The sequence below is a fragment of the Ramlibacter cellulosilyticus genome (assembly GCF_014297465.1).
GTDB classification, from domain to species: Bacteria; Pseudomonadota; Gammaproteobacteria; order Burkholderiales; family Burkholderiaceae_C; genus Ramlibacter; species Ramlibacter cellulosilyticus.
The window spans coordinates 1-53,340 of record NZ_JACORT010000001.1; the positions used below are offsets into that span (position 1 = coordinate 1).

The 53,340-nt window shown below is 70.2% G+C and carries 58 protein-coding genes, 1 tRNA gene, 1 pseudogene and 1 other annotated feature (1 of these 61 only partly in view); of the genes and pseudogenes, 32 read left to right on the plus strand and 28 right to left on the minus strand.

The features are described from left to right. Nucleotides 1-177: 177 nt before the first annotated feature. Nucleotides 178-492, plus strand: coding sequence for a transcriptional regulator (locus tag H8N03_RS00005; protein ID WP_187074071.1), 315 nt, complete (start codon nt 178-180; stop codon nt 490-492). After that, on the plus strand, nt 485-784 hold the full coding sequence (locus H8N03_RS00010; RefSeq protein WP_187074072.1) for a helix-turn-helix domain-containing protein: 300 nt from the start codon (nt 485-487) through the stop codon (nt 782-784). Before H8N03_RS00005 ends, H8N03_RS00010 begins: the two co-directional genes overlap by 8 nt. A 127-nt stretch (nt 785-911) precedes the next feature. On the opposite strand, the gene H8N03_RS00015 is transcribed toward H8N03_RS00010, so the two are convergent. Then, a protein-coding gene (locus tag H8N03_RS00015; protein ID WP_435531642.1) for an IS3 family transposase occupies nt 912-2,137 on the minus strand; the annotation gives its coding sequence in 2 pieces (ribosomal slippage) (nt 912-1,855 and nt 1,855-2,137; 1,227 coding nt in all). Continuing rightward, nucleotides 1,743-1,859: a sequence feature (AL1L pseudoknot), on the minus strand. (Overlaps the previous gene by 117 nt.) A gap of 1,543 nt (nt 2,138-3,680) precedes the next feature. On the opposite strand from H8N03_RS00015, the gene H8N03_RS00020 reads away from it, so the two are divergent. The 5 genes from H8N03_RS00020 (at nt 3,681) to H8N03_RS00040 (ending at nt 5,688) form a co-directional block, all read left to right on the plus strand. Beyond that, entirely contained in the window at nt 3,681-3,956 is a 276-nt protein-coding gene (locus H8N03_RS00020) for a BrnT family toxin (RefSeq protein WP_187074074.1), read from the plus strand. Beyond that, complete coding sequence (locus H8N03_RS00025; RefSeq protein WP_222622778.1) at nt 3,940-4,188, plus strand: BrnA antitoxin family protein; 249 nt, start codon at nt 3,940-3,942, stop codon at nt 4,186-4,188. Before H8N03_RS00020 ends, H8N03_RS00025 begins: the two co-directional genes overlap by 17 nt. 120 nt (nt 4,189-4,308) lie before the next feature. Continuing rightward, nucleotides 4,309-4,695 carry a hypothetical protein gene (locus tag H8N03_RS00030; protein ID WP_222622779.1) on the plus strand — a complete coding sequence of 129 codons (387 nt, stop codon included), beginning with the start codon at nt 4,309-4,311 and terminating at the stop codon, nt 4,693-4,695. Further along, nucleotides 4,679-5,128 carry a DUF1801 domain-containing protein gene (locus tag H8N03_RS00035; protein ID WP_187074077.1) on the plus strand — a complete coding sequence of 150 codons (450 nt, stop codon included), beginning with the start codon at nt 4,679-4,681 and terminating at the stop codon, nt 5,126-5,128. The genes H8N03_RS00030 and H8N03_RS00035 overlap by 17 nt, the downstream gene beginning before the upstream one ends. Nucleotides 5,129-5,130: 2 nt before the next feature. After that, a complete protein-coding gene (locus tag H8N03_RS00040; protein ID WP_187074078.1) occupies nt 5,131-5,688 on the plus strand; it encodes a dihydrofolate reductase family protein in 558 nt (185 codons plus the stop codon). A gap of 55 nt (nt 5,689-5,743) precedes the next feature. Here the strand turns inward: H8N03_RS00040 and H8N03_RS00045 are convergent, their stop codons facing one another. Together H8N03_RS00045 and H8N03_RS00050 are read right to left on the minus strand one after the other, a co-directional pair. After that, nucleotides 5,744-6,787: a VWA domain-containing protein gene (locus H8N03_RS00045; RefSeq protein WP_187074079.1), complete on the minus strand. Its 1,044-nt coding sequence runs from the start codon at nt 6,785-6,787 to the stop codon at nt 5,744-5,746. Between the two features lie 46 nt (nt 6,788-6,833). Further along, complete coding sequence (locus H8N03_RS00050; RefSeq protein WP_354005051.1) at nt 6,834-8,840, minus strand: transcriptional regulator; 2,007 nt, start codon at nt 8,838-8,840, stop codon at nt 6,834-6,836. Between the two features lie 108 nt (nt 8,841-8,948). On the opposite strand from H8N03_RS00050, the gene H8N03_RS00055 reads away from it, so the two are divergent. The 3 genes from H8N03_RS00055 to H8N03_RS00065 all read left to right on the plus strand — a co-directional run bounded on the left by H8N03_RS00055 (nt 8,949) and on the right by H8N03_RS00065 (nt 11,934). Beyond that, on the plus strand, nt 8,949-9,803 hold the full coding sequence (locus H8N03_RS00055) for a class I SAM-dependent methyltransferase (protein ID WP_187074081.1): 855 nt from the start codon (nt 8,949-8,951) through the stop codon (nt 9,801-9,803). Nucleotides 9,804-9,813: 10 nt separating this feature from the next. Beyond that, complete coding sequence (locus H8N03_RS00060; protein ID WP_187074082.1) at nt 9,814-11,058, plus strand: vanadium-dependent haloperoxidase; 1,245 nt, start codon at nt 9,814-9,816, stop codon at nt 11,056-11,058. Nucleotides 11,059-11,154: 96 nt separating this feature from the next. Continuing rightward, complete coding sequence (locus tag H8N03_RS00065) at nt 11,155-11,934, plus strand: transglutaminase family protein (protein ID WP_187074083.1); 780 nt, start codon at nt 11,155-11,157, stop codon at nt 11,932-11,934. 46 nt (nt 11,935-11,980) lie between these two features. Here H8N03_RS00065 and H8N03_RS00070 read toward each other — a convergent pair whose 3' ends face one another. Together H8N03_RS00070 and H8N03_RS00075 are read right to left on the minus strand one after the other, a co-directional pair. Beyond that, nucleotides 11,981-12,568, minus strand: a complete 588-nt coding sequence (locus H8N03_RS00070; RefSeq protein ID WP_255427998.1) for a c-type cytochrome — start codon at nt 12,566-12,568, stop codon at nt 11,981-11,983. Next, a complete protein-coding gene (locus tag H8N03_RS00075) occupies nt 12,558-13,793 on the minus strand; it encodes a PQQ-dependent sugar dehydrogenase (protein WP_255427999.1) in 1,236 nt (411 codons plus the stop codon). Before H8N03_RS00075 ends, H8N03_RS00070 begins: the two co-directional genes overlap by 11 nt. Before the next feature lie 179 nt (nt 13,794-13,972). Between H8N03_RS00075 and H8N03_RS00080 the strand changes: the two genes are divergently transcribed. The 4 genes from H8N03_RS00080 to H8N03_RS00095 all read left to right on the plus strand — a co-directional run bounded on the left by H8N03_RS00080 (nt 13,973) and on the right by H8N03_RS00095 (nt 16,258). Beyond that, a complete protein-coding gene (locus H8N03_RS00080) occupies nt 13,973-14,311 on the plus strand; it encodes a hypothetical protein (RefSeq protein WP_187074085.1) in 339 nt (112 codons plus the stop codon). An 89-nt stretch (nt 14,312-14,400) separates the two neighbouring features. Next, nucleotides 14,401-14,814 carry a hypothetical protein gene (locus H8N03_RS00085; protein ID WP_187074086.1) on the plus strand — a complete coding sequence of 138 codons (414 nt, stop codon included), beginning with the start codon at nt 14,401-14,403 and terminating at the stop codon, nt 14,812-14,814. A 69-nt stretch (nt 14,815-14,883) separates the two neighbouring features. Further along, the gene (locus H8N03_RS00090) at nt 14,884-15,153 is read left to right on the plus strand and encodes a GIY-YIG nuclease family protein (protein WP_187074087.1); all 270 of its coding nucleotides are present in this window, start codon (nt 14,884-14,886) and stop codon (nt 15,151-15,153) included. Nucleotides 15,154-15,157: 4 nt separating this feature from the next. Beyond that, complete coding sequence (locus tag H8N03_RS00095; RefSeq protein WP_187074088.1) at nt 15,158-16,258, plus strand: porin; 1,101 nt, start codon at nt 15,158-15,160, stop codon at nt 16,256-16,258. 12 nt (nt 16,259-16,270) lie between these two features. On the opposite strand, the gene H8N03_RS00100 is transcribed toward H8N03_RS00095, so the two are convergent. From H8N03_RS00100 to H8N03_RS00110, 3 genes are read right to left on the minus strand one after another with little or no spacing between them, the layout of a single operon-like run. Then, nucleotides 16,271-16,498, minus strand: a complete 228-nt coding sequence (locus H8N03_RS00100; protein WP_187074089.1) for a DUF2798 domain-containing protein — start codon at nt 16,496-16,498, stop codon at nt 16,271-16,273. Continuing rightward, complete coding sequence (locus H8N03_RS00105) at nt 16,495-17,091, minus strand: flavodoxin family protein (RefSeq protein WP_187074090.1); 597 nt, start codon at nt 17,089-17,091, stop codon at nt 16,495-16,497. Before H8N03_RS00105 ends, H8N03_RS00100 begins: the two co-directional genes overlap by 4 nt. Nucleotides 17,092-17,125: 34 nt before the next feature. Next, on the minus strand, nt 17,126-17,623 hold the full coding sequence (locus tag H8N03_RS00110; RefSeq protein WP_187074091.1) for a DUF2938 domain-containing protein: 498 nt from the start codon (nt 17,621-17,623) through the stop codon (nt 17,126-17,128). A 77-nt stretch (nt 17,624-17,700) separates the two neighbouring features. On the opposite strand from H8N03_RS00110, the gene H8N03_RS00115 reads away from it, so the two are divergent. Further along, complete coding sequence (locus H8N03_RS00115; RefSeq protein WP_187074092.1) at nt 17,701-18,123, plus strand: helix-turn-helix domain-containing protein; 423 nt, start codon at nt 17,701-17,703, stop codon at nt 18,121-18,123. Here the strand turns inward: H8N03_RS00115 and H8N03_RS26100 are convergent, their stop codons facing one another. The 6 genes from H8N03_RS26100 to H8N03_RS00145 form a co-directional block, all read right to left on the minus strand. Then, nucleotides 18,124-18,570, minus strand: a complete 447-nt coding sequence (locus H8N03_RS26100; protein WP_187074093.1) for a hypothetical protein — start codon at nt 18,568-18,570, stop codon at nt 18,124-18,126. 109 nt (nt 18,571-18,679) lie between these two features. Then, complete coding sequence (locus tag H8N03_RS00125) at nt 18,680-20,311, minus strand: tannase/feruloyl esterase family alpha/beta hydrolase (RefSeq protein WP_187074094.1); 1,632 nt, start codon at nt 20,309-20,311, stop codon at nt 18,680-18,682. Between the two features lie 70 nt (nt 20,312-20,381). Continuing rightward, nucleotides 20,382-22,658: a DUF6351 family protein gene (locus H8N03_RS00130; RefSeq protein ID WP_187074095.1), complete on the minus strand. Its 2,277-nt coding sequence runs from the start codon at nt 22,656-22,658 to the stop codon at nt 20,382-20,384. A 53-nt stretch (nt 22,659-22,711) separates the two neighbouring features. Continuing rightward, the gene (locus H8N03_RS00135) at nt 22,712-23,674 is read right to left on the minus strand and encodes a Bug family tripartite tricarboxylate transporter substrate binding protein (RefSeq protein ID WP_187074096.1); all 963 of its coding nucleotides are present in this window, start codon (nt 23,672-23,674) and stop codon (nt 22,712-22,714) included. Between the two features lie 19 nt (nt 23,675-23,693). Then, nucleotides 23,694-24,011, minus strand: coding sequence for an AtuA-related protein (locus H8N03_RS00140; protein ID WP_187074097.1), 318 nt, complete (start codon nt 24,009-24,011; stop codon nt 23,694-23,696). After that, complete coding sequence (locus H8N03_RS00145; RefSeq protein WP_187074098.1) at nt 24,008-25,384, minus strand: acyclic terpene utilization AtuA family protein; 1,377 nt, start codon at nt 25,382-25,384, stop codon at nt 24,008-24,010. The genes H8N03_RS00140 and H8N03_RS00145 overlap by 4 nt, the downstream gene beginning before the upstream one ends. 88 nt (nt 25,385-25,472) lie before the next feature. Here H8N03_RS00145 and H8N03_RS00150 point away from each other — a divergent pair, with 88 nt between their 5' ends. Then, nucleotides 25,473-26,396, plus strand: a complete 924-nt coding sequence (locus H8N03_RS00150) for a LysR family transcriptional regulator (protein WP_187074099.1) — start codon at nt 25,473-25,475, stop codon at nt 26,394-26,396. A 24-nt stretch (nt 26,397-26,420) separates the two neighbouring features. On the opposite strand, the gene ggt is transcribed toward H8N03_RS00150, so the two are convergent. Next, nucleotides 26,421-28,403, minus strand: coding sequence for a gamma-glutamyltransferase (ggt, locus tag H8N03_RS00155; protein ID WP_187074100.1), 1,983 nt, complete (start codon nt 28,401-28,403; stop codon nt 26,421-26,423). Nucleotides 28,404-28,594: 191 nt separating this feature from the next. Then, nucleotides 28,595-30,604 carry a S9 family peptidase gene (locus H8N03_RS00160; RefSeq protein ID WP_187074101.1) on the minus strand — a complete coding sequence of 670 codons (2,010 nt, stop codon included), beginning with the start codon at nt 30,602-30,604 and terminating at the stop codon, nt 28,595-28,597. A 106-nt stretch (nt 30,605-30,710) separates the two neighbouring features. On the opposite strand from H8N03_RS00160, the gene H8N03_RS00165 reads away from it, so the two are divergent. Beyond that, entirely contained in the window at nt 30,711-31,370 is a 660-nt protein-coding gene (locus H8N03_RS00165) for a response regulator (protein WP_187074102.1), read from the plus strand. Continuing rightward, nucleotides 31,367-32,752 carry a sensor histidine kinase gene (locus H8N03_RS00170; protein WP_187074103.1) on the plus strand — a complete coding sequence of 462 codons (1,386 nt, stop codon included), beginning with the start codon at nt 31,367-31,369 and terminating at the stop codon, nt 32,750-32,752. The genes H8N03_RS00165 and H8N03_RS00170 overlap by 4 nt, the downstream gene beginning before the upstream one ends. Nucleotides 32,753-32,869: 117 nt before the next feature. On the opposite strand, the gene H8N03_RS00175 is transcribed toward H8N03_RS00170, so the two are convergent. Together H8N03_RS00175 and H8N03_RS00180 are read right to left on the minus strand one after the other, a co-directional pair. Next, nucleotides 32,870-34,024 (minus strand): acyltransferase family protein, encoded by a 1,155-nt coding sequence (locus H8N03_RS00175; RefSeq protein WP_187074104.1) that lies wholly within the window; start codon nt 34,022-34,024, stop codon nt 32,870-32,872. Between the two features lie 62 nt (nt 34,025-34,086). After that, entirely contained in the window at nt 34,087-35,040 is a 954-nt protein-coding gene (locus H8N03_RS00180) for a LysR family transcriptional regulator (protein ID WP_187074105.1), read from the minus strand. A 139-nt stretch (nt 35,041-35,179) separates the two neighbouring features. On the opposite strand from H8N03_RS00180, the gene H8N03_RS00185 reads away from it, so the two are divergent. The 6 genes from H8N03_RS00185 (at nt 35,180) to H8N03_RS00210 (ending at nt 40,396) form a co-directional block, all read left to right on the plus strand. After that, nucleotides 35,180-36,745: an acyl-CoA synthetase gene (locus H8N03_RS00185; RefSeq protein ID WP_435531643.1), complete on the plus strand. Its 1,566-nt coding sequence runs from the start codon at nt 35,180-35,182 to the stop codon at nt 36,743-36,745. Between the two features lie 13 nt (nt 36,746-36,758). Then, nucleotides 36,759-37,964: an acyl-CoA dehydrogenase family protein gene (locus tag H8N03_RS00190; RefSeq protein ID WP_187074106.1), complete on the plus strand. Its 1,206-nt coding sequence runs from the start codon at nt 36,759-36,761 to the stop codon at nt 37,962-37,964. Nucleotides 37,965-37,995: 31 nt separating this feature from the next. Further along, on the plus strand, nt 37,996-38,964 hold the full coding sequence (locus H8N03_RS00195; protein WP_187074107.1) for a tripartite tricarboxylate transporter substrate binding protein: 969 nt from the start codon (nt 37,996-37,998) through the stop codon (nt 38,962-38,964). A 1-nt stretch (nt 38,965) separates the two neighbouring features. Continuing rightward, complete coding sequence (locus tag H8N03_RS00200; RefSeq protein ID WP_187074108.1) at nt 38,966-39,673, plus strand: Crp/Fnr family transcriptional regulator; 708 nt, start codon at nt 38,966-38,968, stop codon at nt 39,671-39,673. 105 nt (nt 39,674-39,778) lie between these two features. Then, nucleotides 39,779-40,126, plus strand: a complete 348-nt coding sequence (locus H8N03_RS00205) for a hypothetical protein (RefSeq protein ID WP_187074109.1) — start codon at nt 39,779-39,781, stop codon at nt 40,124-40,126. Between the two features lie 99 nt (nt 40,127-40,225). Then, nucleotides 40,226-40,396, plus strand: coding sequence for a hypothetical protein (locus H8N03_RS00210; protein ID WP_187074110.1), 171 nt, complete (start codon nt 40,226-40,228; stop codon nt 40,394-40,396). 15 nt (nt 40,397-40,411) lie between these two features. Here the strand turns inward: H8N03_RS00210 and H8N03_RS00215 are convergent, their stop codons facing one another. The 8 genes from H8N03_RS00215 to H8N03_RS00250 form a co-directional block, all read right to left on the minus strand. Next, complete coding sequence (locus tag H8N03_RS00215) at nt 40,412-41,377, minus strand: threo-3-hydroxy-L-aspartate ammonia-lyase (protein WP_187074111.1); 966 nt, start codon at nt 41,375-41,377, stop codon at nt 40,412-40,414. 35 nt (nt 41,378-41,412) lie between these two features. After that, a complete protein-coding gene (locus H8N03_RS00220) occupies nt 41,413-42,687 on the minus strand; it encodes an MFS transporter (RefSeq protein WP_187074112.1) in 1,275 nt (424 codons plus the stop codon). A 59-nt stretch (nt 42,688-42,746) separates the two neighbouring features. Then, nucleotides 42,747-43,748 (minus strand): MerR family transcriptional regulator, encoded by a 1,002-nt coding sequence (locus H8N03_RS00225; protein WP_187074113.1) that lies wholly within the window; start codon nt 43,746-43,748, stop codon nt 42,747-42,749. A 13-nt stretch (nt 43,749-43,761) separates the two neighbouring features. Next, nucleotides 43,762-44,691 carry a pseudouridine-5'-phosphate glycosidase gene (locus H8N03_RS00230; RefSeq protein WP_187074114.1) on the minus strand — a complete coding sequence of 310 codons (930 nt, stop codon included), beginning with the start codon at nt 44,689-44,691 and terminating at the stop codon, nt 43,762-43,764. Nucleotides 44,692-44,722: 31 nt separating this feature from the next. Beyond that, a complete protein-coding gene (locus H8N03_RS00235) occupies nt 44,723-44,905 on the minus strand; it encodes a hypothetical protein (protein WP_187074115.1) in 183 nt (60 codons plus the stop codon). Between the two features lie 61 nt (nt 44,906-44,966). After that, nucleotides 44,967-45,314 carry a RidA family protein gene (locus tag H8N03_RS00240; RefSeq protein ID WP_187074116.1) on the minus strand — a complete coding sequence of 116 codons (348 nt, stop codon included), beginning with the start codon at nt 45,312-45,314 and terminating at the stop codon, nt 44,967-44,969. After that, nucleotides 45,311-46,255, minus strand: coding sequence for a bifunctional Delta(1)-pyrroline-2-carboxylate/Delta(1)-piperideine-2-carboxylate reductase (gene lhpI / locus H8N03_RS00245; protein ID WP_187074117.1), 945 nt, complete (start codon nt 46,253-46,255; stop codon nt 45,311-45,313). Before lhpI ends, H8N03_RS00240 begins: the two co-directional genes overlap by 4 nt. Nucleotides 46,256-46,280: 25 nt before the next feature. After that, entirely contained in the window at nt 46,281-46,796 is a 516-nt protein-coding gene (locus H8N03_RS00250; RefSeq protein WP_187074118.1) for a MarR family winged helix-turn-helix transcriptional regulator, read from the minus strand. A gap of 94 nt (nt 46,797-46,890) precedes the next feature. Here H8N03_RS00250 and H8N03_RS00255 point away from each other — a divergent pair, with 94 nt between their 5' ends. The 7 genes from H8N03_RS00255 to H8N03_RS00285 all read left to right on the plus strand — a co-directional run bounded on the left by H8N03_RS00255 (nt 46,891) and on the right by H8N03_RS00285 (nt 52,495). Further along, the gene (locus tag H8N03_RS00255) at nt 46,891-47,253 is read left to right on the plus strand and encodes a protocatechuate 3,4-dioxygenase (protein WP_187074119.1); all 363 of its coding nucleotides are present in this window, start codon (nt 46,891-46,893) and stop codon (nt 47,251-47,253) included. Continuing rightward, nucleotides 47,253-48,101 carry a class III extradiol dioxygenase family protein gene (locus tag H8N03_RS00260; RefSeq protein ID WP_187074120.1) on the plus strand — a complete coding sequence of 283 codons (849 nt, stop codon included), beginning with the start codon at nt 47,253-47,255 and terminating at the stop codon, nt 48,099-48,101. Before H8N03_RS00255 ends, H8N03_RS00260 begins: the two co-directional genes overlap by 1 nt. A gap of 40 nt (nt 48,102-48,141) precedes the next feature. Next, on the plus strand, nt 48,142-49,215 hold the full coding sequence (locus H8N03_RS00265) for an aromatic ring-hydroxylating dioxygenase subunit alpha (protein ID WP_187074121.1): 1,074 nt from the start codon (nt 48,142-48,144) through the stop codon (nt 49,213-49,215). Further along, nucleotides 49,212-50,189 carry a tripartite tricarboxylate transporter substrate binding protein gene (locus H8N03_RS00270; protein WP_187074122.1) on the plus strand — a complete coding sequence of 326 codons (978 nt, stop codon included), beginning with the start codon at nt 49,212-49,214 and terminating at the stop codon, nt 50,187-50,189. Before H8N03_RS00265 ends, H8N03_RS00270 begins: the two co-directional genes overlap by 4 nt. Before the next feature lie 118 nt (nt 50,190-50,307). After that, a complete protein-coding gene (locus H8N03_RS00275) occupies nt 50,308-51,381 on the plus strand; it encodes a porin (RefSeq protein ID WP_187074123.1) in 1,074 nt (357 codons plus the stop codon). An 8-nt stretch (nt 51,382-51,389) separates the two neighbouring features. After that, nucleotides 51,390-52,346: a PDR/VanB family oxidoreductase gene (locus H8N03_RS00280; RefSeq protein ID WP_187074124.1), complete on the plus strand. Its 957-nt coding sequence runs from the start codon at nt 51,390-51,392 to the stop codon at nt 52,344-52,346. 64 nt (nt 52,347-52,410) lie between these two features. After that, nucleotides 52,411-52,495 (plus strand) — tRNA-Leu (locus H8N03_RS00285). Between the two features lie 98 nt (nt 52,496-52,593). Here H8N03_RS00285 and H8N03_RS26565 read toward each other — a convergent pair. After that, nucleotides 52,594-52,902 (minus strand): annotated as a pseudogene (locus tag H8N03_RS26565) (DUF2061 domain-containing protein); the annotation flags it as partial. A 103-nt stretch (nt 52,903-53,005) separates the two neighbouring features. Between H8N03_RS26565 and H8N03_RS00295 the strand changes: the two are divergent. Continuing rightward, nucleotides 53,006-53,284: a KTSC domain-containing protein gene (locus H8N03_RS00295; RefSeq protein WP_187074125.1), complete on the plus strand. Its 279-nt coding sequence runs from the start codon at nt 53,006-53,008 to the stop codon at nt 53,282-53,284. Between the two features lie 2 nt (nt 53,285-53,286). Here the strand turns inward: H8N03_RS00295 and H8N03_RS00300 are convergent, their stop codons facing one another. Continuing rightward, nucleotides 53,287-53,340, minus strand: partial view of a hypothetical protein gene (locus tag H8N03_RS00300; protein WP_187074126.1) — the 3' end only. 279 nt of this gene lie beyond the right edge of the window; only the last 54 of its 333 coding nucleotides appear in the window; its start codon lies off the right edge, out of view; the stop codon is at nt 53,287-53,289.

Sequence of the window (53,340 nt, forward strand, 5' to 3'; positions counted from 1 at the left end):
GGCGCTTGCGGCCTAACTTGGCGGTCGACTCGGACACGTTGCGGCAAGGGGCCGCCCAGTGCCGTTGGAAATCCTGCACCGTGCGGCCCCTTGCCGCAACGTGCCGGTCACCTCTACGTTAGACCGCACGGGGTACCAATCTTGCCAGTCGTCCGTCAGTGACGTACACTGGCGCCAGTGCTTACGCTCATCGAAACCCCAACCTTTGCTGCCGAGGCAGACAAGCTGTGGAGTGAAGAAGAGCGGTTGGAGTTCTTCGAGTGGCTGGCAAGCAATCCGGACGCGGGGGATGTGATTCCTGGTAGCGGAGGGTGTCGCAAGCTGCGATGGTCGCGTGCGGGAACTGGCAAGCGCGGCGGAGTAAGGGTCATCTACTTCACGCGGCTGTCGGCGGGGGAAATCTGGCTGCTGCTGGTGTATGCCAAGGCCGTTCGAGACAACATTCCTAGTCATCTGCTCAAGGCAGTACGTGAGGAGATTGAAAATGGTTAGTCGTACTTCGAAGCCGTCCGCAGGCGAGGACCTGGGCCTCAAGCTGCTGAAGTCCGTGCGTGAGATGAAGGCCGGACAAGCGGCCCGCGTGACGAAGGTGGAACCGAACGAGGTTGCCCAGGCGAGGCAAAAATCGGGGTTGTCGCAGACGCAGTTCGCCGAGGCACTCGGAATCTCAAAGCGCACCCTTCAAGAGTGGGAGCAGGGCCGCCGCTCTCCGTCGGGCGCCGCGCAAACACTCATTCGTATCGCCAAGCGTCATCCTGAAGTGGTGCGAGAGGCGCTCGGTTGAACGTGCGGTCTAACAGAACGGTCGACTCGGACACGTTGCGGCAAGGGGCCGCGAGGCGCCGTTGGATATCCTGCACCTCGTGGCCCCTTGAACCGCCCCGGGAATCTCGGAGACTTCGTGGTGTGAGTCAGACGGGCATGTCCGACTCGGCGAATTGGCGATAGTAGTTGGCCTCGGCTTCGGCCGGCGGGATGTTCCCGATCGGCTCCAGCAGTCGGTGGTGGTTGAACCAGGCGACCCATTCCAGAGTGGCCAATTCGACGCTCTCCTTGGTCCTCCATGGCGCACGCTTGTGGATCACTTCGGCCTTGTAGAGCCCGTTGATCGTTTCCGCGAGCGCGTTGTCGTACGCGTCACCGGCGCTGCCCACCGAGGGCTCGATGCCGGCTTCGGCCAGCCGCTCCGTGTAGCGAATACTGACGTATTGCGAGCCGCGGTCCGAATGGTGAATCAGCCCGCCGTCGTCGCCGGGCTTGCGCTCGTACAGGGCCTGCTCCAGTGCGTCGAGGACGAAGTCGGTACGCATGGTCGACGACACCCGCCAGCCGACGATGCGCCGGGCGAAGACATCGATCACGAAGGCGACGTAGACGAAGCCCTGCCAAGTCGACACGTAAGTGAAGTCGGAGACCCACAGCTGATTCGGTCGCTGGGCGTAGAACACGCGCTGGACCTTGTCGCTTGGACGCGCCGCTGCGACATCAGGCATGGTGGTGCGGACCTTCTTGCCCCGTACGACGCCGCGCAGGCCGCTTCGCCGCATCAGCCGCCCCACGGTGCAACGGGCCACCTCGAAGCCTTCGCGCCGAAGCTGCCGCCAGACCTTGCGCACGCCGTAGACCTGCAGGTTTTCCTGCCAGACGCGTTCAACTTCGCCGACCAGGACGTCGTCTCGCTTGGCACGTTCTGACCGAAGCTCCGGCTGGGCCCTTCGCTGCGCGTGCAGCCAGTACGTCGACGGGGCGATCTGCATGACCCTGCAGATCGGCTCGACCCCGTACGCACCGCGGTGCTCATCGATGAAGGCCTTCACGGCTTGAATCGGCGGTCGAGCTCCGCCTGGGCGAAATATGCGCTGGCCTTGCGCAGAATCTCGTTGGCCTGGCGCAGCTCACGTACCTCGCGCTCCAGATCCTTGATCCGCTGTTGCTCCTGCGTGCTCAGGCCGGGGCGCTGCCCTGTGTTCGTCTCATGCTGACGCACCCAGCGCCGCAGGGCCTCCGCGGTGCAACCGATCTTGGCCGCGATCGAAACGATGGCGGCCCACTGCGACTCGTGCTGCGGCTGGCTCTCTTCGACCATCCGAACGGCCCGCTCGATGACCTCGGGGGAAAATTTCGTTGTCTTTCTCATGGCTTCCTCTTCTCAAGTGTAGAAGCCTCCGAGAAAGCTGGAGCGGTTCAAATGCGGTCTAACAGGTCGGTCGACTCGGACACGTTGCGGCAGGCGCCGGTCACCTTCACGTTCGACGTCACAACCCTCTGGCGGGCCTCCGTGTGGGTACGTTTCTGTTCTTGCAATTCGCTGGGGCTTGCCCGGTGACCTTCCTGCGCCAAGCCGGTGCGGGTCGGTTTATAAACGAGAGAAGGAGCTGAGATGGTGATTCGAGCGATCCTTTTCGCGATGCTTGCTTCTATTGGAACCAGTCCGTCTGTTGCGCAAGTTGCGTGGTTATCTGCCGAATATGTGTGTGCCCGATCGTCGAGATCCTTCTCCGGAGAGAAGCCCGGTAGTGGCGCAGGAGGACTCACAGACACCGCTGCGGCGGTTTCCGAAGATACCGCTCTGCGACTTCTTGTGGAAAGACGAGTTGCCTTCTTCGAGCAGTCACTCGTCGGCTCTGTGACGCCGCTTGGCATTTATGCAGGGCAATCGGCGAGAGAAGGATTTGTGCGGCTTGCAGTTGTCCCGAGCAACCCGGCCGCATGCCTCGCGAGCTTGCCTAGATTGCGGTTTGGAACCCTGTACCGCTTATACACATCGGGAATGCGCCCGGACGAGTGCTTGAAGGTGGACCTCGTGCAGGCACCCTCCGGGAGACACCTCCTGCGAACGACGAACTCCCGACAAGGCGGCGCATACGTGACGCGACACGAACTGGTCGATATGGATACAGATCAGACGCGAGGAGAAATCGTCAGTGCGACTTCAGATCGGGGGCCAAGTTCACTTGGAGGCGCAATCATAGGTTCAATCCTGCCCGCTCCCGGCAAGAGTTGCCGAGCCGACCTACAGAGTTTGACCAACGAGTTCGTCTCTGCAGCGAGCAGTGCATCACCTTCCCTTGTGCCTTCGGCAACTTCGGTGGAGAAGCCAGTACCTAGCTCTGAACTGCTTTTCTCTCGAAGCGACGTGACGTCCCGTGTGCTGCGGGAAATGGGCAACGACCCGCCAGAAGGTGACGTAGTAGTCGCGAGTGACGGCTATAGGGCATTGGTGGCCCACCAAGCCTCGCTTGTTGCGCACCTCGACCTTGATAGATGGCAGGGATGCCGTCCCACAGTACTGCCATTGAAGACGGGCGTGCTTGTGATCGGCTATACGAGCCACGGGCTGACACTAACACCTGTGGGCCTGGATGGCCGGAGCAGCCCAAGCTACCTAGCAGTGTTTGACGAGACTCGAACCGCGTTGACTGGTGAAGGATGTGGCACATCGCTGGCAGCCGTCCGGGGCAGTCGATTGCTTTTGCACTCAAATCTGCCCGGAGCCCGCCCTGCTGTGCTCGAAGCCGATCTGAAAAGGGTGGGGTTGGAGTAAGGGGAAGACCGTGACGTCGAACTGGTCGGTCGACTCGGACACGTTGCGGCCCCTTGCCGCAACGTGCCGGTCACCTTCACGTTAGACCGCCGAGTCACCGGTTTGACGTACATACGCCGTGTATATACACTAGCGCATGGAGTTCACATGGTCCGAAGCGAAACGGACTTCCAACCTCAAGAAGCATGGGCTGGATTTCGTCGATGCTCCTTCTGTGTTTGAAGGCGTGACGTTTACGTTCGAAGACGATCGGTTCTCCTACGACGAGCAGCGCTATGTCACCCTTGGATTGCTCGCCGGCATTCCCGTCTCGGTAGTTCACACGGAGAGTGACCATGAAATCCGCATCATCTCGTTCCGCAAAGCCACAAGCCGCGAAGCGCAAATCTACTTCGATGAAATCAAGGACTGATTGGGCTCGCCTGAAGTCAGGCGTAGCCGTGGCTTCGGACGACCATCCCGAGGCAGACGTCAAACACATCGTCCGCGGAGTTGTCCGCCGCGGCTTGCAGCCAGTTCCGCCGAAGGCTTCAATTTCGTTGCGCGTCGATCAAGACGTTTTGGACTGGTTCAAGGCACAAGGCCCCGGCTACCAGACCCGCATCAATACCGTCTTGCGGGCGTTTCGGGATGCATCGGTATAACAGGTCGGTCGCTCGCGTTGCAGCAAGGCGCCGGTCACCTTCCCGTCAGTCCCCCACCGCGCTATGGACCCCCTCAGCCTTGACCAGTTTCCTCAGCCGGAGCACAACGACCCGGGCAGCGTGACCGCCGCACTGGAGGCGCTTCGAGGTGCTCGGGATGAAGAGTCTGCTGCGGAGGCTTACGACGCCTTTCTATGGTCCGTGGGCGATAACCACGCGGGGACGTTCTACCCGGTCGTGCTGGCCGTCCTGCCGGAGATCGAGAAGCTCCTGGTGGATGGCGAGTACTGGGCACAGCGCGCCACGATCGAAGCGCTCATCGATCTTGGCGGATCGTTCGCTCCGGAGGAAGGGTACGAGACGTACCTCGGAGGATCGGTCCAGCATACGCTGAGGAGCTTCATCCACTCGCTGCGGCGGCAACTTGCTCCTCTTGCGATCGGTGACGATCCGAGGGCGAAGAGTGCGGCCGATCTTCTGGAGCTGATCGATGACCAAGCGGGCTGACGGGCCGGTCGGCCCGGACACGTTGCGGCAAGGGGCCGTGCGGCTTCTCGCAGGGGGAAATCCCCAGATCGCGAAGGCCGATGGAGATGCTCCCGTGCAGGCGTACATCGCAGCAATGCCTGGATGGAAACGCGACGTGGGCCAGCGGCTGGACGAACTCATCTCCCAGGCCGTCCCTGGTGTTCACAAGGCCGTGCGCTGGAACTCGCCCATGTATGGCATCAAGGGGCAGGGCTGGTTCGCCAGTTTCCATGTCTTCACCAGCTATGTGAAGGTCACCTTCTTCAAGGGGACCTCGCTGCGCCCGGTCCCGCCCGGTGGTACGGCAAAGGAAGCCCGGTGGATCGATGTCCCGGAAGGCGCGTTCGACGAAGCGCAGTTGGTCGACTGGATCGAACAAGCCGCAGCCATTCCGGGCTGGGGAAATTCCTGACCATGGGACTCCTGACCTTCTCCATCAACCTCACCCTGGACGGCTGCGTCGACCACCAGGAAGGCGTCGCCGACGAGGAGACGCACGCCTTCTTCACGCGCCTCCTGGAGGAGAGCGGCGCGATGCTGTGGGGCCGTATCACCTACGAGATGATGGAGAGCTACTGGCCCGCGGTCGCCCGCGGCGACGTGGAGGCGCCGCCGGCGGTCCGCGAATGGGCCGTCAAGCTGGAGGCCAAGCCGAAGCACGTGGTGTCCTCCACGCGAAAGGACTTCCCCTGGACCAACAGCCACCATATCGCCGGAGATTTGCGCACGGGGGTGCAGAAGCTGAAGGACGCGACACCGGCCGGCGTGCTCCTCGCCAGCGGCAAGCTCGCGACCGAGCTGGACCGCCTGGACCTGATCGACGAATACAAGTTTCTCGTGCACCCCAGAATCGCAGGCCACGGCCCCACCTTGTACCACGGCGGGCTGCCTGGCACGCGGCGGCTCGAGCTGCTCTCGGCGAAGCCGCTGCGTTGCGGGGCAGTCGCCATGCACTACCGGCGGGCGCGCTGACTCGTGCCACGACCGAACCAGGCGTCGTGGCAGCGCCACCGGGGGGCTGTGACGCTCACGTGAGCCGCCGGAACCACACCACCGACAGCGTCCCCGCCACCACCATCAGCACCGCCGACACGAGCGCGGCCAGTGCCGTCAGCTCCGTCTCGCGCTTCACCACCTGCAGCTGCGAGCCCAGGTTCGCGTAGACGCTGCGCAGCGTTTCCGCCGTCGCGGCGTGGTGGTATTCGCCGCCGGTCATGCGGGCCACTTCGCGCAACGTGGGCTCGTCCAGCTGCATGTAGATCGGGATGCCTTCGGGCGTGGCGGTGTCGCCCATCACGGTGCCGAGCCCGATCACGTACACGCGCACGCCGCGGTCGGCCGCCATCTTCGCGGCTTCGAGGGTGTCGATGCCGGTGGTCCGCCGGCCGTCGCTCAGGAGGATGATGGCCGCGGGCGCATAGGAGCCCGGGGCGACCGGTTCCACCTGCTTCGGCCCGGGCTTGCCCTTCTCGTCCAGGCTGCGGCCGCGCGGTTTGCCGTTGCCGCCGAAGGTCATCTCGCCCACGTCGATGCCGTGGTCCGGGAACAGTTCCGCGAGGCACAGCACGATCGCATTGCCCACCGCGGTGCCCATCTGCATCTGGAAGCCGTCGATCGCGGCGACCAGCGCTTCGCGATCGAGCGTCGCGCGCTGCGCCACCTGGCTGCTGCCCGCGAACGTCACCAGCCCCACTTCCACGTCCTTGGGCAACTCGCGCAGGAACAGCTTGGCGCCTTCCTGCGCGGCAACGAGGCGCGTGGGCTTCACGTCCGTGACGCGCATGCTCAGCGAGATGTCGATGGCCAGCATCACCGACGAGCGCGCCCACGGCAGCGGGACGCGCGCCACCGGGCGTGCCACTCCGAAGAGCAGCGCGCAGAGCGCCAGGAAGAACAGCGCGGGCGGCACGTGCCGCCGCCACGCGCGCCCCTGCGCCGCCTCGCGCGGCACCGCCACGCTGCTGTAGCGCAACGCGGCCTTGCGCCGCCGCCGCAACAGCCACACGTAGACCGTGGGCAGCAGCGGCAGCGCCAGCATCAGCCAGAGGGTCTGGGGCCAGAGGAAGAACATGGGTGGTGCGGCGAAATCGTGCCTGCGAAGCGGCGGCCGCGCAAGCTCAGTCCTGCAGCCTCCGCGTCGCCTGGCGCACCAGCGTGTCCAGGTCCGGGCCGAGCTTGAACGCCTGCGCGAAACTGGCGAGGCCGTAGCCCGGGTCTGCCTGCCGCACGGCGGCCATCAGCTCCTTCGCTTCCCTGGTGCGACCCGCCGATGCGAGGCAGAGCATCGCGATCGCGCGGATGTGCACGTGCGCGTTGGGCCGCGCGGCGGAGCGCACCGCCCAGTCCGCCGCTTCCTCGTGGCGGCCCAGGCGCAGCAGCGCCAGTGCGCGCGACGCGAGCATGCCGAACAGCAGCGGATCCATGGGGCTGAGCGCCCGGGCGTGATCCGCCTCCTCGATCGCGGTCTGCGCATCGCCGGACTGCGCGTGCACGAAGCCCAGCGTGTAGTGCCCCAGCGCGAAGTTCGGGCTCAATTCGATGGCGGCATGCAGTTCGCGCAGCGCGTCGTCCTGGCTGTCCTTCAGCCACATCGCGCGCCCCAGCGCCCAGTGCGCCGCGGGGTCATGTTCGTCGGCCATCACGCCGTCGGCCGCCGCGGCGTAAGCGTGTTCGATCGCGTCGCGGCGCTCGCGCCAGCCGAGGAAGGCATCCTGGAAGTGCGTGAACGACAGGCCGGCACGCGGCCGCGCGAAGGTGGGATCGAGGCGCACGGCCGTCTGGAAGAACTGCCGCGCCTGTTCGTTGTCCTCGCGGTTGAAGCGCATCATGTGCCACAGCCCGCGGTGGTGCGCCTCCCAGGCGTTCAGCGAGTGCGGGTTCTTCAGGATCGCGCGGTTGCGCTCAGCCGCTTCCACCTGGTTGGCGATGCCGGTGACGATGCGGTTGCCGATCTCGTCGAGCACCGCGAAGGTGTCGGCCAGCGCGCCGCTGAATTCCTCCGCCCACACCACCTGTCCGCTGCGTGTTTCGGCCAGCTGCACGGCGACGGTGAGACGCGTGCCGGGCCCGCGGCGAAGCGACCCGCTGGCGACGTAGTCCACGTCGAGCCGGCGGCCGGCGTCTTCGGAGCCCACTTGACGCTCGGCCAGGGCGAGCATGGTCCCTTCCGCGATGACGAACATGCTGCGCAGCTTGGCCAGGCGCGTGATGACGTCGTTGGCCATGCCGTCGCCGAGGCCGCCGCGCAAGGTGCCGCCCGGCGTGCGGTCCACGAAAGGCAGGATGGCGAGCGATGCGCGCCGCGTGACGGCCTGCGACGGCTGCACGTCGGGTGCCACGGCGATGATGGAAGAAGCGATCGCCACGCCGCCGGTGCGCCGCTCCTTCGCGGCGCGCCAGACGTGCGAGATCGGTCCCCAGTCCTGGCCTTCGGCTTCGTAGCGCCGCGCCGTGGCCGCAAGATGTTCTTCGCCTTCGCGCAGGCGGCCGAGCGCCGCGAGGGTGTCCAGCAGCCGCTCGTGCGCCTGCCGGTCGAAGGGCGCGAGGGCGAGCCAGCGCTCCAGCGCCGGCAGCGCGTTCTCGCTCGCCAACGGCAGTGCGCGCACCCAGTGCTCCAGCACCGTCGCATGGCGTGCGCGCAGGCGCCGGCGCTCCGCCGTCAACCAGCCGGTGAACGCAGGGCTGCCCGGCACGTCCAGGCCTTCCAGGAATTCGCCGTCGCCGAACGCGGCCGAGAGCATCTCCAGTTGCGATGGCGGCAAGCCCGCCACGCCGTCCTGCAGCAGGCGCGCGACCTCGTGCACGTCGACGCTGCAATCCGAGAGGTCCAGGGCGACGTTGTCGCCTTCCGCCAGCACGCGCGCGCGGCCGGGGGTGTCCAGCACCGAGCGCAGCTTGCTCAGGCACCAGCGCAGTTCCCCGCGCGGGTCGGAAGGCACGTCCCACAGCAGTTCGGTGAGGTGGCTGCGCGAGATCGGCCGCCCCGCCAGCGCCAGGTAGGCGAGCAGGGCGCGCGCCTTGCGCGAACGGGGCAGGGTGACGGGCGCGCCGTCGCGGCCCAGGCGCAGCGGGCCGAGCAGCCGCAGCGTGAGCGCCGCCGCCTGCCCGTGTGCATCCGTTTCCACGCCAATTTCCACGCCGGTCCCCACGCTGGCTACCACGTGCCCGCGGGACAGTGCTTCGTCGGCGGGGAGACCCGCCGCGCACCCGTCCCATCACCCCTGGAGCCACCCATGACCGCATCGATCGCCAACGCCGTCGCCGGCCCGCAAGCCGCCGCGACGCCCGACTTCGCCGCCATCAAGACCCGCCAGAAGGCCGCCTGGGCTTCCGGCGACTATGCCGTGGTCGGTACCACCTTGCAAATCGTCGGGGAGACGCTGTGCGAGGCCGCCGACCTGCGCGCCGGCGAGCGCGTGCTGGACGTCGCCGCGGGCAACGGCAACGCCACGCTGGCGGCCGCCCGCCGCTGGTGCGAAGTGACGTCCACCGACTACGTGCCGGCCCTGCTGGAGCGCGCCCGCGAGCGCGCCGCCGCCGAGCGCCTGCACGCCGTCGACTTCCAGGAAGCGGACGCCGAGGCGCTGCCCTTCGACGACGGCAGCTTCGACGTGGTGCTCTCCACGTTCGGTTGCATGTTCGCGCCCAACCCGCCGCGCGTGGCGTCCGAGCTGCTGCGCGTGTGCCGCTCCGGCGGCCGCATCGCCATGGCGAACTGGACGCCCGAGGGCTTCATCGGCCAGCTGTTCAAGACCGTGGGCCGGTACGTGCCGCCGCCGGCGGGCGTGGCGTCGCCCGCGCAGTGGGGCAGCCGCGACCGCATCAACGAGCTGTTCGAGGCCTCGGCCCGCTCCGTCGCCACGGAGAAGCGGCACTTCGCCTTCCGCTACCGCTCGCCCGACCACATGCTGGAGGTCTTCCGCGGCTACTACGGGCCGGTGCTCAAGGCCTTCGGCGCGCTGGATGCGGACGGGCAGCAGGCGCTGGCCGCGGACCTGACCGGCCTGATGAAGCAGTTCGACGCGGGGCAGGGCGGCGGGCTCGTGATCCCGAGCGCGTATCTCGAGATCGTCATCACCCGCCGCTGAGGAGCACGCGATGAAGAAGACACCTTTCCTCCTTGCGGCCGCCGCCATCCTCCATGCCGCGCCGGCTGCGCGTGCCGACGCCGTCACCGACTGGAACACCATCGCGGGCGACCTCGTGGTGCAGTCGAAGATGGGCACGCCGCCCGCCGTGCGCGTGATGGCGATCGTGCAGACCGCGGTGCACGAGGCGGTCGCGGCCGCGCAGCTCGCGCAGCCGGATGCGCCCGTCGCCGCCGACGCCGCGGTCGCCGCGGCGAATCGCACCACGCTCGTGAAGCTGCTGCCCCAGCAGGAAGCGGCGATCACCACGGCATACCGCGCCGCGCTGGACAAGCTGGCCGACGGCCCGTCCAGGTCCGCCGGCATCGCCGCCGGCGAGCAGGCGGCCTCGCGCGTGCTGGCCTGGCGTGCGGACGACGGCGCGGGCGCTCCCGAGCGCTACCGGCCGCAAGCCACGCCCGGGACCTACGTGCCCACCGCCGCGGTGGCGACGCCGCAATGGCCGCAGCGCAAGCCCTGGCTGCTGCAGGACGCCGCGCAGTTCCGTCCCGCGCCGCCTCCCGCGCTGGGCAGCGCGCAGTGGGCGCGCGACTACAACGAGGTGAAGGCGCTCGGCGCGAAGGCCAGCACGCAGCGCACGCCGGAGCAGACCGAGGTGGCACGCTTCTGGGAATACTCGCTGCCGCCCATCTACTACGGGGTCGCGCGCTCGGTGGCGCTCGCGCCCGGCCGCACGGTGGCGCAGAACGCGCGCCTCTTCGCCGCCACCAGCCAGGCGATGGACGATGCGCTGATCGCGGTGATGGACGCCAAGTACCACTACGGCTTCTGGCGGCCCGTCACCGCCATCCGCAACGGCGACCGCGACGGCAACCCCGCCACCGACGTCGAGCACGGCTGGGCGCCCTTCATCGACAACCCCGGCCACCCGGAATACCCCAGCGCGCACAGCATCCTCGCCGGCGCCGTCGGCGAACTGGTGAAGGCGGAAGTGGGCGACGGCGAGATGCCGGAGCTCTCCAGCAGCAGCCCTTCCGCGAACGGGGGCACGCGCCGCTGGAAGTCGCCCGATGCCTTCGTGCAGGAGGTGGCGGATGCGCGCGTGTGGGAAGGCATCCACTTCCGCACGTCCACGGAGGTCGGCGCCGGGATGGGCCGCAGGATAGGCGCGCTGGCCGCGACACGCGTGGCGCAGGCGCCGGCGACCGCGGCGGTGCCGCAGGCGCCGGCCCCGCGGATGCACGACGGGCGGTGAGCGCTGTCCGGCGCACTGTCCGGAAGCGCGTACGGCCCGCAGTCGTCCGCCTCCTACGGCCGAGCCTGGGGCGCATCGTGGAGACTTTCGCCTGTCATGCGCCTGAGAACACGCAACCGCATCGAGATCCAGTGCGAGGGAGCCTGCCCCCTCGTCGCCCTGCTGCGTCCGCGCAGCGGCGCGCAGCAGTGGGTGGTGGCGGAACGCTACGGCATCGAGCCCTGGGTACCGGCGACGGAGTACGTGGACGCCTTCGGCAACCTCTGCCAGCGCTTCACGCTGCCGGCCGGCGAAAGCGTGCTGGACGTGCAGCACGAGGTGGAGGTCGCCTCGCAGATCGAGGTGGACCGCCGCGCGCTGCAGGTCCCGCCCGCGCAACTGCCGGACGAGACGCTGCAGTACATGCTGCAGAGCCGCTACTGCCCGAGCGACAAGATGTGCGAGCGCGCGGAGGAGATCGTCCAGGGCTGCACGCCCGGCTACCCGCAGGCCGAGCGCATCGCGGAATGGGTCCGCGAGAACATCGAGTACTCCTATGGGGTCAGCGAGGCCAGCACCTGCGCGCTGGACACGCTGGACCAGGGCGCCGGCGTCTGCCGCGACTTCGCGCACGTGGGCATCGCGCTGTCGCGCAGCCTGATGATGCCGGCGCGCATCGTCGTGGGCTACTTGCACGAGCTGGACCCGATGGACATGCACGCCTGGTACGAGGTGTACCTGGGCGGCCGCTGGTACGCCTTCGACGCCACCCAGCCCGAGCCGCGCGGCGGCCGCGTCGTCGTCGCCTACGGGCGCGACGCGGCGGACGTGGCCTTCCTCTCGAACTACGGGCCCCTGGAGATCACGGACATGGAGGTGTCCGTGACGGAGGTTTGAGCGTGCCCTCACCCCAACCCTCTCCCAGAGGGAGAGGGAGGAAAACCTAACGGAGTTGCGCCAGGTAATGCGCCAGGTCCGCCAGGTCCTGGTCCTTCAGCCCGTACAGGGACGCCGCCATGATGGTGTCCCGCCCCGGCCCCGGCTTGTCGCGGAACTGCTTCATCGCCGTGAGCAGGAAGCTCTCGTGCTGGCCGGCCAGGCGCGGGATCTGCTGGCGGCCGGTGAAGTCCGGCAGGTGGCAGCTGCCGCACAGCGCCTTGCCGGCGAGCGCCTGCCCCCGCTGGAACATCGCTTCGTCCCGCTTCGCCGCCACCGCCACCGGCTTCTGCGCGGCGAAGTACGCCGCGAGCGCGACGATCTCCGGGTCCTTCATCCCGTCCAGCAGCCCCTTCATCTGCGGCACCTCCCGCATGCCTTCGCGGATCAGCACCAGCTGGTTCTCGATGAACAGCTGCGGCTGCGCCGCGAGCGAGGGGATCTCCGGGTTCTGCGAATTGCCCTGCGGCCCGTGGCAGGCCATGCACAGCTGCAGCTGCTGCGCCGGAGGCGCCGCGGGCTGCGACTGCGCGAGGGAGGCCGCCACGAGCAGCGCCGCGCCCAACGCGCGGCGCACGACTGCGTCAACGGGCATACGAGATGCGGTAGATCGCGCCCATCTGCTCGTCCGACAGCAGCAGCGAGCCGTCGGGCATCTGCAGGAAGTACACCGGGCGGCCCCAGAACGCGTCCTTCTGCGTGTCGAGGAAGCCGGTGACGAAGGGCGTGATCGTGGCATTGGAGCCGTCCGCGTTGGCGCGGACCGTCACCACGTCGTAGCCGAACTTCTTGGTGCGGTTCCACGAGCCCTTGCGCGCCACGAAGGCGACGTTGCGGTACTCCGGCGGGAACATGCTGCCCGTGTAGAAGTGGATGCCCATCGTCGCGGCGTGCGGGCCGGTGGTCGTGACCGGCAGCGTCACGCCGTCGCAGGCGCGGTCGCGCTTCACGTCGCGGTCGGGGATGCCGTTCGCATGGCAGTAGGGGAAGCCGAAGAACTGCCCCGGCCGGCCCAGGCGGTTCAGTTCGTCTTCCGGCGCGTCGTCGCCCATCCAGTCGCGGCCATGGTCGGTGAACCACATTTCGCGGGTCACGGGATGCCAGGCGAAGCCCTGCGTGTTGCGCACGCCGGTCGCCACCACTTCCATGTTGTTGCCGTCGGCGTCGTAGCGGCGGATCTGGGCATACCCGGGCTGCACCATGCAGATGTTGCAGGGCGCGCCGAAGGGGACGTACAGCTTGCCGTCGGGGCCGAAGGCGATGTACTTCCAGTTGTGGTGCTGCTCCACGGGCAGCTGGAAGCGCGCGGTGAGGTCCACCGGCTGCACGTTCGGGTTGCGGTCGATGCCGTCGTAGCGCAGCACCTTGTCGATCGCCGCGACGTACAGGTTGCCGTTGTGGTACGTGACCGCGGGCTGGTTCAGCTTGTCGACCAGCACGCGGCTGGTGCGCGCACCGCCGTTGTCGGTGATCTCGTAGACGCGGCCGATGCCGCGCGTGCCGGCATACACCTTGCCGCTCTCGGTGCGGGACATGGCCCGCACGCCCGGCATGCCGGAGGCCCAGAGCTCGATGCGGAAGCCGGGCGGCAGCTTCAGGGTATTCAGCGGAATGTCAGCCGCGGGGACGGCCGTCAGGCGGCCGGCGTGCGGCGCCAGGGTGGACGCCGCCTGGTCCGCCGTGCGCCCCTGCTGCCAGGCGGGCGCGCTGGACGGCAGCGGCTGCGCGGCCTGCGAGACGGAAACGTTCTGCGACGGCGGATTCTGGGCGCAGCCGGCGAGGACGGCGGCGAGGACGACACTGGCGAGGCGTAGCTTCATCATCTTCTCCTTGTGTTGTGACAGGGCCGGCGGATGCTACGGGCAGCCGCCCGCGCGGGCGGCGAGGGCTTTCACTAGCTGTGACGTCCGGATACCACGGGCGCCGCCGCCGCCAAGCCTGTTCAGCTTCGATTCATCTCGGCCCGCGCACCATGCAGGCATCCCAACCAGGAGCCACCATGAACCGCTTCTCCACCGCCAAGACCCTCGCCGCCGCCGCCGTCGCGTTCGGCGCCCTGGCCGCCACCTCCGCGGCCCATGCCCGCTCCGACGTGCACTTCTCCATCGGGCTGTCGGCGCCCATCGGCTACGCAGCGCCCGTCTACGTGCAGCCGCAGCCGGTGTACGTGCAGCCGCAACCCGTGTACGTGCAGCCCGCGCCGGTGTACCTGCAGCCGCGCGCCGTCTACTACGAAGGCCACCGCCACGGCCACCGCCGCGGCCCCTGGGGCGACGCGGACCGCGACGGCGTGCCGAACCGCTACGACCACGCCCCGCACAACCCGTACCGCCGCTGACCGGGGCTCGCGCGGCCGGCCTGCTCGGCCGCGCCGCCTCCCCCTATCGGCGTGTTGCGGCGCCACGGGGCATCTCCTATGCTGTCCCGATGCGCCTTCCCCGATTCCTCCGTCGGGCCGGCCCCGCGGAAGAAGATTCCGGGGGCACCGGCTTCGACCCCACGACCACCACGCACTTCCAGGCGAAGATGAAGCGTGCGCCGGTGTGGTTCTGCTCCTTCCTCGCAGGCAACAACCGCGAGCGCGTCCGCTTCCGGGACGAGCTGGTGAACATGAAGGGCGCCTGGCCCCTGCTGATGAAACAGCGCCGCGGCGGCACCTGGACGCCGGAGGACAAGCAGCAGCTCAAGACGATGGTGCGCTCCGCCTCCTCCGTCAGTCCCTACCTGTTCATCTGGGCGCTGCCCGGCTCGGTGCTGCTGCTGCCCTTCCTGGCCTGGTACCTGGACACGCGCCGCAAGCAGCGCACTGCCGGCGCGGCCGGCTCCCCCGGCAGCCGGTGAAGCGGGCGGATCGCCCCTCTCCCGGATAGCCGTCGCGGCGCGCTCGGCTAAGCTCGGCACCGCTGCGCGATGACCGAGAACGACCCCCCACCTTACTGGCTGTACCTGCTCGAATGCGAGGGCGGCGTCTTCTACGCCGGCATCGCGCTGGACGTGGAGCGCCGCTTCTACCAGCACCTGTTCGGCACCGGCGCGAAGTTCACCCGCGCCCGCCCGCCGCTGCGCGTGCTGGCCGCGCGCGAGTACCCGAGCAAGTCGCACGCCTTGCGGGCCGAGCTGGCGCTGAAGGCGCTGGCGCGCGCCGACAAGGTCGGCTTCTTCGCGCAGGCGGAGGCCTGAAGCGATGCACGCGCGCATCGCGGCTGCTGCCTGCACGGCGTTCCTGGCCGCGGGCGCGAGCGCCCAGTCCTCCGTCACCGTCTTCGGCGCGATCGACCTGGCCATCGCGCACTACAAGGGCGAAGGCACCGGTTCGAAGACGCACCTCGTTCCCGGCGGCAACCAGAACAACCGCATCGGCGTGCGCGGCCGCGAAGACCTGGGCGGCGGCCTGTACGCGTGGTTCGAGCTGGAGGCGGGGTATTCGCCGGACACGGGCACGGGCCTGAACTCGAACAACAACAACCAGGAAACGGGGCTCGTGAACACCGGCGGCGCGCTGACCTTCAACCGCCGCTCCCTGGTGGCGATCGGCGGCGGATGGGGCGAGCTGCGCTTCGGCCGCGACTACGTGCCCTCGTTCTGGCCGCTCTACATCTACGACCCGTTCCGCACGGGCGTGGGCTTCGGCGGCGTCACCATCCTGGGCTCCACGGTCACCAACCTGCGCGCGTCCAACAGCATCGGCTACTTCACGCCCGGTTGCGACCCTTACCTGTGCCGTGGCCTGTTCGCGCAGGTGATGATCGCCTTCGGCGAGAACCCGAGCGGCACGCCGCAGGAGGACAACGGCAAGGTGGCGGGGCTGCGGGTGGGCTATGCCACGCCCACCTGGGAAGCGTCCATCGCGCAGAGCCGCACCAGGAACGACACGGTCCGGGAGTTCACGCAGACCTCCGGCGGCGGCGCCGTCGAGGCCGGCTTCGCCCGCCTGATGGTGCTGGCGGGCGAGAACCGCACCGGCCGCCCCGTCGCCGCGCTGAACAACGGCACGCGCGCGCCCTTCTGGCAGCTCGGCGCGCTGGTGTATGCGGGGGCGGGCTACGTGCCGATCGCGTACACGCGCGTCAGCCGCAACGACCCGCAGGACAGCCATGCGACCAAGCTCGCGTTCGGCTACGTGTACAACCTGTCCAAGCGCACGGCCTTGTACACGACCTACGCGCACATCGAGAACCGCAACGCGCTGGCGCTGCCGGTGAACGTCGGCGCCGACGCGGGCCCGGCGCCCTTGCCGGGGCGCAGCGCCTCCGGCTGGGACGTCGGGGTGCGCCACACGTTCTGAGCGCGGCGCGGCTCACGCGCGCGCCAGCATCCGCTGCACCATCCGCCGCGCGAGCGGCGCGACCACCATGACCGCGGGGAAGGCGAACAGCCACGCGGTGAGCCAGGCCGCGATCCACGTCCCGACGAAGCCGGGCGCGGGGCCCAGCGTCCGCAGCGTGGAGATGCCGGAGACCAGCAGCGACATCAGGCCCGAGAGGACCAGGGCGAAGAGCAGGGGCTCGAGGCGGTGGGTCCTCATGCGGCCTCCGCGGCTGCGATCGCGCGCGCCGGCTGCGCCAGCCGATGCAGCGCCCGTGCGAAGTTCTCGCCGAACATGCGCGCGCCCTTGAGGTCGCCGGGCGCGAACGCGTCGGCCGCAGCCGCGTGGCCGGCCTGCGCCATCAGCCCCGACCAGGAGCCGAGGCGGTTGGCGGCTTCCTCGTACGGCACGCCGCCATGCTGCTCCGGCAGCACCGGGTTGCCCATCCACAGCATGCCGTGCTGCATGGCGAAGACGAACATCGCCATCAGCGTGGACTGCTTGTCGCCCGCGGGCAGCGACGAGACGGTGAAGCCGGCGGCGAGCTTGCCCCGCAGTTGCTGCTCGCGCCACATGCGGCCGGTCGCGTCCATGAAGGACTTGAAGGTGCCGGACACGCCGCCGAGGTAGGTGGGGGATCCGAACAGCAGCCCGTCGAAGGCGCGCAGCTGCGCGGGATCGCGCGCCACGTCGGCGGCTTGCAGCAGGTGGACTTCCGTGCCGGGAACGGCGCGCGCCCCTTCGGCGACGCGTTCGGCGATGTGGCCGGTGTGCCCGTGGGCACTGTGGAAGAGGACGGCGAGTTGCTTCATGGCATTCCTTCGTGGGGTGGGGATCTCCAGGGAGTCATCGCGAGATCCATGCGATGCCGGCGGCGGCCAGGTAGAGGCCCCCGCCGAAGACGGTGTGGTTGGCGAGGCTGCGCAGGCGGTTCTTCCACGGCGTGGGCGTGCGCGACGCGGCGATGCCCGCGCCCATGGCGGGCTGCATGACGAACCACGGGGCCGCGACCGTGGCGATGCCGACGGCCAGCGCGGGCAGCAGCGACGGGTCGCGCGTGAAGCCGGTCCCTTGCACGGCGACCAGCACCGCGGCGAACGCGACGCCGGTGAGGTAATGGGTGATCCAGCCGAGCGCGCGTTCTCCCGCGACGGGCTCGGCCCGCGCGATGGATGCATGCGCGATGCGCCCGCGCGCCAGGTGCCCGACCCAGCGGCCGATGAGCGCGAAATCGAGCGTCGGGATGCCCAGGCGCTCGAGGAGCAGCAGCCAGAGGTCCATGACAGCCGTGGCCATGAGGCCGAGGAGGACGGTGCGGGTGAGGTCTTCTGCAATGGGATTCATGGGGCCTGCCGGTTGACGCTCGATCAGCGTGACGGCAGGATAGAAATTCAAGTCGACTTGAAGTCAAGGGGTGCGCGATGGACATCGCCGAAGTGGCCCGGCGCGCGGGCGTGCCGGCCTCGACGCTGCGCTACTACGAGGAGAAGGGGCTGATCGCCTCGGTGGGGCGGCAGGGCCTGCGCCGCACCTTCGCGCCGGGCGTGCTGGACCAATTGGCCCTGGTCGCGCTCGGCCAGGCGGCGGGTTTCTCGCTGGCCGAGATCAAGGGGATGTTCTCGCCGGAAGGGCGGCCCAGCATCGACCGGGCCCAGCTCTCGGCGAAGGCGGACGAGATCGACGCCACGGTGCGGCGCCTGAAGGCGATGAGCGATGGGTTGCGGCATGCCGCCGTGTGCCCGGCGCCCAGCCATGCGGAGTGCCCGACCTTCCAGCGGCTGCTGCGTGCGGCTTCGGCCGGCAACCTGCAGCCGCGGCAGAAGCGCGCCGTGCGCGCGCGCTGATCAGCGGCGCCCGCCGCCTCCGCGGCCGCCACCCCCGCCACCGCCACCGCCACCGCCACCGCCGCCACGTCCCGGGCCCGCGCCGGTCCCGCGCGTGTGCGACCAGTTGCCGCCGTGCGAGTGCCTGTGCCCGTGGTGGTGTCCGCCGCCCCAGAACGTGCCGGAGAACCACAGGCCGCCGCCCCAGTACGGGTAGTAGGGGTACGGGTACGCGTAGCCGTAGGAGTAAGGATAGGGATAGGGATAAGGGTATGCGTACGGATATGTGTAGCCGTACGGGTACGGGTACGCCGGGTACTGCGCCGCGGCGGCGGGGTAGTACTGGATCTCCGCACTCGCGTCGCTGTTGGGCGTGACGACGGTGTACGGCGCCGCGACCGTGGGGTAGTAGGTCGTGCAGCCGGTCAAGGTGGGGACGAGGGCCAGCGGGAGGAGAAGGGATTTCATGCATCTCTCCGGGCGGCGAACGACGGCCGCTGCCCCTTCATACTCCGCCGGACGCCGGGCCGCCATCGGGACTTGGTCCCGATGGCGGCCGACTTTACATTCGCGCGGGCTACTGGCAGCTGAAGTTCGCGGCGGCGTTCACGTCGCCCGAACCCTTGTACACCGCCTTCTTCGGATACGGGCACAGCGGACGGCTCGCCGTCACGGCGCCGCTCTGCACGCGCGAGGCAACGATCGCTTCGGGTGCCGCCCCCTGCTCCACCCAGCGGTCCAGGGCCATCAGCAGGTCGTTGTCCGCCGTGGGATTCGGCGCCTGCGCGGCGCTGTTGCCGAACACCGTCGGGCCGGTGCCGCCGCTGCAGTGCCCCATGCCGGGCGCGAGGAAGAGGCGGAAGAAGCTGTCCGTGGCCTGCTGCGAACCCTGCGCCGTGCGCACCTTCTCGTAGTACGCGATCGTGTCCATCGCGTTCACCACGGGATCGGACCAGCCCTGGTACGTGATCAGCTTGCCGCCCCGCGCCTTGAACGCGGAGATGTCGGCGTTGTTCTGGTCCACCAGCGGGCCCACCTTCGAGAGCGAGAACGTGAGGTCGCGGTCGTAGTCGAAGGTCCACCAGTTCCACTGCGGGTTGTCGAACACCCACAGCGCCCAGAAGTCGGAGCGCACGGGGGCCGCGCCGCCCCAGTAGCCAGGCCAGCCGGATTCGGTCCCCACCGCGAGCCCCGGGTAGATCTGGGCGCCGGTCCGCGGGTTCTTCGGCCCGGCGTAGATCTTCTTCGCCGCCGTGACCTGGTCTGCCGTCAGGCAGTCGGGCGCATCTGCACCGGTGCACTGCAGCGACTCCACGTTGAAGACGCTGGTGGTGCAGGCACGCGGGTCCGCGATGACGCCGTCCGTGACGCCGTCCAGCCCGTCGCACGCCGCCACGGCTTTCTGCGTGATCAGGGCCGCCTTCGCGTTGGTGAGGAGCGTCGTGTTCGTGTTGGGAACGCGGTTGGACTGGTAGCGCCAGAGGAATTCCACGTTGAGGGCGACGCGGTTGTTGCCGGGCGCGCCGGCAATCACGCCGTCGAAGTCCTGCGGGTACTGCTGCACCTCGGCATAGCCCTGGTGGCCGCCCGTGGAGCAGCCGTAGTAGTAGGCGCGCTTGGCCGACTGCCCCTGCAGGTGCGCCAGGATGCCCTTGCCGGGCACGGTGATCGCGTTGATCGAACGCGTGCCCCAGTCCTTGATCTTCTCCGGGTGGCCCACGCCCCAGAACATCTCGTTCGGGTCGGTGGACTGGTGCCCGGTGTCGCCGCCCATCACGGCGTAGCCCTGGCGCATCGCGTAGGCCATGTCGTTGTAGCTCAGGGCGGGGCTGTAGCCTCCGTTGCCCGTGGTGACCATCTTGCCGTTCCAACCGTCCTGCGGGACCCACAGCTCGAAGTTCACGAGCGAGTCCGCGCTCGGGCGCGACTGCCCCTTCACGAGGCAGAACGCGGACAGGTTCGCGATGGGGTTACGGGCGCCGGCCGGCTGGTAGCTGTTGGCGGCCACCGGTTCGGCCGACAGCACCGTCGCGTTCTCCAGCTTCAGGTCCGCGAAGCTGTTGATGGCGCAGGCCTTGGCGACCGGGGCGGCGGGGGCGGGCGCCGGCGCCTCGGTGATGCCACCGCCGCCGCCGCCGCCGCACGCGCTCAGGGCGGCGGCGGCGAACAAGGCGGCGAGGCGCTTGGGTGGGTGGAAGGGGGATGTCATGCGTGTCTCCTGGTCTTGTTGGTCGAAAGGAAAAAACCCGTCCGGCTGCGAGTGCCGGACGGGCGATGCTTCAGATGCCCTTGCCGTCGCCGGGCTGCGAGGCCGGTGCCGCACCGAGCGGCTGCCCCCCGGGTCCGGCCATGAAGGTCTGCCACGGTGCGGGTTCGACCTGGCCCACGCCGGGCTTGCCGTAGTCGCACACGCCGTAGGGGAAGGCCGCTTGCAGGCGCGCCCACTGCTCGGGGGTGAAGCTCGCCTGGTAGTCGCCCGCCGCGAGCGGCTTGAGCTGGCACTTCATGATGTCGCTCTTGAGCGGCTCGCCCGAGGAAACGCGCGTGTCGCGATACACGGGCCACTCGCTGTCGGTCGGCGCGGGCACGCCGTCGGCGCCGATGGTGGAATCCATGCCCGGCGTCGCGCCGGTGTTGCACACGGCGGGATCGGTCACCCAGCCGGTGGCGGAACGCCAGCACTGGTCGACCGCTCCGGAGGGCTTGTTCGCGAGCACCTTCTCGCGCTGCGTGCGGCCGGACGTGTCGGCCTCGATCGCTGCGAGCCACTGGTTCATCAGGTCGAAGCGCATCTGCGCGTAGTTGGGCGGGGTGCCCTTGTGGCGCAGGATCACGTGGTTGCCGTAGTCGCCCCACTCCGCGAGGATGCGGTTGCGGATCACGTACTGGCGGAAGTCGTAGTGCTCCTCGATGATGTTGAAGCTGACGTCCGCGATGATCGGCACCTCGCCCAGCCGCCGCCCGTGCGGGACGCGGCCGGACGCATGCGTGATCTCCACCGCGCCGGGGTCGGCCACCATGCGGCCCGCCTGCCACTGGCCGTTGATGTCGTAGCCGCCGACGAGCTCGTTCAGCCGCAGGAACTGTTCGACGGTGATCCGGCCCGCGTTGAGCGCCGCGAGGCCGTACTGGATGCCGAGGTTGTCGTGCGGCGTCTTCGCGTAGCCGCTGGCATCGCGCGGGCCGAACACGGCGATGTTGAAGTCCTGCAGCGTGCAGCGGATTCCGGAGAGGTTGGCCAGGGACCATCGGTTCGGGTCCGTGCCGCAGCCGCCGCCGCCCACCGTCGGGTCCATGTAGAAGGGCGTGCGGCTGGCCATGTTGGTGTTGGCGGGGCCTTCGCACACCTGGTTCCAGCGGTGGCCGGCGATCTGGGCGCGCTCCACGAGCGAATAGGAGAGGCCGGAGGAGTCGCTGTCGTAGAAGCGCTTCAGCAGGCCGCAGTCCGCGAACTCGCGCCCGGTGGTCCAGGTGTCCTGCCAGCCGTCGGCCGGCAGGATGCCCTGCAGCAGGCCGGGATAGTTGGTGACGTGCAGGTGCTGCTGGTGCGCGCCGCCGGAGCTGCCGTCGGACATCGTGTAGCGGATCTCGCCGTAGTTCTCGGTGATGTGCTCCTTGACCATCATCACGGTCTCGGCGGACGTCACGTCGTTGCAGTGGCTGCCGTAGTTGGTCATCTCCGAGGAGGCGACCATGAAGCCGCGGCGCAGCGCGACGTCGTCCAGCACGTTGCCCGGGTTCACCTGCGTGCGGCCGAACTCGCAGCCGGAGCCGAATTTCCAGAACAGCTTGCCGTTCCACGAGGGCGAGCGGTTCCAGGGCGCCCAGCCTTGCGTGGGGTTCGCCGGATTCGCGAGGTACGCGACGTCGTACTTGCCGCGGTTGATCACGCCGCGCTCGATCCGCACGATGTAAGGGACCGTCCTGCCTTCGTCGGTGGTGACCGATGCGATGTTCGCGGCGGCCGGCGGGTTGGCCGGGTCGTAGTTCGCGAAGCTGCCCGCCAGCGTGCGGTACTGGTAGCGGTACACCGGCGCCGCGATGTTGCACTTCCCGTCCAGCGGGTTGCCGAGGTCGGGATTGCTGGCGGTGGGGTTGGCCACCTTCGTCGTGCAGGTCCACGGCTGCACCTGCGGGCCGGAGATGACGGGGCCGCCGAGGTCGTGGTTGGTTACCGTCAGGCGCGCGCCCGGGCCGTTGGGCACGCGCGCCACGATGGTGTTGTCGCCTTCCACCAGGCCACCCACCACGCCGTAGTAGCGGCCGTCGGGGCGCACCGCGAACGACGCGGTCACGTCCTCGCCGTTGCGCGTGATGCGCACGTCGCCGTAGCCGGCCTTCGCCTTGTCCGGCAACACCAGTTCCACGAGCGCCTGGCCGCCGGACACGAGGTCGGCGCGGTTGCCCAGCACCTTCAGCGTGGAGAGGTTGCCGTTGCCGGTGGCCCTGGAAAGGATGTCGCCGGCGGGCGCGGAACCGGTTCCGCTGCCACCGCCGCAGGCGACGACCAGCAGCGCAGCCGCCGTCGTCGCCAGGAGGGGAATCGCTTGTCTCATCGGGGTTTGCTCCTTGGGGGAAGGGGGACGGTGCGGGTCTGCGCCCGCTCTTCTCACTCCTTGGCGATGCCGGCCGACTCGATGATCTTTCGCCGCTTGGTCGACTCGGCCAGCTGGAACCTGTGCAGGTCTTCGGGGCTGCCGGTGATGGCCTCGAAGCCGTTCTGCGCATAGAAGTTCGAGACGGTCTGGCTCTTGTTCGCCTTGACCAGGATGTCGTTGAGGCGCGCGACGACGGGGGCGGGCGTGCCTTCCGGCACGTAGGCCGCGAACCAGAAGCTCATCTCGTAGTTCTTGACGCCGGCTTCGCTGATCGTGGGCAGCTCCGGCGCGAGCTCGGTTCGCTTCGCGGTGGAAACGCCGAGGGGCCGGACCTTGCCTGCCTTGGCCTGGGGCAGGCCGGTGGCCATGTCGGTGATCATGAACTGGATCTGGCCGCCGATCAGGTCCGTCACCGCGGGCGGATTGCTGCGATAGGGGATGCCGACGATGTAGGTGCCGGTCATCTGCTTGAACAGCTCGCCCGCGATGCGGCTCGAGGAACTGCCGTAGCCGAACGACAGCTTGCCGGGCTGCTCCTTGGCGAGCTTGACCAGTTCCTGCACGTTCCGGACCGGCAGGTCGTTGTTGACCACGAGGATCTGGCCCCCCTTGGACAGCAGCGTCACGGGCGCGAAGTCCTTGACCGGGTCGTACGGCAGCTTCTTGAACAGGTGCTCGTTCGCCGCGTGGGTGGTGTTGGTCGTGATCAGGACGGTGTAGCCGTCCTTGGGCGCCTTCGCGGCGGCCTGGGCGCCGATGAAGGCGTTCGCGCCGGGCTTGTTGTCGATGACGACCGACTGCTTCGTCTGCTCCGTGACCGCCTGGCCCAGGGCGCGCGCGAGCTGGTCGGTCGCGCTGCCGGCGGCGAAGGGCACGATGAAGGTGATCGGCTTGTCGGGCCAGGACTGCGCTTGCGCGCCGAGCGCGAAGGCGAGCGAGGCGGCGAGCAGGGCGAGGCGGCGGGTGGGTTGCATCTTGTCTTGTCTCCTGGGGTCAATCGATCTGGATGGGAAGCGTGAGCAGCAGGCCCGAGAGGCACTTGCCGTGCGTGTCGAGGTTGAGCGAGTCGTTGACGCCGCCGTCGAGGACGTCGTCCAGCACGAGGTTCATCGCGTGCAGCTTCGGCAGCAGGTAGCGCTGCACGCCGGCCGGGCGGCGCGCGGCGAACAGGCTCGCAACGCGTTCGGGCGTGACCTGCGCGACCAGCAGGTCCCAGTGCGCGGCGTCGTAGGCGACCAGGCTGATGGAGGACCGGTTGCCCTTGTCGCCGGTCCGCGCGTGGGCAAGGGTGTGCAGCAGGACGGTCTTCATGCGGCGAAGCTCCAGCGGGGCGCGAGCCACTCGCGCGGCACGAAGCAGGAGTCGCTGCCGAGCCGCGGCGTGATGCACGTGCGCACGCCGCCGCCGCCGGCCGGGCCGCAGGTGTAGAGCGCGAGCACTTCGCGCGTGAGGTGCTCCGCGTCGCAGCGCTCGGGCGATGCGCCGGCGACGCGCAGGCGCACGTCGTCGGAGGCGTGCGCGGGATGCGCGTCCCACCAGCGGCCGTCGTCGTCGGCGAACACGCTGGCGACGCCGATCAGGTCGGCCCGCAGCCGCAGGCCGTCGCGCCCGAGCTGCTGCATGCGGGACCGCACGATGTCGGCCGCCAGCCGTGCGCGCGCGGTGGCGTTGGGGCCGGCATAGGAGATCTCGCCTTCGCCGAGCCAGCCGCCTTCGTAGCAGAGCGTGGCCTTCAGCGTGGGCGGGCGCGGATGGCCGAGGATGCCGCGCACCTCGACGCGGTCGGGGCCGAGGTCGCGCAGTTCGGCCTGCGTGATGTCGGCCACGACGTCGGGCGTGAGGTAGGCAGCGGGATCGTGGATCTCGTACAGCAGCTGCTCGGTGACCGTGCGGCGGTCCACGCGGCCGCCCGTGCCCGCGGCCTTGGTGACCACGATGCGGCCGTCCGCGTGCATCTCCACGATGGGGAAGCCGACACGCGCGAGGTCGGGGACGTCCTTGGTGCCGGGGTCGGCGAAGTAGCCGCCGCACACCTGGGCGCCGCATTCGAGCAGGTGGCCGGCCATGGTGCCCGCAGCCAGCCTGTCCCAGTCGTCGTCGGCCCAGCCGAAGTGCGCGAGGATGGGGCCGAGGGCGAGCGAAGGATCGGCGACGCGGCCGGTGACCACCACCTGCGCGCCCTCGCGCAAGGCGCCGGCGATCTCGCGCGCGCCGAGATAGGCGTTGGCGCTCACGAGCTGCTTGCCGCGCAGCGAGGCCGGCAGCAGCTCCCGCAGGCGCGGTGCCGGCAGGCCGGCGAGCAGGTCGTCGCCCTCGACGACGGCAACGCGCAGGCGCGGCAGGCCGAGCGAAGCCGCGAGTTCCTGGATGCAGGCGGCGGCGCCTTGCGGGTTCGCGGCGCCGAAATTGCCCACGATGGGAATGCCGGCGGCGACGCAGTCGGCGAGCACGGGGCGCAGGAAGCGTTCGAGGCTGGGCTCCCAGCCGGAGCGCGCGTCCTCGCGGCGGCGCAGCTGCGCCAGGGCCAGCGTGCGCTCGGCGAGCGTTTCGAACATCAGAACGGCGGGGCCGCCGAGCTGCACGAGCGTGCGCACCACGGGCACGGCGGCGTCCCAGCGGTCGCCGCTGAAGCCGGCGCCGCAACCGATGCGCAGCACGCCGTTGGAGGAAGGGGAAGGAAGCATGCGGGTCCGGGGAGGGCGAGCGCGAAGGGTAAGGAGCGCAGGTGCATCCGTAAAATGGAAAGTTCCGTTCAAGTGATCGGGATTGCCGATGAATCTCTCCTCCCGCGACCTGCGTGCCGTGATCGCGCTCATCGACGAGCGCAACTTCACGCGGGCGGCCGAACGCATGCACCTGTCGCAGTCGTCGTTCAGTGCCTTGATCCAGGGCGTGGAGGAAAGCCTCGGGGCGAAGCTGTTCGAGCGCAGCACGCGCTCGGTCGTGCTCACGCCCGAGGGGCGGCTGTTCGAGGAGTCCGCGCGGCGGGTGCTCGCGGATTTCGACGGGATGGTGGAGAACTTCCGCGACCATGCGCAACGGCGCCGCGGCCGGGTGGCGATGGCGGCCCTGCCCTCGCTGGCGGCGGGCTGGCTGCCCGGCGTGCTGGCGGAGTACCGCACGCGCTACCCGGGCATCGAGCTCGCGCTGATGGACAGCCTCTCGGAGCAGTGCCTGGCCATGCTGCGCGCCGGGCAGGTGGACCTGGCGCTGGCGACTGCGGGTGACAAGGACGCGGACCTGGCGACCGAGGAACTGTGCTCCGACGAGTTCCACCTGATCTGCCGCAAGGACCATCCGCTCGCGCGCCAGAAGGAGATCCGCCTGCGCGACCTCGCGGCGCATCCCTTCGTGCACCTCTCGCGCAACAGCAGCGTGCGCCAGTATCTGGAGGCAGCCTTCCACCCCGTGACGATGCAGACCGTGCTGGAGGTGGAGCACCTCGCGACCGTCACCGGCATGGTGCAGGCCGGCATCGGCATCACGGTCGTGCCGGCGCTCACGCTGTTCCACTTCGACCACCCGGACCTCGCGGTGCGGCCGGTGGAGATCAAGGGCCTGCGGCGGCGCATCCTGCTCGTGCGCCGCAAGACGGATCCGCTGTCGTCGGCGGCGCAGGCGCTCTACGACCTGATGATCGAGCAGAAGCCGCTGGTCCGCGTGCCGCGGAGCCAGCGGGGCAGGCGGCGCGGTTGACGCCACCCGCTCCCGCGCAGGCGCTCAGGGCGTGAACGTGTCGCCCAGCACCAGCCCTTCGCGCCGCGGGTCCACGCCGCCTTCGAGCGCGTTGAAGCCGCGCATCGGCGTGCGCCGCACGGTGCCGAGGCCGCTGGACTGCGCGCTCACCGACACGGTGTGACCCAGCGACCGCAGGCCGGTCACGAGCGGGTCGCTCGCGCCGCTGGCGGTCGCGTTCACGTTCGGGTGCTCGCCGCCGACGTTGGTGGTGGGCGAGTTGGCCGCGCCGAAGTCCACCATGCTCGTGGCCTGCTGCGCGGTCATGCCCCAGTCCAGCACGCCGACCAGCGTCTTCACCACGTACTGGATGATCGTGGAGCCGCCGGGCGAGCCCGTCGCCATCGCGAAGTCGCCCATGCCGCCGTCTTCGGCCTTGCGGAACACGATGGTCGGCGCCATCGAGCTGCGCGGGCGCTTGCCGGCCTGCACGCGGTTGGCGACCGGCGTGCCGCTGCCATCCGTGGGCGTCGCGGCGAAGTCGGTGAGCTGGTTGTTCAGGATGAAGCCGTTGGTCATGTGGAAGGAGCCGAAGCTCGATTCCACCGTGGTCGTCATGGACACCACGTTGCCGTCGCGGTCGACGATGGTCACGTGCGTCGTGCCGTTCTCCGGCGAAGGCACCACGCCCAGCGGCACCGGGCCGAGGTCGCCCGGCTGCGCCGTGCCCATGCTGCGCGTCATGCTGATGAGGCTGGCGCGCTGCGCGAGGTAGGGCTTGTTCAGCATCGTGTTCCAGGTGCCGCCCGGCAGCGAAACGAAGTCGGTGTCGGCCACGTACTTGTCGCGGTCCGCGTAGGCCAGGCGCTCGGCCTCGCTCACGAGGTGCACGCCCGTCACCGTGGGCTTGCCGCCTTCGCCGTCCATGGCGGTGGGGGCGTATTGCGAGAGATTGAAGTTCTCCAGGATGCCCAGCGATTGCGCGACCGCGATGCCGCCGGACGACGGCGGGCCCATGCCGCACACCCAGTAGGCGCGGTAGGTGGTGCACACGGCCTTGCGCTTCTTCGCCTGGTAGTTGGCCAGGTCCGCGAGCGTCGTCTTGCCGGGCGTGATGGCGGTGGCGCCATCGGCGCTGGCTGTGACGCCCACCTTTGCCACGATGGCCTGCGCGATGGCGCCCGTGTAGAACGCGCCGGCGCCGTTGTTGGCGATGGTGGTCAGCGTGTTCGCGTACGCGGGAATCGTCAGCACGCTGCCGAGCGCCCTGGGCGTGCCGTCCGGGTTGTAGTAGGTGGCCGCCGCCTCCGCGTCGCGCTGCAGGTTGGCGCGGTTGCTCGCGATCGCGTCGGCCATGCGCCCGGGGATGCGGAAGCCGCCGCTCGCGAGCTGGATGCCGGGCTGGAACAGGTCCTTCCACGGCAGCTTGCCGTGCTCGTTGTGCGCGAGTTCCAGCATGCGCAGCACGCCCGGCGTGCCGATCGAGCGGCCGCTGGCGCGCGCGCTGGGCCGCGGCGTGGTCTGGTTGCTCGCGTCGTCGATCCAGCGCAGGTAGTTCTCGGTCGCGGCGGCGGGCGCGGTCTCGCGGCCGTCGTAGGAGACCACGGTGCGCGCCTTCGCGTCGTAATAGAGCATGAAGGCGCCGCCGCCCAGGCCGCTGGACTGCGGCTCGACCAGGCCCAGCACCGCCTGCACGGCCACGGCGGCGTCGGCGGCGGAGCCGCCGGCCTTCAACACGTCGCAGCCCGCCTTGCTGGCGAGCGGCGTGTTGGTGACGACCATGAAGCTGCGCGCGTAGACCGGCTGCATGCCCGTGCGGTACCCGGACGCGGCTTCCGGCGCGGCGGGATCGCCGGGCAGCCCCGACCCGACGACGACCGAGCCGTCGGTGGTCGCGACCGTGCACGTCGTGTCCGCCAGCAGGTCCGGGATCTTGATCAGGCCATCGTTGCCGCCGCCACCGCAGCCGGCGAGCGAGAGCAGCAGCAGCCAAGCCGGCGCCGGCCGCATCCAGTCCATCCTTCGCATGTCGCGCACTCCTGGAGGGGAAAACCCATTATTCGGGCCGCGCGCGAAACGCGTAAAGGCGAGCGGCGCGCGGCGCCGGTGCTCATCGGGCCGCGAGCCGCGCGCGCCCGCGACGGGGTGCGGCGCGCGCGGCGGGCAATCAGGGATAGTCCGGGGAGCCGCGCTCCAGGAACTGGAACTTTCCGCTCAGTTCATTGCGAGGGCGGCATGATCTCGTAGAAGTCCCAGCCGGCGCTGCGCCCGCCCAGGCAGGCGGCCAGCGTGTCCTCCACGCGGCGCCACATCTCCATGCGGTTGCGCCAGCGGCGCACCGCGTGGCCCTCGTCGGGGAAGGACAGGTACTCCACGGGGCGGCCGAGCGCGCGCAGGCCGGCGACGACGTCGTCCGAGTCCTGGCGCAGCACGCGGATGTCGTTCGCGCCGTGGATCACGAGCAGGGGCGCGGTGATCCTGTCCAGGTGCGAGACGGGCGAGTTGGCCAGCATCTCCGCGCGCTCCGCGGGCACGGCCGGGTCGCCGTAGAAGGCATGGAACATGTGGCGGTTGCGCCAGAAGGGCGGCCAGTTCTCGATCACGCGCGCCCAGTTCGCGACGCCGACGATGTCGACGCCGCAGCGCCAGTCGTGGTCCTTGCGCGCCAGCTGCATGAGGGTGGAGTAGCCGCCGAAGCTCGCGCCGAGGACGGCCATGCGCGTGGGGTCGGCATAGCCGCGGTCGACGGCCCATTGCGCGGCTTCCGCGATGTCCTGCTGCAGGCGCGTGGCGTACGCCCGCTTCGCCGCCATCATGAAGTCGCGGCCGTAGCCCCACGACCCGCGGTAGTTCACGTTCAGCACCGCATAGCCGCGGTTCGCGAGCATCTGCGTGCTGGTGAACCACGCGCTTTGCCAGGAGTCGCGCACCCAGGGGCCGCCGTGGATCACGACCACCATCGGCGCAGGCTTGTCGACGCCGCGCGGCCGCACGAGGTAGCCGTGCACCTTGCGGCCGTCGGAAGTGGTGAAGGCGTAAGGCTCTTCGCGCGAGAGCAGCTCGCGCTTCTCCGGCTCGGGCCGGTCGAGGCGCGCGACCTCGCCCGTGGCGCGATCGAGCAGCAGTTCCGCGTCGTCGAAGTCGCCGATGGCGCGCATCACCCAGCGCTGCCCGTCGTCGGATGCGCTCTGCGGCCGGACGAAGCGCGGGCGCTCGGGGATCCAGCCGCGCTCCATCGCGCGCTGCACGGCGCGTTCCGTCTCGGCGCCGAGGGCGGTGTCCAGCCAGTTCGCCGTGGGGTAGCCGGCATCGGCGAAGTAGCCCACCGGGGCGCCGCGGGTGCGCGGGTAGTAGGCGAACTGCAGGTCCACCTCGCCATGCGCCGCGAGCACCTTCTCCGCGCCGGTGGCGAGGTCGATCTCCACGAGTGCATTCCGTTCGCGGCCCAGGTTCGACATGGCCCAGGCCTTGCCCGCCTGCCGGTCCACGCGGTGGATCCAGAGCGAGTCCCAGCCGCCCGCGAGCTTCACCGTGCGCCAGCGGCCGTCGGCCTCGAGCACCTCGAAGGCGCCATCCGACCCGTCCTGCGGCTGCAATTGCCGGAACCGCGCGGCCAACTGGTTGTCCGTGCCGACGAACCAGTTCAGCACCTTGCCGTCGCTGCGCGCCACCTCGCGGATGCTGCGCGCCTCCGCATCCGCCTCGTACAGGTCCAGGGTGCTGCGGTCGCGCCGGTTGCTGGCGAAGAAGAACTTCGCGCTGCCCGGCGCGCCGTGCGCCACGAAGTGCGAGCGCACGCCGGGCCAGGGCGTCACGGCCCAGGGCGCGAAGTCCCGGCTGCTGTCGAAGACGTGCAGGTGGGTGTTCTCGTCGCCGCGCAGGTCCTTCAGGTACACGATGTGGCGGCTGTCCGGCAGCCAGGTGTAGATCGGGCCCACGGGCCGCGCCAGGAAGCCGGTCGCGAAGGTGCGCACCGTGCCGCCGTGCACCGCACGCACCGCGAGTCCGCTGTCGGTGCCCACCGCCTGGGACCACACCAGCTGCGCGCCGTCCGGCGACAGGCTGTAGCCGCCCGCGTAGTCGATGTTCGCGACGAAGCGGCGCATCGGCACGAGCGGCGGCAGCGTGCCGGCGGCTTCGGCGCCGGCGAGCGCAGGGTGGCGCGGCGGCGTGGCGCAGCCGGCCAGCAGGGTGAGGGTGGCGAGCCACAGGAAGGCGGTACGGCGCATGGATCCTCCGCAAGGATGGGACGCCGCCGATTCTTCCTCGCTATGCTTAAGCGCAGCCAAAGACGCCTTTGGCCTCGCTTAAGGAAGGCGCCGGGAGAATCGGACCATGCACATCCTGCTGATCGAGGACGACCTGGACCTGGGCCGCGCCTTGCAGGCGGCGCTCAAGGTCGAAGGCCTGAGCAGCGAATGGCTGCGGCGCGCCGCGGATGCGCCCGCGGCGGTGGACCCCGCCGTCGTGGACTGCGTGCTGCTGGACCTCACGCTTCCCGACGGGAGCGGCTTCGACCTGCTGGCGCGCTGGCGTGCCTCCAACAACCCGGTGCCCATCATCGTCATCACCGCGCGCGGCGCGGTGGAGGACCGCCTGCGCGGCCTCGACGGCGGCGCCGACGACTTCGTCATCAAGCCCTTCGCGACCGCCGAACTCGTGTCGCGCATCCGGGCGGTGCTGCGCCGATCCGCGCGCCAGACCAGCGAGCGCTGGACGCTGGGCAACCTCACGATCGAGCCGCGCAGCCACCGCGCCGCCCGCGCCGGCGAGCCGCTGGACCTGTCGCCGCGCGAGTTCCAGCTGCTGCTGGCGCTCGCGCGCGATGCCGGCACGGTGGTGCCCAAGGGCGTGATCGCGCAGCGCCTCGAGCCGCTCGGCGACCCGGTCGACTTCGCCTCCATCGAGGTGCACGTGTCCAACCTGCGCCGCAAGATCGGCGCGCAGGCGATCCTCACCGTGCGCGGGGTGGGGTACATGCTGGCGAGCGCATGAACACGGCCGTCCACGCGTGGTGGGGCCGCATGGCGCAGCCGACGCTGCAGCGGCGCAGCGTGGCGTACGTGCTGTTCGCCTTCGGGGTGATCTGGGCCGTGCTGCTCGCGTACGCGTACTGGCAGAACGAACGCATCCTCGCCACCGAGCAACCCTTGCGCAAGTTCAGCGAGGCGCTGCACGGCGCGCTGGAGGAAACGCCCGATCCCGAGCAGGCCAGGGTGGTCGTGCGCGCGACGCTGCGCTGGATCAACGAACGCCGCGCGCAAGGCAAGCGCTTCCCTCCCGGCATGGACGCGCAGCTGCTGGATGCGCAGGGGCGCCACGTCTACGGGTCCGTGCAGCTCGCGCGGGTGCCCGCTTCGGCCTGGGAGAAGGGCGAGGTCGTGCGCCTGGGCGGGACGGCCTACCACCTGCACGAGACCCGCGGCACGCGCTGGACGCTGCGCATGGCGGAGCCGGTGCGCACCACGGGCCGCTTCCTCTCGTACAACGCCTCCAACCTGCTCGAATACCTGCTGCTGGCGCTGCCCTTCGTGGTGCTGCCGGTGTGGTGGTCGGTGCGCACGGGGCTGCGCCCGCTGGAGCAGTTCGCGTCGGCGCTCAAGGGCCGGCGCCAGGGCGACCTCGCGCCGGTGGACCATCCGGTGCGCCACCGCGAACTGCAGCCCTTGTCCGAGGCGCTGGAAGGCCTGCTCGCGCAATTGCGGCAGAAGCTGGACCGCGAACGCCTCTTCGTGCAGGACGCCGCGCACGAGATCCGCACGCCGCTCGCCGTGGTCGGCACGCAGGCGCACGTGCTGGCGCATGCGCCGGGCGCCGAGGAGCGCGAGCGCGCGCTGGCCCTCCTGAACCAGGCGATCGCCCGGGCGTCGCACCTCGCGCAGCAGCTGCTGGTGCTCGCCACGCTGGACGGCGATGCGCGCGCGACCCCGCGCCGCGTCGATGCCGCGCAGTGCGTGCGGGAACTCCTCGCGCAGCTCGCGCCGCTGGCGATGGAGCGCGGCATCGAGCTGTCGCTGGATGCGCCGGAGCAGCTCTGGGCGGAGCTCGACGAAGCGGCGTTCGTCTCCATCGTCGGCAACCTCGTGGACAACGCGATCCGCTACGGGCGCGACGGCGGGAGCCTCGTCGTGTCGCTGCGCGGTGGGGACGCGGGCCTGGAACTGCTGGTGCGCGACGACGGGCCCGGCATTCCGCCGGCGGAGCGTGCGCGGGTGTTCGAGCGGTTCTACCGGGTGCCGGGCAACGAGCGCACCGGCTCGGGGCTGGGGCTCGCGATCGTGCAGCAGGCGGCGGCGCGGATGAGGGGACGGGTGGAGATCTCCGAGGGGTTGGCGGGAAGGGGCGTCGGATTCCGCGTGGGGGTGCCAACGATGTAGGGTGGCCGGCGGCACGCCGGGCAGGTGAGCGAAGCGAACCCCACCGAAGGGCGCCCGATCGCGAGCCGCTCGGTGGGGTTCGCTTCGCTCACCTGCGGCGGCGTTCGCCGCCCCACCCTACAGGGCGCCGTCCGGCGCAGCTCGCACGCGTTCCGCCGTGGGACTTGCAGGCGACTTCCGCCCCGCCCACCGCCGAAGCAGCGGCTCTTCAACGCAGTGCCAGGTCACCACCGCCAGCCCCGTCGTGATCCCGATCGCGATCGGCAGCGCCCGCAATGGCTCCATCTCCGTGTGCCGCCCCAGCAGGAACAGCACCGGGATGTGCCACAGGTAGAGGCCATACGAAATCTTGCCCAGGTACAGCGACGCCTGCGCGGTCACGCTCTCCCGCGAGACCCGCACCGCGCAAAGCAGCAGCACCGTCAGCGCCGCGCAGCCCGCGACCCCCGTGCGGAAGAACACCGCCATCGCGGGCTCTTCCCAGTAGTCGAACTGCTGGTGCAGGGCGACCACGCCCCACCAGCCCAACGCAGCGACGAGCACGAGCCCGTGGCGCAACCAGGATTCCGTGCCAACCCGGCGCAGCAACGCCTGCCCGCTCGCCGACCGCACGAGCCGCGCCAGCAGCAGGCCCAGCGCGAATTCGTCCAGCATCCCGGGCAGCTGCGTCTGCGCCATGTAGGCCACGTCCACCGGCCCGGGCTGGTACACGAGGTGCGCGCCCCAGCGCCACGCCCAGGCGGTGAGCACGAACAGCAAGGCGAGGGGCAGCGGCCGCACCTTGCGCAGCCACGGCGCGGCCAGCACCACCAGCAGGTAGAACTGCATCTCCACGCCCAGCGACCAGTTCGGGCCGTTGATGGCGCCGTACCAGTCGAAGAAGAGGTTGTGCACGAACGCGAGGTGGGCGACGACGTTCGGCCAGATGTCGTCGCGCGACCAGAGCGCGGGCTCCACGAACGCGAGGTACGCGGCGAGCGTGAGGAAATGCAGCGGCACGATGCGCGCGAGGCGGGCGCGCAGGAAGCCCTTGCGGAAGCCCTCGCCCTGCGCGTCCAGCCGGCCGAAGGCCGACAGCCCGATCACGAAGCCGGAGATCACGAAGAACACGTCCACCGCCATCCAGCCGCCGCGGAACCAGGCGAGCGGCCCCGTGGCGGGGAAGTCCGTCCAGTCCCAGTGGGCGATGAAGTGGTAGACGAGCACCGTCAGGGCCGCGAAGGCCCGCAAGGCGTCGACGAGGGGGAAGAAGGGGCGCGCTGCTTTTTCCAAGCGCGAAATTGGACCACAGGGGAAATGCCCTCCCGCCCCGCGGGAAGCAACAGAGTGTGCCCTCAGGAATCTGGCACGCCGGCGGCCGCGCGCCGGCGCGGTGCGGCGGCCGCCTTGCCCGTCGCGGACGCCTCCTGCAGCAGTTCCAGGAAGCGCTGCGCCAGGGGCGGCAGCGCGGCGCCCTTGCGCGTGAGCACTCCGATCGTGCGCACGAAGCGCGCCTCCACGAAGGGCAGCGGCACCAGCCCCTCGCCGCTCGGGCCCTGCAGCTGCGATTCGCTCAGGATGCTCACGAGGTCGCTCTGCGAGAGCAGGCGCCCGAGCTGCGTGGCGGTGTTGCTCACTTCCACGGCCACGCGGGGCGGCGGCAGCCCGGCTTCCGCCAGGCGCCCTTCCACGTTGCGCCGCGCCGCGACCTCCGGGCCGGGCAGCATCCACTGCGCGTCGACGAGGTCCGCGATGCGCAGCCGGCGCCGCGCGAGCAGCGGGTGGCCGTTGCGCACCACCATGCACAGCGCGTCCTCGATCAGCGGCACGCCCTGCAGGTCCTCCGGCATCACGCCCGGGAGCGCGTTGATGGTGAGGTCCAGGTCGCCGAGGCGCAGCGCCGCGACGAGGGCGTCGTTCAGGTGGATCATGACGCGGATGCGCGCGGCGGGCCGCTGCCTGTGCAGCTGCAGGCAGGCCGGCACGAACAGGCGCTGCGCGTAGAGCGGCGACACGCCCACCCGCAGCACCCCCATCGCGCCGAGGTGCAGGTCGGCCGCTTCCTTGATCGCTTCGCCGAGGCTGGCGCGCAGCGCCTGGGTGCGCTGGCGGAACTGTTCGGCCACCGGCGTGAGCTGCATGCCACGCTTGCTGCGCTCGAAGAGCGGGAAGCCGAGCTCCTTCTCCAGCCGCTGCAGGCCCTTGGTGATCGCGGGCTGCGAAACGCCCAGGGCAGCCGCGGCGCGACGGGCTTGCCCGTGGCTGGCCACCGCCAGGAAGTAGTCGATGTCGTCCAGCCGCACGGCCATGGGCGTCCTCCGTCTTTCGCTTGCCAACGGCAGAGCTTCATTCCCGCATCGATAACCGTCCGTTATCAACCGGGGCGGCCGGATTATCAGCGTTCCGGGCTTCGCTTCCTAGACTGGGCGCACCTTCTGGAGACAAGCCGTGAACCTGGGCATGTACGTCGCGCGCAGTGCGCGCCATTGGGCCGACAAGCCCGCCATCCTCTTCCGCGACCGCGCGGTCACCTACGGCGAGCTCGAGCGCCGGTCGAACCAGCTCGCGCATGCCTTGCGGGCCCTCGGCCTGCAGCGCGGCGACCGCGTCGCGGTGGTGTCGCCCAACCGGCCGGAGATCGTCGAACTCGAATGCGCCCTGTACAAGCTGGGCCTGGTGAAGGTGGCGCTGAACTCGCGCCTCGCGCCCGGCGAGCTGGTGGACGCGCTGGACAACGCGGAGCCCGTCGCCTGCCTGGCCGGCCCCGAGCACCGCGCGATGGTGGAACAGGCGACAGAGCGCGTGAAGTCGCTGCGCCACCTCATTGCTTTCGCTCCCGCGCCGGGTGCGGCACCCTGGGCGGACTACGAAGCCCTGCTCGCCGCCCAGCCCGACACGCACTTCCACGTCGACATGCGGCCGGAGGAGCTGGCCGTGCTGCACTACACCTCCGGCTCCACCGGCAAGCTGAAGGCGGCGATGCAGACCGTGGGCAACCGCATGGCGTCGCTGCGCAAGGTGATCATGGGCCGCATGCAGGCGCAGCCCGGCGACGTGCTGATGCTGTGCGGCCCCATCACGCACGCGAGCGGCATGTTCATCCAGCCGATGCTGTACCAGGGCGCCACCCTGCTGCTGATGGAGCGCTTCCAGCCCGCCGAGATCCTGGAGGCGATCGAGAAGCACCGCGTCACGATGTGCTTCTTCGTGCCGGCGATGATCTACGCGCTGCTGGCCGAGCCTTCGATCAAGACCCGCGACCTCTCCAGCCTGCGCCTCGTGAGCTACGGCGCGGCGCCCATGTCGCCGGCGCGCATCCGCGAAGCCTGGGCGGCGTTCGGCCCGGTGCTGTCGCAAGGCTACGGCGCGGGCGAGACCACGGGCGGCGTCGTCGCGCTGGGGATCAACGACCACCGCCGCGCCATCGAGGGCGAGCGCCCGGAACTGCTTTCCGCCTGCGGCCGGCCCATCTGCGAATCGGACGTGCAGGTGCTCGACGAGCAGGGCCAGCCCGTGAGCGGCGACGCGATCGGCGAGATCTGCGTGCGCGGCCCCGACGTGTTCGCCGGCTACTGGCGCGCGCCCGAGCAGACGAGCGATGCGCTCGCCGCCGACGGCTGGCTGCGCACCGGGGACCTCGCCCGCGTGGACCGCGAAGGCTACATCTTCATCGTCGACCGCAAGAAGGAGATGCTGGTCTCCGGCGGCTTCAACGTGTACCCGAGCGAGGTCGAATCCGTGCTGGCCCAGCACCCCGCCGTGTACGAGGTCTGCGTGGTGGGCGTGCCCGACGACCACTGGGGCGAAACGGTGAAGGCGGTCGTGGTGCTGCGCGAAGGCGCGCAGGCCGACGGCGGCGAGATCATGGACTTCTGCCGCGGGCGGCTCGCCGACTTCAAGCGTCCGCGCTCCGTCGACTTCGTGCCGCAGCTGCCGAAGAACGGCAACGGGAAGCTCTCGCGCAAGGACGTGCGCGAACACTACTGGCGCGGCCGCGAGCGGCGCGTGAACTGAAGGAGCCGACGTGATGGACGCATCGACCACCCCCCAACGCGCGGCCGCTCCCTTCGAGGGCTCGGACGCCGCCCGCGACTTCATCGCACGGCTCGACACCTTCTTCCGCGAGGAACTGCACCCGCTCGCCGCCGAACACGGCATCACCTCCGAGAAGGGCGCCGAGCGTCCGCTGCTCGATCGCGTGTGGCAGCGCTCCCGCGAGCTGGGCTTCTACGGCATGACCTTGCCCAGGGCGCTGGGCGGCGCCGGCTTCAGCCTGGTGGACCACGTGCTGATCAAGGAAGCGATCTACGCGAGCGGCTCGCCGTTCGCGCCCCACGTGCTGGGCGAACTCACCGGCCCGCCGCGCGTGGGCGCGCTGGCCAAGGTGGTGACGCCCGACCAGATGGAGCGCTTCATCCTGCCCGTGGCGCGGGCGGAGAAGGCGATCTGCTTCGCGATCACGGAACCGGAAGCCGGGTCCGACGCCGGCGCGCTGCAGACCCGCGCCGTGCGGGACGGCGACGAGTTCGTGTTGAACGGCACCAAGCGCTTCATCTCCGGCGCGCCCTTCTGCGATTTCGCGGTGATCATCTGCTCGACGAGCAGCGATCCGGCGGTGCGCGAGACGACGGCGTTCTTCGTCGAGCGCGATCGCCCGGGCTTCCGCATCGAGGGCGGCTACAGGACGATGGCGGGCCAGTCGCACACCGGGAACATCGTGCTCACCAACTGCCGCATCCCCGCCGCCAACCAGATCGGCGAACAGGGCCGCGGCCTCGCGCTCGCGCTGGGCCGCATCACCGTCAACCGCCTGCTGCACTGCCCGGCGATGCTGGGCCTCGCCAGGCTGGCCCTGCAGGACACGATCGCGCACGCGTCGCGCCGCCGCCAGTTCGGGCAGCCGATCGGCGCCTTCCAGGCCGTGCAGCACCACATCGCCGACATGGCCACGGAACTCGCGGCGGCGCGCGCGCTCATGCTGAGCGTGGCCCGCACGCTGGACGCCGGCGGCGAGGCGCGCGCGGAAGCGTCCATGGCCAAGCTGTTCTGCTCCGAGACCGCCTTCCGCATCGCCGACCGCGCCGTGCAGGTGCACGGCGGCGAGGGCATCGTGCAGGGCAGCCGGGTGGAGTTCCTCTTCCGCCTGCTGCGCATGTACCGCGTGCTCACGGGCACCAGCGAGATCCAGCGCAACACCATCGCCCGCGAACTGCTGGGCAACGCGGTGCGCTGAACGTCCTATAACAGACTCCAGGAGACAAGTGATGATGAAGACTTCGTGGATCGCCGGCCTCGCTGCCGCCGCCTTCGCCATCGCGCCCGCGCAGGCGCAGCAGGACTATCCCCACCGCGCGATCAAGTGGATCGTGCCCTACCTGCCGGGCACCGGCCCGGACATCACGGTGCGCATCGCCGCCGAGGCGCTGACCGAGATCCTGAAGCAGCCGGTGGTGGTGGAGAACAAGGCCGGCGCCGCCGGCAACCTGGGCGCGCAGATCGCGGCCAAGGCGCCTGCCGACGGCTACACCTGGGTGTATTCCGCGACCACCATGTCCGCCAGCATGCGCATGTACCGCAAGCCGGGCTTCGACGTGATGAAGGACTTCACGCACATCGGCCGCATCACGCAGTCGGACGTCGTGCTGGTGGTCGCCGCGGATTCGGGCATCGCGACCGCGAAGGAGCTGGTGGAGCGCGCACGCAAGGCGCCGGGCAAGCTCTCGTATGCGTCCGGCGGCGTCGGCACGCCGGCGCACATGGGCGCGGAGCTGGTGCTCAACGCCACCGGCGCGAAGGCGCTGCACGTGCCGTACAAGGGCGCGTCGGAATCGGCGAACGCGGTGGTCGGCAAGCAGGTGGACTTCGCGCTGACGCTGACCTCGGTGTCGCTGCCCTTCATCCAGGGCGGCAAGATGACGCCGCTGGCGGTGAGCGGGCCCAAGCGCAATCCGAAGCTGCCCAACGTGCCGACCTTCGCGGAAGCCGGCATCCCCGGCGTGCAGCTGGTGTCCTTCGGCGGCCTGTCGGTTCCCACCGGCACGCCGGCACCCGTGGTGAAGAAGATCAGCGATGCGCTCGCCAAGGCGCTGGCACAGCCCGAGACGCGGGCGAAGCTGGAAGCGAACGGCGCGCTGGTGCTGCCCGCAGGTGCCGAGGAGTACGCCGAGAACCTGAAGGCCGAGATCGCGCTCACCGAGAAGATGATGCGCGTCGCCAACATCGAGGCGCAGTGAGATGGAGGCGGTGGCCGTGGCCGCGCAGCACCGCGAGGCAATCGGCCGCTCGCGCTGGTTCGCGGCGCTGCCGGCCGTGCTGCGCCACGACCTGCTGCGGTCCATGGTGGCGCGCCGCTACCGCCCGGGCGAGGCCATCTTCGCGCAGGGCGACGCGGTGGAAGACTGGCTCGCGTGCGCCACCGGCTGCGTGCGGCTCGCGCAGGAAGGAGCCGGCCGGCCGCTGACGCTCGCCTTCGTCGGCGCGGGCCGGTGGTTCGGCGACGCGCCGCTCGCGCACGCTCCCGCACGCAGCCACGACGCCTGGGCGCACGAGGAGACGGTGGTGCTTGCGGTGTCGCGCGAGAAGCTGCGCACCATCCTTTGCGCGCATCCAACGCTGTACGAAGCGCTCGCGGCGTTGCAGGCGCTGCGCCTGCGCCAGGTGTTCTCGCTGGTGGGCGACCTGAACCGGCTCACGCTGCGCGCGCGTCTCGCGAAGCACCTCGCGCATCTCATGCGCCACCACGGCACGGCGTGCGGCGGCGGGCGCGAGGTGCGGCTCGCGATCCGCCTGCGGCAGGACCAGCTCGCCGAGCTCCTGGGTTGCTCGCGCCAGCGCGTGAACGAGCAGCTCGCGCACATCACGCGCGAGCAGGTGATCCGGCGCGAGGCCGGGTGCCTGGTGATCCGCGATCCGCAGCGGCTGCAGCAGCTCGCGCTCGCCTAGGCGATCGCCGTAGGCAATTACATCTCGCGCCGTAACAGTCCGTGCCCGTCACGGAATCGCCATCCTCCTGGCCTAGAGTGCGGGCCACAACGAAAAGGGGGACCGATGCGAACGAAGGAACTCTCCGCACCGGTGGCCATGTTCAAGCTGGCCGCTGCACTGGAACGCTATGACATGCGCGTGCGCGCGCTCGCGGGCAGGTCGCTCGACCTGGAGATCGTGCGGCGCGTGCAGCACGATTTCGGCGAGCTGCGCCTGCTGTGCGCTTCGCTGCCCAAGCTGTCCGTCTCGTGGACGGCGGTGCTGCTGTCGCGCGCGAAGCTGCTGCAGGCCTTGTGCCAGCGTGCGGGGCCCGCGGCTGCCGCCCTGCTGCACGAGCATCTCGCCGAAGTCGAAGGCCTGCGGCGGCGCTGCCTGCGCGCGATCGGCGCGCAAGGGCTGGCGCTCACCTGAGGGCGCGGCGTAGTCCTGCGCCTACGCCGCGCAGCGTGGAGGTCCCACCCGCAGGCCGCGGCCAGGACCAACAATGGCTGGCCTATCCCAGGAGAGCCCATGCCTACCGAACCGAACAGCAACCCCAATCCCACCGGCACGGAGCACGAGGACGAGGCGATCCCTTCCGCGTCCGACGATCGCGTGATCGAGGAGACGGCGCGCATGGCGCGCGAGGGACGGAAGGAACGCGACGCCGACCCGAACGAGCCGAAGCCGCAGCGCGAGTGACGCGCGCCGGCGCGCTCAGCCGGCCAGCAGGCCGCAGAAGCGCGCCAGGTCCACGTTGCCGCCGCTGATCACCACGCCCACGCGCTGCCCGCGCAGGTCGGATGCCATCCGGCGCGCGGCGGCGAAACCGAGGCAGCCCGTGGGCTCCACCACCATCTTCATGCGCGTCGCCAGGAAGCGCATGCACTCCACCAGCTCCGCATCGCTCGCGGTGAGGATGTCCGTCACGTCGCGCCGGATGATCGCGAAGGTGAATTCGCCGACGTGCTGGGTCTGCGCGCCGTCGGCGATGGTCTGCGGCGTGGCGATGTGCACGATCTCGCCCTTGCGGAAGGACTGCTGCGCGTCGTTGCCGGCCTCCGGTTCGACGCCGTAGGTCCGGCATCCGGGCGCGAGCGCCTTCGCCGCCAGCGCGCAGCCGGAGAGCAGGCCGCCGCCGCCCAGCGGCACGAACAAGGCATCCAGCGGGCCGACCTCCTCGAACAGTTCCTTCGCGGCGGTGCCTTGCCCCGCCAGCACGTGCGGGTGGTCGAAGGGCGGGATCAGCGTCAGGCCCTCCTTCTGCGCGAGCTCGCGGCAGATCTGCTCGCGGTCTTCCTTGTAGCGGTCGAACAGCAGCACGCGGCCGCCGTAGCCGCGCGTGGCCTCGATCTTGGCGGCGGGCGCGTCGTTCGGCATCAGGATGGTCGCGGGCATGCCGAGGATGCGGGCCGACAGGGCGATCGCCTGCGCATGGTTGCCCGAGGAGAAGGCCACGACGCCTGCGCGGCGTTGCTCAGGCGTGAACTGCGACAGCGCGTTGTACGCGCCGCGGAACTTGAAGGCGCCCATGCGCTGCAGGTTCTCGCACTTGAAGAAGACCTGGGCGCCGAACGCCTCGTCGACGGTGCGCGACGTGAGCACCGGCGTGCGGTGCGCCTGCCCTTGCAGGCGCGCGGCCGCGGCGGCGACGTCGTCGTAGGTGGGGAGCGTGGGAGCCATGCCTTTCCTCCTGTGCAGGCCTCCACGATAGCCGATCACGCCGGTGCGTCGCTCACCCGCCGGATCGGCGTCAGCACCCAGGCGAGCGCGGCGGCCAGGACCAGCAGCGCGCCCGCGGCGGCGAAGAGCTGCGGCAAGGTCACGAATTTCATGACCACGCCGGTGAGCGCGGACGACAGCGGCACCAGGCCCATGAAGATGAACATGAACAGGCTGGTGGTGCGTCCCACCATGGCCGCGGGCACGCGCTTCTGCATCCAGGTGAACACGGCGACCTGCAGGAAGCCGCCGAGGACACCGATGGACAGCATCAGCAACGCGCCCTGCCAGGCCGCGCCGACGGCGCCGAGCGCCATGCACAGGAGGCCGATCACGGCGTCGGCCAGCAGCAGGCTGGTGCCCAGCGTGCCGATGCGCAGGTCCGGCCGCAGGCCGCCGGCGACCATGCCCGCGAGCGTGCCCGCGCCGTGCGCGCCGAGCATCAGGCCCAGCGCTGACGCTCCGAGCTGCGGCTGGCTGTTCGCGAGCACGGGCAGCGCGATGTGCAGCGGACCGAGCACGAGCAGCGCCACGGCGCCCCAGTAGGCGAAGCAGGTGCGCAGCTGCGCGTCCCGGGCAACGTGGCGCAGGCCGTCCAGGACCGAGCGCCAGAGGCCGCCGGGGGCCGCAGCGCGCGACGCGGGTTCCTGCGTTCGCACCTTCGACAGCGTCCATGCGGACAGCGCGAAGCTCGCCGCGTCGAACGCGAAGGCCAGCGCCATGCCCGTCGCATCGCGCACCTGCCCGGCGCCGTCGCCGAACACCGCGATCAGCACGCCTGCTGCGAGCGGCCCCACGAACATGCTCAGTTGCCGCAGCCCCATCATCATCCCGTTGGCGGGACCGAGCTGCGCCGGCGGCAGCGCGTGCGGCAGCATCGAAGTGCCCGACGGGATGCTGAACGCGCTGCTGATGCCCAGCGCCAGCGACAGTGCGTAGATCGCGGGCAGCGACAACGCGTCGCGCCACACGCCCAGCGCCAGCACCGCGAGCAGCACCGTGTTCACGTGCTTGGTGAGCATCAGCACGCGGCGCGGCGAGAGCCGGTCCACCAGGGCGCCACCCACCAGGATCAGCAGCGCGCGCGGAATGCCGACCAGCGCCAGCACCGTGCCGAGCGCCACGGTGTCGCCGGTCATGCGCAGCACGAGCCAGGGCAGGGCGACCAGCGTGAACTGGTCGCCGAGCAGGGAGATGGCGCTGCCCGCCATCAGCCAGCGGAAGTTGGGTGCGCGCAGGAGGGCGGCGCGCGCGCCGGGATCGGGTTGCATCAGGAGTCCTCGTTTTCCTCGAAACGGGACGCACTGTGCGGCCTCACGTTACGTGAGGGTCAAGGGGGCGGCGGCACCTGCAGCAGGAAATCGCGCACTTCCCGGCCGAGCGGCGCGCCGGCCAGCAGGAGAGGGTCGGCCTGGTGCAGGGTGAGCAGCTTGCCGACCTTGCGTGCATCGCCGCCGGCCATGCGCTCCAGCAGTTCCACCCAGCGCTCGCGCAAGGCGCGCGCCGGCTGGCTCGTGGGCCGCGTGCGCTGCGCCAGCAGCTTGCGGCCGGCCTTCTCGATGGCAGCGAACTCCTCGTCGGGGACCATCCGCGCGGGCTTGAAGTCCACCTCGCCGAAGTGGGCCTGCAGCAGGCCGACGCGGAAGGCGATCGCCTGCTCCATGTACGCGATCATCCCGCTGGGCGGCGCGCCGCGGATGCCATGCGCCGAAGGTTCGGCGCGGTACATGGCGCCCCAGCGGTCCATGCGCTCGAAATCGCCGTCCATCCAGCGCACCATCAAGGCCGTCCAGCGGCGCGTGAGCGCCTGCGCACGTTCGCTGTCGTGGGCGGCGCCTGCGTCCATGCAGTCCTGCACCTCGGCCTGCAGCGCGAGCCACTCCTCCTGGATGGTGGCGTAGGACTGCAGGATGTCGCGGATCTCGCGCGCATCGAAGTAGCGGCCATAGGTGGTCATCAGCGACAGGCTGCGCACCCAGTCCTCCATCGCCGGCGCCATGCCCTTGGCCAGGTGGTCGCGCAGCAGCGCGAGGCGCTCCTTCAGCTCGCTCGCCTGGCGGATCTGCGCATCGAGCTGGAGCATCTGCTGTTCGAGGATGCGTTCCGGGCTGCCGCCGCGGCCATCGAGCAGCGGGCCGATCTCGGCCAGTGGCAGGCCGAGGTGGCGCAGCGCCTGGATGGCGTGCAGGCGCGCGACGTCCGCTTCGTCGTACATGCGGTAGCCGGACTCGCTGCGCGCCGAGGGCTTCAGCAGCCCGATCTCGTCGTAGTGGTGGAGCGTGCGCACCGTGAGGCCCGTGGACCGGGCCAGGGCACCAACCTGGAGGAGCATGGCGCGATTGTGCCTAGCGCGGCTGTGCGAGCGCCACGGCCAGCTTCGCGCCGGCCGCGGCGTTGTTCTTCACCAGGGCGATGTTGGTCGCGAGGCTGCGTCCCTCCGTGAGCGCCTGGATGCGGGCGAGCAGGAAAGGCGTGACCGCCTTGCCGGTGATGCCTTGCGCGCGCGCTTCGGCGAGCGCCTGCTCCGTGATGCGGTCGATGTCCTCGCGTGGCATCGCGGCCGCCTCCGGCACCGGCACGCTCAGCACGACGCCGCCTGCGAGGCCGAGATCCCACTTCGTGCGCAGGAAGCGCGCCTGCTCCTGCGGCGTGTCGAGGCGGTAGTCGGCGCGGAAGCCGCTGTCGCGCGTGTAGAACGCGGCGAAGTTCTCCTGCCCGGCGCTGAGCACCGGCACGCCGTGCGTCTCCAGGTATTCCAGCGTGAGGCCGATGTCGAGAACGGACTTCGCGCCGGCGCACACCACCGCGACGGAGGTGCGCGCCAGCTCCTGCAGGTCGGCCGAGATGTCGAAGGTTTCGGAAGCGCCGCGGTGCACGCCGCCGATGCCGCCGGTGACGAAGACCTCGATCCCCGCCAGCGCCGCGCAGATCATCGTGCCCGCGACGGTGGTGGCGCCGAGTGCGCCGCTTGCCAGCACCGCGGGCAGGTCGCGCCGGCTCACCTTGGCCGCCTGGCCGGAACGCCCGAGCAACTCCAGCTCCGCGTCCGACAGGCCGATGCGGATGCGGCCGGCCATCACCGCGATCGTCGCGGGCTCGGCGCCGTGCGCGCGGATCACGTCCTCCACTTCGCGTGCCGTGCGCACGTTCTGCGGGTACGGCATGCCGTGGGCGATGATCGTGGATTCCAGCGCGACCACGGGGCGGCCGGCCGCTTGCGCCGCGGCCACGGGAGCGCTGCGCTCCAGGAAGGAGCGGGCGAGATCGGCTTGCATGCCGCGAGTGTGCCCCAGGGCCGCGCGCCGCTCAGTAATTCCCGGTCGGGTAGGGGCCGCGTTCCTTGCCGTCGGGGCGCACGCGGTGCTTGTCGGCTTCGGGGTCCGGGTGGTGGATGGTCGCGTTGCTGCCTTCGGGGACCGGGTCGTCCTCGGGCTTGGGCAGCTCGTGCGGCGGCATCACGTCGGGCGCGGAGGCGGGCTTGTCGTTCATGGCATGGCCATGTTGCGCGGCCGTGCGCGGGGGCCGTGTCAGGGAGCCGCCCTCGTCGCTGTCAGGCGATGGCCGCCGTGACGACCACTTCGACTTTCCACTCCTTCTTCGCGAGCGCTGCCTGGACGGTGGCGCGCGGCGGCGCGTGGCCGGCGGGCACCCAGGCGTCCCACGCCTCGTTCATGCCGTCGAAGTCGGCCAGGTCGGCCAGGAAGACCTGCGCCATCAGGATCTTCGTCTTGTCGGTGCCCGCGCGCGCGAGCAGCGCGTCGATGGCGGCGAGCACCTGGCGCATCTGGCCGCGGATGTCCTGCGTGGCATCGTCGGGCACCTGGCCCGCGAGGTACGCGGTGTTGCCGTGCACGGCCATCTCGGACAGGCGCGGGCCGACGTCGAATCTCTGGATCATGGGGTGGCCCTGGTGGTTTCGTGGACGAGGACGGCGGCGGCGAGGTCCTCCAGCGCCGTGCCGACCGACTTGAAGACGGTGCGCTCGCCGGCGCTCGTGCGCCCGGGGCTCTCGCCGCGGCTGAGGGTCGCCAGCGTGCCGCGCACGTCACTGGGCGCGATCACGCCGCGTGCCATCGGGCCGAGCAGCTCGCCGCTCTTCTTCAGCGCTTCTTCCGTGTCGACGTAGAGCGAGGCACCGGCGAAGCAGGCGTCGTCCGCTTCGCGCATCGCCGGGGTGAAGCTGCCGATCAGGTCCAGGTGCGTGCCGGGCCGCAGCCAGGCGCCTTGGACGATGGGCTCGGTGGCGAGCGTCGCGCAGCTCACGATGTCGGCCTGCGCGCAGGCGGCCTGCAAGTCGCTGACCGCGGTGGCAGGCATGCCTTGCCGTTGCAGGTCGGCGGCGAGCGCCCGTGCCTTCGCGGCGTCGCGGGCCCAGACGCTCACCTGCGCGATCGGCCGCACGGCGCGGTAGGCCGCCGGCAGCAGGCGCGCGATCTGTCCCGCGCCGACTACCAGCAGGTGCGCGGCATCCTCGCGTGCGAGCCACCGGGCGGCCAGCGCCGAAGCGGCGGCCGTGCGCCGGTGCGTGATGGCGTCGCCGTCGAGGAGCGCGAGCGGCACGCCCGTGGTCCCGTCGTACAGCAGGTAGCTCGCGTGCAGCCCGGGCAGGCCGCGCGCCGCGTTGGCGGGCGCGATGTTGATGGTCTTGACGCCGTAATACCGCCCCGGGATCCAGGCCGGCATGATCAGCGAGGTGAAAGTCGTGCCGCCCGGCACGGCCACTTCGTGCACGTGGCGCGCGGGCACTTCGCAGCCTTGCGCGAAGAGCGCCTGCAGGGCCGGCACGAGCCGGTCGAACGGGAGGGCGGCGGCCGTGGCGGAGGCGTCGAGGATCTTCATCGCGACCCGCATTCTGGGGGAAGCCTCAGCGCGGTCGCAGCCGCCGCGCGCCGCCGTGCCGGCGGTCCGCCTTCTCCGGCACCGGGCGCGTGGCCGCCAGGCGTTCCGCCGCCTCGGTGAGCTTCTGCAGCATGGCGTCGAAAGCGTCCTGCTCCTCCGCCGACAGCGCATCCAGCACTTCGCGGTTGAACGCGGCGGACTGCGGCAGCAGTTCGTCGTACAGCGCGCGTCCCTTCTCGCTGAGGCTCACCTCCGCCCGCCGCGCGTCGCCGGCCACGGCCTGGCGCTGCAGCAGGTCCTTCGCGACCAGCTGCGTGATCAGCGCCGAGACGCGCCCGCGCTCCAGGTGCGTGCGCTCGGCCAGCCCCGACGGGGACATCGCGCCTTCCTCGGCCAGCAGGGCGATCACGCGCCACTCGCGCCGCGTGATGCCGTACCGGCCTTCGCACAGGCGCACGACCATCGCGCCGCTCGCGTTCAGCAGCCGGCTCAGCCGGTAGTTCAGGAAGTCGCGCGAGCCGCGCGGGCGGGACAGGGACATCAGGGTTTCTGCGGAGGCCGCGGCGCCGATGGTTCAATAGATGAATTATCGGGTCGACTCCTAGACTGGGCGGCATCCCTTGAAGCACCAGCCGATGTCCACCACCCAACTCACTCCCGGGATCCGCATTCAGGGTTCCGAGGTCTTCGACCTCGCGAATTCCTGGCGCGGGTACCGCATCAACAAGATGTGCAACGCGCTCTCGCAGGCGCACAACCGCCAGTCTTTCCAGCAGGACGAGGAAGCCTTCATGGCCGCCTACAAGCTGACGGAGGAAGAGAAGCAGTTGGTGCGCAACCGCGACTTCTCCGGCCTGCTGGCCGCCGGCGGCAACATCTATTTCCTGCTGAAGCTCGGCGTGGTCACGGGCAACGGCCTCTACAAGATGGGCGCGAAGATGCGTGGCGAGAGCTACGAGCAGTTCCTCGCCACCCGCAACGACGCAGGAGCCACCTGATGGGCCGCATCATCGCCGGCATCGGCACCTCCCACGTTCCCTCCATCGGCGGCGCCTACGACCGCGGCAAGACGGCCACCCCGGCGTGGAAGCCGCTGTTCGACGCCTACGTGCCGGTGCGCCAGTGGCTCCGGGACCAGAAGATCGACGTCTGCATCATGGTCTACAACGACCACGGCGCCGACTTCTTCTTCGACAAGTACCCCACGTTCGCCGTGGGCTGCGCGGACAGGTACGCGATCGCCGACGAAGGCTTCGGCGTGCGGCCGCTGCCGGAGATCCGCGGCGACGTGGAGTTCTCGCAGCACCTGTGCCGCTCGCTGGTGTACGACGAGTTCGACCTGACGATCTGCCAGGAAATGGCGGTGGAGCACGGCTTCCTCGTGCCCATGCACCTGTGCTTCGACCCGTCGTCCGACGGCTGGCCGGTGGCTTCCGTGCCGGTGCAGGTCAACGTGCTGCAGCACCCGCTGCCGACGGCGCGCCGCTGCTTCAAGCTGGGCGAGGCGATCCGCCGCGCCGTGGACAGCTACCCCAGGGACATCCGCGTCGCGATCATCGGCACCGGCGGCATGTCGCACCTGCTCACCGGCCCGAACTTCGGGGCGATGAACGCGAACGAGGACCAGCAGTTCCTGGACAAGCTGGAGAGCGACCCCGAAAGCCTCACGCGCATGACGCACGAGGAGATGATGCACCGCTACGGCGTCGAAGGCATCGAGCTGATCATGTGGCTGGTGATGCGCGGCGCGCTCACGCCGGACGTGAAGCGGATCCACCGCAACTACTACGCGCCGATGACGACGGGCATGGGCCTCATCACCCTGACCGACGCCGACCTGGCCTGACCCACCCCCGGGCGCGCGAGCGCGCCCATCGGAGACTTTCATGACGACGTTCATCCGGAACGCCTGGTACGTAGCGGCGTGGTCGAAGGAGATCGGCCGCAGCCTGTTCAAGCGCCGCATCCTCGGCGAACCCATCGTGCTGTACCGCAAGGAAGACGGCACCGCCGCGGCGCTCGTGGACCGCTGCGCGCACAAGCTGCTGCCGCTGTCCATGGGCCGCCTCGTGGGCGACCACGTGCAGTGCGGCTACCACGGGCTCGAATTCGACTGCTCCGGCAAGTGCGTGAAGGTCCCGGGCCAGGACCGCATCCCGCCCGGCGCCATGGTGCGCAGCTTCCCCGTGGTGGAACGCTACAACGCGATCTGGATCTGGATGGGCGAGCCCGAGAAGGCCGATCCCGCGCTGGTGCACCAGGTGCTCCGCCATGGGGAGCCGGGCTGGGCGGTGATCGACAGCCAGTACCAGTACCACCGCACCAACTACCTCAACATCGCCGAGAACCTGCAGGACCCGGCGCACACCACGTACGCGCACCGCTCCACGATCGGCAATCCGGCGGCGAGCGAAGTGCCCGTGAAGGTGGAGCAGCACGGCAACCAGGTGGTGAGCTGGCGCTGGACCAACAACGCGCCGCCGCCGCCCATCGACGTGAAGTTCGGCGGCTTCCAGGGCCTCACGGACCGCTGCCAGTACTACAACTACTTCGCGCCCTGCGTGTCGCGCGTGGACGTGTGCACGCTGGACGCCGGCCAGGAGCACACCGAGGAGAACATGGACCGCGGCCACCGCGCGTTCAGCTACAAGTTCCTCACGCCGGAGACCGAAGGCACGACGCACTTCTTCTGGATGCACGTGCGCAACTACGCGGTGGGCGACGACGCGCTGGAGGCGTCGCTCATCGAAGGCATGACGCGCACCTTCGAGGAAGACAACGTGATCTGCGGCGCCATCCAGCAGGAGCAGGACGCCACGGGGCTGCGGCAGATCGCCTTCCTCGCGATCGATGCCGGCCCGTCCCGCGTGCGCCGCATGCTGGAGCAGATGGCCGCCGCCGAGGCCACGCCGCAGGAACCGCAGGCAGCAGGTACGCAACGTGCAAAGGTGAACGCATGAAACGCAGGCTCTTCTCGCTCGTCGCGGCACTCGCCGCACTGTCGTCCGCCGCATTCGTCGCCCACGCGGCGGACGCGCCGTATCCCGACCGGCCCATCAAGTTCGTGGTGCCTTTCCCGCCGGGCGGCGTGACGGACCGCATCGCGCGCTCGCTCGCGCAGAAGATGTCGGAGTCCATGGGGCAACCCGTCGTCGTCGAGAACAAGCCCGGCGCCGGCGCGACCATCGGCACGGACTTCGTGGCGCGCTCCAAGCCGGACGGCTACACCATCCTGCTCGGCGCGCATGCCTCGCATGCGATCAACGTCAGCCTGATGAAGCTGCCTTACGACGCGGTGAAGGGCTTCGAACCCGTGAGCCTGCTGGCCACGGTGCCCAACATGCTGCTGGTGCGCCCGACCTTCGCGGGCAACTCGCTGCGCGACCTCATCGCCGAGGCGAAGAAGCATCCCGGCAAGCTCACCTACACCTCCGCCGGCGTGGGCACCTCGGGCCACATCGCCGGTTCGCTGCTCGCGACGATGGCGGGCGTGGAACTGCTGCACGTGCCGGCGCGCGGCCCCGCGCAGGCGGTGCAGGACGCGCTGGGCGGGCACGTCGACATCCTGTTCGACAGCACCGCGCTCTCCTTGCCGCTGGTGAACTCCGGGAAGCTGAAGGCCCTGGCGGTCACCAGCCAGCAGCGCTCGCCGGCCGTGCCCAAGCTGCCGACGATGGCCGAAGCCGGCCTGCCGGGCTACGAGGTGCTGCTGTGGTTCGGCCTCTATGCGCCCGCCGGCACGCCTCCCGCGATCGTGCAGCGCCTGCACGCGGAGACCGTCAAGGCCTTCGCCGACGCCAAGGTGCGCGGCCCGCTGGAGAACGACGGCGTGGACGTGGTCGCCGGCACGCCGCAGCAGCTCGCCGAGTTCCAGCGCGCCGAGATCGCGAAGTACGCGAAGCTGGTGAAGGACATGGGGCTGCGCCCCGAGTAAGCCGAATCCGCGGGCAGCGCTCGCGCGCGGCCCGCATCCCAGGACGCAAGGGCAAGTCGCGGCCACCGGCCGGGACGGGCCGCGTGCGCCCGCAACACGAAGAAGAGGAGACAGCCCAATGAAACCGACCCTCCGCCCGCGCCTCGCGGCGCTTGCGATCGCCGCCGCGTGCGCCGGCACCGCGCACGCACAGAGCAGCCTCACCATCTACGGCATCATGGACGCGGGCGTGATGGCCGCCGACACCGGCGCGCGCACGGAGTACGAGCTGGCCACCGGCAACCAGGCCGGCACGCGCCTCGGCTTCCGCGGCATCGAGGACCTGGGGGGCGGCCTGCGCGCGACCTTCAACCTCGAGATGGGCATCGCCAACGACACGGGCGCCTTGCTCACCTTCGGCGAAGCGGCCGGCACGGTGTTCGGGCGCAAGTCGGTCGTGGGGCTGCAAGGCGGCTTCGGCGAGCTGTACCTCGGGCGCGACTACACGCCCGCATGGTGGACGATCTTCCGCACCGACCGCTTCCGCTTCGGCCTGCCGGGCACGACGGCGACGTCCAGCGGCGTGATCGTCACGCGTGCCAACAACGGCATCTTCTACGCGACGCCGGCCTTCGGCGGTTTCCGCGGGCGCCTGGCGTACACGTTCGGCGCGGAAGTCGCGCAGCCGGACGAGCAGGGGCGGCTCACCGCCGCGTCGCTGGAGTACGCGGCGGGCAAGCTGTTCGTCGCCGCCGCCGTGCAGCGCCGCAGCGACCTGCGTCCCGGCTCGACGACGGAGACCGCGGACATGCGCGAAGGCGGCGCGGGCCTCGAGTACGACTTCGGCAGCTTCACGCTCAGCACCGGCTTCTGGCAGGCCAATCCCGTGACCGCCACCGCGGGCGCGGTCGACAAGAGCCGCGCCTTCTGGCTGGGCGCGAGCACGAAGGTGGGCGTCGGCCAGGTGCAGGTGCAGGTGACGCGCACGCGGCAGGACGTCGTCGGCCGCCCCGAGCAGGGCCATGCGCTCACCGCCGGCATCGCGTACGTGCATCCGCTGTCCAAGCGCACCTCGCTCTATGCCGGCTACGGCACCGTGCGCAACGACGCGAACGCGCGCCTGGCGCTCAACACGGGCACCGTGCGCGTCGGCGGCACCGTGTTCGACGCGGATCCGCGCGCCTTGCTGGTCGGCGTGCGCCACGACTTCTGAGGACGGCCATGCAGACCGCCGCGCCGGTGCCGCTGCGCATCCACGCCATCACGCATGCCGCCGAAGGCGTGCTGCTGTTCGAGCTGCGCCGGCCGCAGGCGGGCGAGCTGCCCGCCTTCACGCCCGGCGCGCACGTCGACGTGCATCTCGCGCCGGGGCTGGTGCGCAGCTACTCGCTGGTCAACAGCGCGAACGAGCGGCACCGCTACGTGATCGGCGTCAAGCGCGATCCGGCGAGCCGCGGCGGCTCTGCCTGGCTGCACGAGCAGGCGCGCGCGGGGCAGGTGATCGAGGTGGGCGCGCCGCGCAACAACTTCGCCCTTCAGGAGGATGCGCCCTGCTCGGTGCTGCTCGCCGGCGGCATCGGCATCACGCCGCTGTGGAGCATGGTGCAGCGGCTGGAGGAGCGTGGGCGGCCCTGGGAGCTGCACTACGGCAACGCGAGCCGCGCGAGCGCCGCACTGCTCGAGGAGCTGCAGGCGCCGCACCGCGCGGGCAGGGTGCACCTGTCCTTCGCGGACGAGGGCGGCGAGCGGCTCGACATCGAGGGCATCGTGCGTGAGGCGCCGGCGGGAGCGCACTTCTATTGCTGCGGTCCCGCGGGCATGCTGCAGGCGTTCCAGGCCGCCTGCCGCGACATCGATCCCGCGCGCGTGCACTTCGAGGCCTTCGGGCCTGCGGAGGCGTCAGCGCGCAGCGGCGGCTTCGTCGTGCACCTCGCGCGCAGCGGGCGCAGCGTGCAGGTGCCTGCCGGCCAGACCATCCTGGAGACGCTGGAAGCCTGCGGCATCGACGTGCCGTATTCCTGCCGCGAAGGCGTCTGCGGGGCGTGCGAAACGCGCGTGCTGCGCGGCACGCCGGAACACCGGGACATGCTGCTGTCGGAAGCGGAGCGCGCCGCCGGCAGGACGATGATGGTGTGCTGCTCGGGCTCGGTCGGACCGGAGCTGGAACTCGACCTGTAGCGGACGTTTCAGCCTCGCTTCAGCTTGGGCCGCCGGCGCACCGCATAATCCGCCCTCCTGAAGCGCCCAGGTGGCGGAATTGGTAGACGCACTAGTTTCAGGTACTAGCGGGTAACTCCGTGGAGGTTCGAGTCCTCTCCTGGGCACCATCCGGCCGCGCCTTGCGGCCGTCGCGCACGCTCCTCCCCTGCCACCAGAGGTCGAAGAAGTAGTGCGCCACCGCATTGGCCATCGGCTCCACGATGGCGTACGCGGTCATCGCGACGAAGTTGCCCCCGAGCAGGAGGCCGATGCCGATCGCGACCACGAGGTGCGACACGCCCAGCACCGCCGACCGCATCGCGGCCTGCTGCCTGCGGCTGCGTCCGGCGCCGATGCCCAGCTTGCCGATCCGATGGCCCACGACGGTGTTCACCGCGGGCTCGAGCAGCGCCAGCATGCCGGCCAGCACGAAGCCGCCCGTGAACAGCCAGCCCAGCGAGAGGGCGATCGCGAGGTGGATCACCGCGAAGCTGGCGGTCTTGGCGAGGCTGGTGTCGAAGCTGCGGAATCGCATGCAGAAATGATAGCGATTCTCATCTGACTGCGGGATTGGAATAGCCAATGGCTATGATTGCCGCATGCGCCCCGCCTAGACTGGCGGCCACGGGAGGCTCGCCATGCCCGTCAAGCAGTTCACCAGCGGCCGCCTGCGCAAGGCGGACTACGACCCGGCCTCGCGCCAACTCGACCTGCACTGGGACAACCAGTCCGTCACCGCTTACAAGCACGTCCCGGAAGAGGTGTTCCGCAGGCTCTGCAGCGCGCCCAACCCCGCCACCTACTGGGAAGACCGCATCGCGGAGGAGTACCCGAAAGGCACGCCGCGCTCCGCCGGCACCCCGGGTGCCGGCAAGTCGCTGAAGGACCTCTTCGGCGATCCGGACGAAGCGCAGTAGCGCTACAGCCCGTGGTGGCAGCCGCCGATGGCGGCCCGCGTCGCGTCCGGCGCGGC

What these genes read in the sequence shown, in the direction of transcription:
- H8N03_RS00225 (WP_187074113.1), bottom strand. Translation starts at nt 43,748, where the DNA reads ATGCTCCTCCAGGTTGGTGCCCTGGCCCGGTCCACGGGCCTCACGGTG.
- H8N03_RS00145 (WP_187074098.1), bottom strand. Translation starts at nt 25,384, where the DNA reads ATGCTTCCTTCCCCTTCCTCCAACGGCGTGCTGCGCATCGGTTGCGGC.
- H8N03_RS00160 (WP_187074101.1), bottom strand. Translation starts at nt 30,604, where the DNA reads ATGCGCCGTACCGCCTTCCTGTGGCTCGCCACCCTCACCCTGCTGGCC.
- H8N03_RS00025 (WP_222622778.1), top strand. Translation starts at nt 3,940, where the DNA reads ATGAAATCAAGGACTGATTGGGCTCGCCTGAAGTCAGGCGTAGCCGTG.
- H8N03_RS26100 (WP_187074093.1), bottom strand. Translation starts at nt 18,570, where the DNA reads ATGAAATCCCTTCTCCTCCCGCTGGCCCTCGTCCCCACCTTGACCGGC.
- H8N03_RS00170 (WP_187074103.1), top strand. Translation starts at nt 31,367, where the DNA reads ATGAACACGGCCGTCCACGCGTGGTGGGGCCGCATGGCGCAGCCGACG.
- H8N03_RS00215 (WP_187074111.1), bottom strand. Translation starts at nt 41,377, where the DNA reads ATGGCTCCCACGCTCCCCACCTACGACGACGTCGCCGCCGCGGCCGCG.
- H8N03_RS00180 (WP_187074105.1), bottom strand. Translation starts at nt 35,040, where the DNA reads ATGGCCGTGCGGCTGGACGACATCGACTACTTCCTGGCGGTGGCCAGC.
- H8N03_RS00070 (WP_255427998.1), bottom strand. Translation starts at nt 12,568, where the DNA reads ATGCCCGTTGACGCAGTCGTGCGCCGCGCGTTGGGCGCGGCGCTGCTC.
- H8N03_RS00090 (WP_187074087.1), top strand. Translation starts at nt 14,884, where the DNA reads ATGACCGAGAACGACCCCCCACCTTACTGGCTGTACCTGCTCGAATGC.
- H8N03_RS00125 (WP_187074094.1), bottom strand. Translation starts at nt 20,311, where the DNA reads ATGACATCCCCCTTCCACCCACCCAAGCGCCTCGCCGCCTTGTTCGCC.
- H8N03_RS00255 (WP_187074119.1), top strand. Translation starts at nt 46,891, where the DNA reads ATGTCCACCACCCAACTCACTCCCGGGATCCGCATTCAGGGTTCCGAG.
- H8N03_RS00085 (WP_187074086.1), top strand. Translation starts at nt 14,401, where the DNA reads ATGCGCCTTCCCCGATTCCTCCGTCGGGCCGGCCCCGCGGAAGAAGAT.
- H8N03_RS00010 (WP_187074072.1), top strand. Translation starts at nt 485, where the DNA reads ATGGTTAGTCGTACTTCGAAGCCGTCCGCAGGCGAGGACCTGGGCCTC.
- H8N03_RS00020 (WP_187074074.1), top strand. Translation starts at nt 3,681, where the DNA reads ATGGAGTTCACATGGTCCGAAGCGAAACGGACTTCCAACCTCAAGAAG.
- H8N03_RS00265 (WP_187074121.1), top strand. Translation starts at nt 48,142, where the DNA reads ATGACGACGTTCATCCGGAACGCCTGGTACGTAGCGGCGTGGTCGAAG.
- H8N03_RS00205 (WP_187074109.1), top strand. Translation starts at nt 39,779, where the DNA reads ATGCGAACGAAGGAACTCTCCGCACCGGTGGCCATGTTCAAGCTGGCC.
- H8N03_RS00055 (WP_187074081.1), top strand. Translation starts at nt 8,949, where the DNA reads ATGACCGCATCGATCGCCAACGCCGTCGCCGGCCCGCAAGCCGCCGCG.
- H8N03_RS00200 (WP_187074108.1), top strand. Translation starts at nt 38,966, where the DNA reads ATGGAGGCGGTGGCCGTGGCCGCGCAGCACCGCGAGGCAATCGGCCGC.
- H8N03_RS00035 (WP_187074077.1), top strand. Translation starts at nt 4,679, where the DNA reads ATGACCAAGCGGGCTGACGGGCCGGTCGGCCCGGACACGTTGCGGCAA.
- H8N03_RS00235 (WP_187074115.1), bottom strand. Translation starts at nt 44,905, where the DNA reads ATGAACGACAAGCCCGCCTCCGCGCCCGACGTGATGCCGCCGCACGAG.
- H8N03_RS00140 (WP_187074097.1), bottom strand. Translation starts at nt 24,011, where the DNA reads ATGAAGACCGTCCTGCTGCACACCCTTGCCCACGCGCGGACCGGCGAC.
- H8N03_RS00280 (WP_187074124.1), top strand. Translation starts at nt 51,390, where the DNA reads ATGCAGACCGCCGCGCCGGTGCCGCTGCGCATCCACGCCATCACGCAT.
- H8N03_RS00105 (WP_187074090.1), bottom strand. Translation starts at nt 17,091, where the DNA reads ATGAAGCAACTCGCCGTCCTCTTCCACAGTGCCCACGGGCACACCGGC.
- H8N03_RS00100 (WP_187074089.1), bottom strand. Translation starts at nt 16,498, where the DNA reads ATGAGGACCCACCGCCTCGAGCCCCTGCTCTTCGCCCTGGTCCTCTCG.
- H8N03_RS00220 (WP_187074112.1), bottom strand. Translation starts at nt 42,687, where the DNA reads ATGCAACCCGATCCCGGCGCGCGCGCCGCCCTCCTGCGCGCACCCAAC.
- lhpI (WP_187074117.1), bottom strand. Translation starts at nt 46,255, where the DNA reads ATGAAGATCCTCGACGCCTCCGCCACGGCCGCCGCCCTCCCGTTCGAC.
- H8N03_RS00075 (WP_255427999.1), bottom strand. Translation starts at nt 13,793, where the DNA reads ATGAAGCTACGCCTCGCCAGTGTCGTCCTCGCCGCCGTCCTCGCCGGC.
- H8N03_RS00260 (WP_187074120.1), top strand. Translation starts at nt 47,253, where the DNA reads ATGGGCCGCATCATCGCCGGCATCGGCACCTCCCACGTTCCCTCCATC.
- H8N03_RS00270 (WP_187074122.1), top strand. Translation starts at nt 49,212, where the DNA reads ATGAAACGCAGGCTCTTCTCGCTCGTCGCGGCACTCGCCGCACTGTCG.
- H8N03_RS00080 (WP_187074085.1), top strand. Translation starts at nt 13,973, where the DNA reads ATGAACCGCTTCTCCACCGCCAAGACCCTCGCCGCCGCCGCCGTCGCG.
- H8N03_RS00230 (WP_187074114.1), bottom strand. Translation starts at nt 44,691, where the DNA reads ATGCAAGCCGATCTCGCCCGCTCCTTCCTGGAGCGCAGCGCTCCCGTG.
- H8N03_RS00060 (WP_187074082.1), top strand. Translation starts at nt 9,814, where the DNA reads ATGAAGAAGACACCTTTCCTCCTTGCGGCCGCCGCCATCCTCCATGCC.
- H8N03_RS00130 (WP_187074095.1), bottom strand. Translation starts at nt 22,658, where the DNA reads ATGAGACAAGCGATTCCCCTCCTGGCGACGACGGCGGCTGCGCTGCTG.
- H8N03_RS00065 (WP_187074083.1), top strand. Translation starts at nt 11,155, where the DNA reads ATGCGCCTGAGAACACGCAACCGCATCGAGATCCAGTGCGAGGGAGCC.
- H8N03_RS00135 (WP_187074096.1), bottom strand. Translation starts at nt 23,674, where the DNA reads ATGCAACCCACCCGCCGCCTCGCCCTGCTCGCCGCCTCGCTCGCCTTC.
- H8N03_RS00275 (WP_187074123.1), top strand. Translation starts at nt 50,308, where the DNA reads ATGAAACCGACCCTCCGCCCGCGCCTCGCGGCGCTTGCGATCGCCGCC.
- H8N03_RS00250 (WP_187074118.1), bottom strand. Translation starts at nt 46,796, where the DNA reads ATGTCCCTGTCCCGCCCGCGCGGCTCGCGCGACTTCCTGAACTACCGG.
- H8N03_RS00195 (WP_187074107.1), top strand. Translation starts at nt 37,996, where the DNA reads ATGATGAAGACTTCGTGGATCGCCGGCCTCGCTGCCGCCGCCTTCGCC.
- H8N03_RS00110 (WP_187074091.1), bottom strand. Translation starts at nt 17,623, where the DNA reads ATGAATCCCATTGCAGAAGACCTCACCCGCACCGTCCTCCTCGGCCTC.
- H8N03_RS00295 (WP_187074125.1), top strand. Translation starts at nt 53,006, where the DNA reads ATGCCCGTCAAGCAGTTCACCAGCGGCCGCCTGCGCAAGGCGGACTAC.
- H8N03_RS00210 (WP_187074110.1), top strand. Translation starts at nt 40,226, where the DNA reads ATGCCTACCGAACCGAACAGCAACCCCAATCCCACCGGCACGGAGCAC.
- H8N03_RS00040 (WP_187074078.1), top strand. Translation starts at nt 5,131, where the DNA reads ATGGGACTCCTGACCTTCTCCATCAACCTCACCCTGGACGGCTGCGTC.
- H8N03_RS00165 (WP_187074102.1), top strand. Translation starts at nt 30,711, where the DNA reads ATGCACATCCTGCTGATCGAGGACGACCTGGACCTGGGCCGCGCCTTG.
- ggt (WP_187074100.1), bottom strand. Translation starts at nt 28,403, where the DNA reads ATGCGAAGGATGGACTGGATGCGGCCGGCGCCGGCTTGGCTGCTGCTG.
- H8N03_RS00190 (WP_187074106.1), top strand. Translation starts at nt 36,759, where the DNA reads ATGGACGCATCGACCACCCCCCAACGCGCGGCCGCTCCCTTCGAGGGC.
- H8N03_RS00095 (WP_187074088.1), top strand. Translation starts at nt 15,158, where the DNA reads ATGCACGCGCGCATCGCGGCTGCTGCCTGCACGGCGTTCCTGGCCGCG.
- H8N03_RS00045 (WP_187074079.1), bottom strand. Translation starts at nt 6,787, where the DNA reads ATGTTCTTCCTCTGGCCCCAGACCCTCTGGCTGATGCTGGCGCTGCCG.
- H8N03_RS00240 (WP_187074116.1), bottom strand. Translation starts at nt 45,314, where the DNA reads ATGATCCAGAGATTCGACGTCGGCCCGCGCCTGTCCGAGATGGCCGTG.
- H8N03_RS00115 (WP_187074092.1), top strand. Translation starts at nt 17,701, where the DNA reads ATGGACATCGCCGAAGTGGCCCGGCGCGCGGGCGTGCCGGCCTCGACG.
- H8N03_RS00150 (WP_187074099.1), top strand. Translation starts at nt 25,473, where the DNA reads ATGAATCTCTCCTCCCGCGACCTGCGTGCCGTGATCGCGCTCATCGAC.